Annotated in this window: 31 protein-coding genes and 2 pseudogenes (2 of these 33 running past the window's edge); 7 read left to right on the top strand and 26 right to left on the bottom strand. The window is 60.9% G+C overall.

What is annotated here, in order from left to right; genetic code table 11:
* The 14 genes and pseudogenes from K1X80_RS01990 to K1X80_RS01925 all read right to left on the bottom strand — a co-directional run.
* Positions 1 to 406, bottom strand: partial view of a hypothetical protein gene (locus K1X80_RS01990; protein WP_186625058.1) — the 5' portion only. It extends 176 nt beyond the left edge of the window; 406 of the gene's 582 nt are visible here — the first part of the coding sequence; it begins with the start codon at positions 404 to 406; its stop codon lies off the left edge, out of view.
* Positions 407 to 547: 141 nt separating this feature from the next.
* Positions 548 to 3,122, bottom strand: a pseudogene (locus tag K1X80_RS01985) (autotransporter outer membrane beta-barrel domain-containing protein).
* 381 nt (positions 3,123 to 3,503) lie between these two features.
* Positions 3,504 to 3,971: a poly-beta-1,6-N-acetyl-D-glucosamine biosynthesis protein PgaD gene (gene pgaD, locus K1X80_RS01980; protein WP_057438951.1), complete on the bottom strand. Its 468-nt coding sequence runs from the start codon at positions 3,969 to 3,971 to the stop codon at positions 3,504 to 3,506.
* Complete coding sequence (gene pgaC / locus K1X80_RS01975; protein ID WP_120731196.1) at positions 3,968 to 5,314, bottom strand: poly-beta-1,6-N-acetyl-D-glucosamine synthase; 1,347 nt, start codon at positions 5,312 to 5,314, stop codon at positions 3,968 to 3,970. The genes pgaD and pgaC overlap by 4 nt, the downstream gene beginning before the upstream one ends.
* 3 nt (positions 5,315 to 5,317) lie before the next feature.
* Positions 5,318 to 7,318 carry a poly-beta-1,6-N-acetyl-D-glucosamine N-deacetylase PgaB gene (gene pgaB / locus K1X80_RS01970; RefSeq protein ID WP_198791994.1) on the bottom strand — a complete coding sequence of 667 codons (2,001 nt, stop codon included), beginning with the start codon at positions 7,316 to 7,318 and terminating at the stop codon, positions 5,318 to 5,320.
* 12 nt (positions 7,319 to 7,330) lie between these two features.
* Positions 7,331 to 9,781 carry a poly-beta-1,6 N-acetyl-D-glucosamine export porin PgaA gene (gene pgaA / locus K1X80_RS01965; protein WP_220172624.1) on the bottom strand — a complete coding sequence of 817 codons (2,451 nt, stop codon included), beginning with the start codon at positions 9,779 to 9,781 and terminating at the stop codon, positions 7,331 to 7,333.
* 327 nt (positions 9,782 to 10,108) lie between these two features.
* Positions 10,109 to 11,605: a YdgA family protein gene (locus K1X80_RS01960; protein WP_057957945.1), complete on the bottom strand. Its 1,497-nt coding sequence runs from the start codon at positions 11,603 to 11,605 to the stop codon at positions 10,109 to 10,111.
* 257 nt (positions 11,606 to 11,862) lie between these two features.
* Positions 11,863 to 12,495 carry a hypothetical protein gene (locus K1X80_RS01955; RefSeq protein ID WP_057438948.1) on the bottom strand — a complete coding sequence of 211 codons (633 nt, stop codon included), beginning with the start codon at positions 12,493 to 12,495 and terminating at the stop codon, positions 11,863 to 11,865.
* Positions 12,496 to 12,576: 81 nt separating this feature from the next.
* Entirely contained in the window at positions 12,577 to 14,019 is a 1,443-nt protein-coding gene (locus tag K1X80_RS01950) for an efflux transporter outer membrane subunit (protein WP_057957944.1), read from the bottom strand.
* The gene (locus K1X80_RS01945) at positions 14,016 to 14,906 is read right to left on the bottom strand and encodes an efflux RND transporter periplasmic adaptor subunit (protein WP_169990434.1); all 891 of its coding nucleotides are present in this window, start codon (positions 14,904 to 14,906) and stop codon (positions 14,016 to 14,018) included. Before K1X80_RS01945 ends, K1X80_RS01950 begins: the two co-directional genes overlap by 4 nt.
* Positions 14,903 to 15,112: a DUF1656 domain-containing protein gene (locus tag K1X80_RS01940; RefSeq protein WP_057438946.1), complete on the bottom strand. Its 210-nt coding sequence runs from the start codon at positions 15,110 to 15,112 to the stop codon at positions 14,903 to 14,905. The genes K1X80_RS01945 and K1X80_RS01940 overlap by 4 nt, the downstream gene beginning before the upstream one ends.
* On the bottom strand, positions 15,109 to 17,187 hold the full coding sequence (locus K1X80_RS01935; protein WP_198818445.1) for an FUSC family protein: 2,079 nt from the start codon (positions 17,185 to 17,187) through the stop codon (positions 15,109 to 15,111). Before K1X80_RS01935 ends, K1X80_RS01940 begins: the two co-directional genes overlap by 4 nt.
* Complete coding sequence (locus tag K1X80_RS01930; protein ID WP_057438945.1) at positions 17,184 to 17,615, bottom strand: MarR family winged helix-turn-helix transcriptional regulator; 432 nt, start codon at positions 17,613 to 17,615, stop codon at positions 17,184 to 17,186. Before K1X80_RS01930 ends, K1X80_RS01935 begins: the two co-directional genes overlap by 4 nt.
* A 269-nt stretch (positions 17,616 to 17,884) precedes the next feature.
* Entirely contained in the window at positions 17,885 to 18,127 is a 243-nt protein-coding gene (locus tag K1X80_RS01925; RefSeq protein ID WP_057957941.1) for a DUF2789 domain-containing protein, read from the bottom strand.
* Positions 18,128 to 18,277: 150 nt separating this feature from the next.
* Between K1X80_RS01925 and K1X80_RS01920 the strand changes: the two genes are divergently transcribed.
* Positions 18,278 to 20,434: a hypothetical protein gene (locus tag K1X80_RS01920; protein WP_057957940.1), complete on the top strand. Its 2,157-nt coding sequence runs from the start codon at positions 18,278 to 18,280 to the stop codon at positions 20,432 to 20,434.
* Positions 20,435 to 20,438: 4 nt separating this feature from the next.
* The gene (locus K1X80_RS01915) at positions 20,439 to 21,146 is read left to right on the top strand and encodes a DUF3142 domain-containing protein (RefSeq protein ID WP_057957939.1); all 708 of its coding nucleotides are present in this window, start codon (positions 20,439 to 20,441) and stop codon (positions 21,144 to 21,146) included.
* Between the two features lie 43 nt (positions 21,147 to 21,189).
* Here the strand turns inward: K1X80_RS01915 and K1X80_RS01910 are convergent.
* The 10 genes and pseudogenes from K1X80_RS01910 to K1X80_RS01865 form a co-directional block, all read right to left on the bottom strand.
* Positions 21,190 to 23,642, bottom strand: a pseudogene (locus K1X80_RS01910) (TonB-dependent siderophore receptor).
* A gap of 227 nt (positions 23,643 to 23,869) precedes the next feature.
* A complete protein-coding gene (locus K1X80_RS01905; RefSeq protein ID WP_220172623.1) occupies positions 23,870 to 24,826 on the bottom strand; it encodes a FecR domain-containing protein in 957 nt (318 codons plus the stop codon).
* Positions 24,823 to 25,332 carry a sigma-70 family RNA polymerase sigma factor gene (locus K1X80_RS01900; RefSeq protein ID WP_057438940.1) on the bottom strand — a complete coding sequence of 170 codons (510 nt, stop codon included), beginning with the start codon at positions 25,330 to 25,332 and terminating at the stop codon, positions 24,823 to 24,825. Before K1X80_RS01900 ends, K1X80_RS01905 begins: the two co-directional genes overlap by 4 nt.
* Positions 25,333 to 25,405: 73 nt before the next feature.
* Positions 25,406 to 26,851, bottom strand: a complete 1,446-nt coding sequence (locus K1X80_RS01895) for an efflux transporter outer membrane subunit (RefSeq protein ID WP_120731179.1) — start codon at positions 26,849 to 26,851, stop codon at positions 25,406 to 25,408.
* Complete coding sequence (locus K1X80_RS01890) at positions 26,848 to 27,906, bottom strand: HlyD family secretion protein (protein ID WP_057438939.1); 1,059 nt, start codon at positions 27,904 to 27,906, stop codon at positions 26,848 to 26,850. The genes K1X80_RS01895 and K1X80_RS01890 overlap by 4 nt, the downstream gene beginning before the upstream one ends.
* Before the next feature lie 25 nt (positions 27,907 to 27,931).
* Positions 27,932 to 29,467: an MFS transporter gene (locus tag K1X80_RS01885; RefSeq protein ID WP_057438938.1), complete on the bottom strand. Its 1,536-nt coding sequence runs from the start codon at positions 29,465 to 29,467 to the stop codon at positions 27,932 to 27,934.
* 232 nt (positions 29,468 to 29,699) lie between these two features.
* Positions 29,700 to 30,620, bottom strand: a complete 921-nt coding sequence (locus K1X80_RS01880; RefSeq protein WP_057444856.1) for a LysR family transcriptional regulator — start codon at positions 30,618 to 30,620, stop codon at positions 29,700 to 29,702.
* 332 nt (positions 30,621 to 30,952) lie between these two features.
* The gene (locus K1X80_RS01875; protein ID WP_115129340.1) at positions 30,953 to 32,311 is read right to left on the bottom strand and encodes an HlyD family type I secretion periplasmic adaptor subunit; all 1,359 of its coding nucleotides are present in this window, start codon (positions 32,309 to 32,311) and stop codon (positions 30,953 to 30,955) included.
* Positions 32,304 to 34,460, bottom strand: coding sequence for a type I secretion system permease/ATPase (locus K1X80_RS01870; RefSeq protein ID WP_169990430.1), 2,157 nt, complete (start codon positions 34,458 to 34,460; stop codon positions 32,304 to 32,306). Before K1X80_RS01870 ends, K1X80_RS01875 begins: the two co-directional genes overlap by 8 nt.
* A gap of 41 nt (positions 34,461 to 34,501) precedes the next feature.
* The gene (locus K1X80_RS01865) at positions 34,502 to 35,848 is read right to left on the bottom strand and encodes a TolC family outer membrane protein (RefSeq protein WP_057438932.1); all 1,347 of its coding nucleotides are present in this window, start codon (positions 35,846 to 35,848) and stop codon (positions 34,502 to 34,504) included.
* 339 nt (positions 35,849 to 36,187) lie between these two features.
* Between K1X80_RS01865 and K1X80_RS01860 the strand changes: the two genes are divergently transcribed.
* The 3 genes from K1X80_RS01860 (at position 36,188) to K1X80_RS01850 (ending at position 53,173) form a co-directional block, all read left to right on the top strand.
* Positions 36,188 to 36,565, top strand: coding sequence for a retention module-containing protein (locus tag K1X80_RS01860; RefSeq protein ID WP_220172622.1), 378 nt, complete (start codon positions 36,188 to 36,190; stop codon positions 36,563 to 36,565).
* Complete coding sequence (locus tag K1X80_RS01855; protein WP_258571573.1) at positions 36,565 to 52,674, top strand: LapA family giant adhesin; 16,110 nt, start codon at positions 36,565 to 36,567, stop codon at positions 52,672 to 52,674. The genes K1X80_RS01860 and K1X80_RS01855 overlap by 1 nt, the downstream gene beginning before the upstream one ends.
* A 160-nt stretch (positions 52,675 to 52,834) precedes the next feature.
* Entirely contained in the window at positions 52,835 to 53,173 is a 339-nt protein-coding gene (locus K1X80_RS01850; RefSeq protein WP_057441348.1) for a hypothetical protein, read from the top strand.
* 14 nt (positions 53,174 to 53,187) lie between these two features.
* Here K1X80_RS01850 and lapD read toward each other — a convergent pair whose 3' ends face one another.
* On the bottom strand, positions 53,188 to 55,134 hold the full coding sequence (lapD, locus tag K1X80_RS01845) for a cyclic di-GMP receptor LapD (protein ID WP_057957931.1): 1,947 nt from the start codon (positions 55,132 to 55,134) through the stop codon (positions 53,188 to 53,190).
* Positions 55,135 to 55,148: 14 nt separating this feature from the next.
* Positions 55,149 to 55,841, bottom strand: a complete 693-nt coding sequence (lapG, locus tag K1X80_RS01840; protein ID WP_057441344.1) for a cysteine protease LapG — start codon at positions 55,839 to 55,841, stop codon at positions 55,149 to 55,151.
* Between the two features lie 276 nt (positions 55,842 to 56,117).
* On the opposite strand from lapG, the gene K1X80_RS01835 reads away from it, so the two are divergent.
* Together K1X80_RS01835 and K1X80_RS01830 are read left to right on the top strand one after the other, a co-directional pair.
* Positions 56,118 to 56,828 (top strand): GntR family transcriptional regulator, encoded by a 711-nt coding sequence (locus tag K1X80_RS01835; protein ID WP_057957930.1) that lies wholly within the window; start codon positions 56,118 to 56,120, stop codon positions 56,826 to 56,828.
* Between the two features lie 510 nt (positions 56,829 to 57,338).
* On the top strand, positions 57,339 to 57,671 hold the start of the coding sequence (locus K1X80_RS01830) for a DUF3050 domain-containing protein (RefSeq protein ID WP_169990645.1). 438 nt of this gene lie beyond the right edge of the window; 333 of the gene's 771 nt are visible here — the first part of the coding sequence; its start codon is at positions 57,339 to 57,341; its stop codon lies off the right edge, out of view.

Raw genomic sequence — 57,671 nt, 5'->3', positions numbered from 1 at the left:
GCAGCACCTCGGCGTCGGCTTTCTTGACCTTGACCTTGTAGCCGAAGTCGATGCTTTGCAGGATGGTGTTGTCGTCGACCACCAGGCTGGTGATACCGCCCTTGGAGTCGAGGAGATGGCGCACGTAGACGATATCCACGTCCAGCAGGTAGTCAGCGGTCTGCTTGCTGCTGGCGTAGCGCTTGGCCTTGAGCAGACGGTCGACCAGGTCGACGCCCAGTTGCTCGCGGACTTTGGCGTCCGACATGAAAATTCGGCCCTGCCCCACCACGTTGACGTCGAAGGTATCGACCCAGAAGGTGGCGGTCTTGGGAATGGTCACGGGTGCTGGAGAGATGTAGTACGGGGGTTTGGAAGCGCAGCCGGCCAGAAAGGAAAGAGCCAGCAGTAGGGCAAAAATGCGCATCTTCGAATTCATCCCTGATTAAGTGCTGCGGCATTTTACGGGGTTGCGAGCGGTTCTCAAGGTGTTTCGCACTGGTGGGAGCAGGCTTGTGTGGGAGCAGGCTTACCAGTTCCCACACACGCTCGCTCCTACCAGGACGGTTTAGAACGCGTAACGGGCCTTGAGCATGACGCCATCGGCATCAAACCCACTGCGAGCCTGACGGGTGTAGCTGGCGCCGACGCTGAACGCCGAGACCTGGTAGTTCACGCCCACGCTGGCTTCATAGCTGTCACGCGCCACCGAAGCGCCGGTCACGCTGAACGTCGAACCGCCGTTCACAAAACTGGAAGTCTGCGCCACGCGATCACCCATCAGGTCGTGATAGGCCATCACGGTCGCTTCCGGTTGCAGAGTGCCGGCACCCAGCGCCAGGTTGCCTGCCACACGCAGGCCGGCGCCCAGCTCACCGACTTCGTAACGTTGGGAACCAGTGTTCAGCGCCGCCGAAGAGCCCTTCTCATGCAGGCTGTCCATGTGCACGCTGGAGTAACGCGCGGCGACACGCGGTTCGATCAGCACGCTGTCCGACGCTTTGAAGCTGTAGCCGCCGATCACGCTGGCCGACAACGCCTGGCTGTCGTAGCTGCCCTTGGCCGTGGTGCCGGCGATGTGGCGCTTGCTGTCGTTGTCGTTGACGCCATAGCTCAGGCTGCTATCGACAAACCAGTTCTGCAGCGACCAGTTGCCATACAGCGACAGCGCGTTGCCCTGCACTTCAGTCTTGTTGCCCAGGTCCGAGTGAATGTTGGAGTTGAGGTAGCTGTACGCCACGCCCACGCGGGTGCTGTCGTTCAAACGCCCGTCCACGCCGACGGCCACGCCGCTGCTGTTGGCTGAGTAACCGTTATCGCCACCGCGACCGTCCTGGTCCATGTTGCTGCTCAGGCCTTGCACCCACACACCGCCGCGTTCGCTGCCATCGCGCTGGCCGGCCAGGCGGTTGAGGATCGTGCCGTTGATCACGGTCTGCCCGGACAAGGCCACGTCCAGCGCGCCACGGTTTACGTCAGGTTTGAGCTGTTCGCCAATCTGCGCCAGTTGCTGGGCGCTGCCGGCGTTGGCCACGGCCTGGAACACTGCGTCGTCCTGGCTCAGTTGCCCCAGCACTTCGTTTTTCAGCAGGTTCACGGCGGTGACTACCGAGGTGCTGGCGCCCACGCCGCCGAGGTCGGTTTGCACCTGCTCGTCTGGCTTCAAGCCCACCACGGCCTTGACCGTCTGCGCATCGGCCGAGTAGCTGAGCACATCGAGCAACGATGAGCTGCTGGCGACCGTCAGGCCGTTGTTTTGCACGCTGCTAGCTTGCAGCAGGGTGTATTCGGTGCCGCTGGGCGCTGCGGTGAAATCACCGGGCTTGGCGCTCAAGGTCACCTTCGAAGCCTGGGCAAAATTCGCGGCGCCGCTGATCGTCAGGTAAGGCGTGGTCGGCACCACGCTGTTGGACAGGCGCATATCAACCCCGGCGCCGCTGGCTACATTCAGGTCGCCAGTGATGGTGGTGCCGGCGCCGGACAGGTTCAACGAACCCGCGTTGACCGATACCGGGCCGCCAATGCGCGCGCCGGTAAAATCGGCCTGGCCGTTGATGTTCACAGCCGTGACACCGAGCACATCACCGACGATTTTGCCGCCGCTCCAGTTCAGGCTCGCCAGGTTGGCCGCGTCGATGGCGGTGCCGGAGTTGCTGCGGATTTCCCCGGCTTGCTGGTTGATTTCGAAGGGGGAGGTTTGCTTGCCAGCATCGACCTTGATCGCAATGCCATCGGCGCTGACAGTGCCACGGTTGACGATGCCGCGAGAGCCGATGGGGCTGTTTTGCGCAAAGCTTGCACCACGGAAGTCGAAAGCGTTGGCGTTGGCGCCTTTGGCTTCTAGGACACCTGTATTGAGGATGTAGTCGACGGTACCGTCATAAAACACCACGCCGGACGCACCAGCGCCATTTGCCGAAAGCAGGCCGCTGTTTTCGATGCGTAAAGGAGTAGTTTCGGTTTCCACCTCAAAGGCCCAAGCGTCTTTACCCGTCACCGACAACGTCCCGGAGTTGAGGATCTTGCCCCCAATACTGGTGAGTTGCGTGCCCCGCCGGTCCAGTGCAATACCAAGGGAATCATCTCCGACCAATGAGATCACACCGGTATTGGAGACATCCCCTCCCACCGTGGCGCCATGCAGGTAAATACCATCTCCGCCTCTCTGGGAACTGGTTGTGGCTTGGATGGTGCCGGAGTTGATGACACTTCCGCCGATGGTCGCTCCACCGATTTCAAGGCCCTCATAACCACCGTTATTCAGGATGATCTTTCCAGCCTGGATCACATCCCCCCGTGATGGTGCTACTACGCGGATTAGTAGTCATTTCCAGAGATGCGTCCACGGCAAGCGCCCGAATGGGGCGGTCGTGATCACCCAGAACGATATCGGCCCGATTGATCAGCGACCCCTCGATCCTCGTATCGGCGATACTCACCCCCATCCAATTGCTCGTGACTAGGTTGGCGGTCACGTTCGTGGGCTGAGTCACCGTCCCGGTGAGGGTCAGTGATTCACTAAACTTCTCACCGCTCCAGGTGCTCTTGCCTTGGCCAAGATCCACTTCAACGGCCAGCACTTGAGTGCTGATTGCCCCAACGATTAAAGCCAGCAGGCTTTTTTTAAACGGCTTTGGCTTCATGTAAAACTCCATGTATGACTGGGGCTCCGCTCACGATCTCGCGGCAGCAGGTATAAAACCGAAACAGCCTGTTGAGCCCTTGCACTGACCGACGACCTGCATCATTTGAGCTGATCAAGGGCCTGCTCAATTTCCCGCAGATTGAGCAAGCGTTCGCGGTCATCGCCGAACAGGTTGTCGGCACACAGGCTCTCAAATTGAGCGAGGACCTCATTTTGATTAACAGCCAACCCATTGATTTATAACGAACAACTACTCATCAAACGTTTAAAGGCGCGCAACTCCGTGATTGTCAGTGGGCCGCCGAGGCGAGATAAATAGGAGTATTCCTAAATTTATTGGCGAATTTTCCTGCAATAAAAGGTCACTTTTCCTACGCGCCTAGTTTTCCTGCCCCACCACCAGTTTTAACCCTGGCCGCCGCACCTCACGGGAGTGATGCGCCGTCACCGCCTGCACCCCGCCCTCCTGATCGTTATGAATCACCAACACCCCCGGCCGGCGTAGTTGCTCAAGCTCGCCTGCCGCCAGGCGGAAGCTCTCGCTCAAGCCGTGGTCGCTCAACGCCTTGGTCGCCGCGCGCCGCTGGGCAAACTGCTTGCCGCGTCGTTGTTGGTAGCGCGCCCAGACGATCAGCAGCACCGCGTTGAACAAGGCGATCCACAGGTAGATCTGCAAGGTGTTCAGCGCGGCAAAAATCGGTGCATCGATGCGTGGGCCGCCATTGCTATCGAGCATCGGCACCAGGCCGCGCACCAGCAGGATCACCAGGCCGGCCCAGGCCATCAGGGTCAGGAAAATATCAATGGCCTGCATCACAGGCCGCTGTGGGGTACGGATCAGGTTCATGGCTTAACTTCCTTGGCAGGTGCCTTGATGCCGCGATCCGGGCTGACCCAGCGCGCGCGTTTTTGATGTTGGCGGAACAGGACTTTGGGGAAGCTGACCAGGGTGGTGAACAGGCTCACCAGCCAGAACACCAGCGGGTACCAGACGGTCCAGAACAGGGTTTTCCACAGGCCGCGCTCGTAGCGCCGGTCAATCATGATGCTCACGGCAAATTGCACCAGGCACACCACCGCCAGCAGCAAGCCGGTGAAGGCCGGCGGCATCAGCGAGCCGACGGCAATCGCCTCGGGCAACGGCACGACTTTCCCTACGCCCCAGAAGATCACCGACAGCAGGAAAGTGAAGGCCCAGCCGGTAGACAGGCAGTACTCGAACAGCAGCGGCCACAGGTAGCGATGGCGCCATTGCCAGATCCCGCGAATATTCTTGAACAGCACTTCGGCGCCGCCCTGGGCCCAGCGCAGACGCTGTTTCCACAGGCCGCCGAGGGTTTCCGGCATAAGGATCCAGCACAGCGCACGCGGCTCGTAGAAGATGCTCCAGTGGTCCAGTTGCAGCTTCCAGCTCACGTCGATGTCTTCGGTGATCATGTCGGTGCTCCAGTAGTCGACCCGGTCCAGGGCCGCCCGCCGAAACGCCACCACCACGCCGGACACAGTGAAGATCCGCCCGAAAACCCGCTGGGTACGCTTGATCAAACCAATGATCGAAGAGAACTCGCCCACCTGTACCCGACCAATCAAGGTCGAGCGCGTGCGGATGCGCGGGTTGCCGGTGACCGCGCCAAGCCGTGGGTTGTCGAGCATCGGCGCCACCAGGTAGGCCGCCGCGTTGCGGTCGAGCAAAGCGTCACCGTCGATGCACACCAGGTATTCGCTGCGCGCCGCCACGGCGCCCATGCGCAGGGCCACGGCCTTGCCCTGGTTTTGCGCCAGGTGCAGCACCCGCAGGCGCGGCTCTTGCAGCGCCAGGGCATCGAGTACTTCGGCGGTGTTGTCGCTGGAGCCGTCGTTGATCGCAATCACTTCCAGGTTGCGATAGCGCTGGGCCAACGCCGCGCCGATGGTCTCGGCGGCGTTGTCGCCTTCGTTGTAGCAAGGGATCAGGATCGAGATCAGCGGCTCGCCTTTGAGCACCGGCGCCGGGGTGTCATCGGACCACGGCCAGTGGCGCTCCCAGTGCAGCCAGAAGTACAGGCCGCCGGCGATCCACAGCCCGGACATGAACAACGGGTAGAAAAACACGAACTCCATCAGGAACTGCCCGGTGACCAGGAAGATCAGGCCCAGGGGCACACCCAACACCAATGCCAACACGAGAAGAGCAAGGATTCTGTCGAACATGAGTCAAGGATTCCATTTGTTGGAAAGGGCCGGACGCACGGTGTTCAGATCCGGCGAATTCTCCAGGAAGTTGTCGGGGTAGTAGCCAAAACTGCTGGCACCCTGGCGCTTGAGCACACCCATCCACTCGGCCATTTGCACGCCGGAAATGTCCGGGGCGGCTGGAGTGCGCCAATCCTTGGCCTGTAGCTCGAAGACCGTGCGCTGCATCGCACCGGGCCGGGCCTTGACCGTGGCCACGAGCTTTTCCAGCCAGGCGTTGGAGTTCTTCAGTGACTGACCTTCCATCAATGGCATCGCCATCGGCGCGGTCCAGTCGTAGTGCTGGAGGAAGTCGTCGAGGTTCTGCGCAAACCAGGCTTCGCTGGCCGGGTTGAGCATCGGCTCGGCGAAGATATTACGCGCGGTGAGCACTTCCGGGCCGCGCAGGGCGCGGACCTTGGCGGTCAGTTCATGGGTGAAGTCGATCAGGTAGCGGCTCTTGAAACGGGTCCAGCGCTGCATCACTTCAGGGTCGGCGCGCAGCGCCTGGATGCTGCCCGGCAGGCCGTTGGCGGCGTAGGTTTTCAGGGCTTGGGGGCTGGCGTCTTCAAAGTCCGAGAGCACGGCGTCATCGTGGAACAACACACCGTGGATAGCGCTGGTACGGGCCAGGTCTTCGTAGATCTCACCGATGACTTTGCGCACCTGGGGATCGAACGGCGACAGGCGCTGGTACTGTTTCGGGTCGACGGCCACCTTGCCGGTGGCCGGGTCCCAGCGGCTGACGCGGGGTAGCTTGGCATCCAGGGCAAAGCTCAGCACGGGCATCCAGGCGTAGACTTTGACCAGGCCGGCACGGGTATGCAGCTGCCAACTGACACGGTTGAACAGGTCTGCGCGCATCGGCAGATGGCGGTTGGGGAAGTACAGCGAACGCGCCAGGCCATCACCCTTGGGGTCGGCAAAAGCCTGAAGGAACACGGTGTCGACGCCCATGTCCAGCACACGCTGGACCAGCGCGTCGAGGTTGCGCACCTCCTGCGCCTTGTCCGGGTCGTAGACATGATCGAGGTCCACATGCAGCACGCGCATCGGTGCTTTGACCTGCGCCGAGACCATGCTGTTGGCGAAGTCCTCACCGTACGGGTCGTTGTCCACCAGAAAGCGCGGGCTGCTCATCAAGTTGCCGAGGTTGTCGAGGCCGTCCTCCAGGGTCAGGGCCATCTGGTAACCCTGCTCACCCACCACCGCCAGGGAGGTGCCATCCGCCGCCCCATACGGCCATACCCACACACGCGGGGCCTTGCCGGTAACGGCGCGGATCTTATTGGAAATCGCCGCGACGTCGGCGCGCATCCGCGCCCGGAACTGCGCTTCGGACTCATAACTGCGGGTGACCGGGTCATAGCGCCGGGTGGCGGCGGCCGGTTCCTGGTTGCCCTGGGGGTTGGCCAGCACGCCCTTGTGGCTGGCGTCGGTGTGGGCGGCGATTTCCACCAGGCCCGATTGCGCCACTTCGCGCACTTGTTGCCAGGTCAGAAACTCCCCGCGGTTACGCGGCACGCCGGCAAAATCCACCGGCTGGTTCAACGGCGTGTCGACCCAACTGCCCACTGGCGCCAGCACGGCCGGCCACTGGTAGGCACGCAGGATCGGCATAACGCGGGTGTAAAAGCTCGAATAACCGTCGTCGAAGCTGAGCATGACGGCTTTGGGCGGCAGCTCTGGCCCGCCGGCACGGGCGGCGAGGACCTGGTCGACGCTGACCGCCTGGTAGCCGTTCTCGCGCAGCCAGGACAACTGTTCGATCAGGCGTTCGGTACGCACCGCCACCACTCTCTGGTCGGGGTCACGGTCGTTGACATCGTGGTAGGCAATGCCCAGGAAATGGTTTTTCGGCCACGGCGCTTCGTTGACCGGTTTGAGTCGTTCAGCAGGTGGCGTAAAAGGCGCGGGGGACTGGGCACAGGCACTGCTCAGCAAAAAGCCCAGGGCCAGCAGGCAACGGGAAACAAGGGTCATGATCGGACTCTTCTAGAAACGGTAAGTGAGGTCGACGATCAGGCGCACATCGCTTTCGCGCTCACCGTCATAAGGTCGGTTGATCCAGCTCAGGTTGGCGCCGGTCTCCAGTACGTCGTTCCAGCGATAACGCTGGCCGTAACTGAGCAAACCTATCGCGCCGGTGGAGTAATCGCGCTGGCTGTAAGTGCCCGCACCGGCCTGGAACTGCTGACTCCACTGGGTTTCGTAGCGGTGATAAAGCACATGGTTGACGCTCACCGTGGGCAGCACGCTGAAGTCTGAGCGCGGGTTGAAATACGCGGCCTCTTCCTTACTGTTGCGGCTGGCGGCGACTTCCAGGCCAAGGTCTACTTGCACGCCCGGCGAGCGGTAGACACCCTCACGGCCGATGAGCGACGCTTCGACACGGTCGTTACCGTCACTGAAGTGGGACGGGCTCAGCGCCAGTTTCCACTCACGGCTCTCGTTGGCGCTCCAGCGGATAAACCCGCTGCCGCCGTTGGCGGTGACGTTGGCATTGAGCGCGCGCAACGGCGTGCTGGCGGCCAGGTAGTCAAGACTGCCCCCGTACTGCCAGTGGTCGTTGATATCGCGGGCAATCGCCAGGCGTGCGCCCTGCTTGGTGCCTTTGCCGTAGGAGTGATTGGAGACTTCGGCCTCCAGGGTCATATCACGGGTACGCCGCTCCACACCCAGGCGCTGCCAGCGGTGGTGGCCCGTGCCTTCTTCAAAGTCGGCGGTGGCGTAGCCGATACCGCCGAATATCCGCCAGTCTTCATCGATGGGCGGGCTGTAGAGCAGGGTTTCGATCCCCCAGTCACGGCTACCGGCAACCGCCCCGCCGCCATGGCTTTTACCGGTCTCGGCTTCGATACGCAGCTCGGCCATCTCATGCACTTTGCGCAGGCGCTGGAGACGTTGGACCTGGCGATTGTCCGGGGCGCGGGCGACCACGTCATCGGCGAGCATATCGAGTTGGCGCCACTCCTGCAGATCCAGCGCGTTGTAGCCTTGGGAGACTTCCAGGTCGATGTGGCGCGGGTTCTGGTTTTCGGCGTTCTTGAGGGCAATTTCGGCACGTCGCGGCCAGGCGCGGGCGCGGAACATGTCCGCCTGGGCCACGCGCATGCCGACATTCCCGGGCGAGGTGCGCACCAGGGTTTCCAGGCTTTTTTCACTGGTCGGCAGATCGGCGCCGTAGGTCGCGGCCTGGGCCGCCAGTTGCTGGGCGGCCAGCCACGCGTCGTTGGGGTTACCGAGGGGCAGCCCCTTGAGTTCAACCCGAGGTTTTTGCGTGCTCGCCAGGTCGTTTGCGACGGCGCGAGCTTCGCGGGTCTGGTCGTTTTCCAGCAGGGAGTAGTACAGCGCGGTGCTGTCGACCACTTGGTTGCTGGGGTCGGCATCCGACGCGGTCACTGCCTGGCGATACAGCGGCGCGGCCTTCTCGGGCAAACGCTGGTCGAGGTAGGCGGCGGCCACCCAGCGCAGGGCGTAGTTGGGCAGTTGCACGCCTTGAGCTTGCAAGGCTTCGTAGTCGTGGAGCACCTCGGCGGTACGTGCGCGGGCCTTGAGCGCGCCCAGGCGGTCGATGCGCCAGCGCACCACATCGTCATGGGCACTGGCGTCCGGGGTCCAGGTGGCGAGCAATTGGTCGTAATTCTTGAGGGCGCGGTCGGCGATCACAAAGCGTTCGCTTTCACTGCGCGTCGGGAATTCAGCCAGGCGCACGCGTTCGGCAGCCAGGTCGCCTTCCAGGCGGCGCTGGGTCACCGGGTCCAGCAAGCCGGGGTGGCGGGCGCTCAGGCGCAGGGCCGGTTCCGGCATACGTGCACGTTGCAGGGCGATCAGGTATTCGCGCACCACCTCGGGCTGGTTACCGGCGCGGATAAACGCCTGGTCGAATTCGAACAGCGAATCATAGGGCTGCCCGGCACGGGACAACGCATAGCCCAGGGCCATACGCCGCTCGACATTCTCGGGCTTGGCCGCCACCAGGGTGCGGGCACGCTGCACGGCTTCGGCGGTTTTGCCGCCATCGGCCAGGGTCATGGCCAGGCCCAGTTGCAGGTCCGGGTTGCTCGGTTCGCGCAGCAAGGCCTGGCGATACACCATTTCGGCGGGGGCCCAGCGCTGTTGATTGCGGTAGGTGCGGGCCACGGTGGTCAGCGCTTGGGTGGTCAGTTGGCGCTGGTGCCCCTGGGCCTCATAGACCTTGAGTACTTCGTCATCCTGGCGCGCCCAACTGGCGATCAACAGGTGATCGCTGACCTGGCCAGAGGTCTGGCGCTCGGCAGGCAATTGGCGCAACAGGTTGAGCGCTGGCGTGTAGTTGCCGGTACGGGCCTGGCGAATCAGGGAATCATAGGCAGGATCGGCCACGGCCAGGGTCGGCAGCAACAAGGCAGCACCGATCAGTAGACGCAGGCGGCCAGGGCCAGAGGGAGAGAAATTACGCAACATGTCGTCAGCTTCCTTACTCGGAAAGCTGTAGCGATAGGTTCGCCTGTACAACACGCATCAGGCCGCCGGTGTCTGATGACCCGGCCAAGCTTTCCTGGGCGCAATATCCCTGAGAAGGATATGGAATAGGACAAATTAGGACAATTGTTCAGAATTGTCCTACAAGCCAGTTGAGATCAAACGTGGGGCTTGTGTGGGAGCTGGCCTCTGTGGGAGCTGGCTTGCCTGCGATGGCATCACCTCTGTTTCACTGACACACCGAGGTGATGCTATCGCAGGCAAGCCAGCGCCTACACAAACCGTATTCCTACAGGGGGTCGGGCAGCCTTATTGGGCGCCGCTGACCGCACCCAGCTTGCCCAGTACGCCGCCGATAAACTGCTCGACGGTCATTTTCTGGCCATTGAAGGTCACTTCATTGTTGGCGTAATGCAGCTTGGCCAGGATGTCGTTGCCTTCCAGGGTCGCCAGTTGCGTGCCCACGGCCATGCCGCTGACCATCTCGCTGGCCATCTGGGCCTGCTGCTCGATGGCTTTGGGGTCAGTCACACCACCGATCTGCGCTTGCAGGGCGGCCACGTCAGCGATCATCGGCTTGGACAGGGTCAGATTGGCATCCAGCAGCGTGATCATCTGCTTGGCCAGTTCAACCGGCGGCAGCTCCATGGTGGACGGCTTGGTCAGGTCTACCACCAGGTTGAAGCGGCTTTCGCCATTGGCGGTCTTCAGGGACAGATTTTCCAGGGCCACTTGCGGCTTGGCGGCCAGCAGCAGATCAACGTTGGCCTGGGCCAGCACTTGCTCGGCTTCGCTCAGTTGCAGCTCAGGAATCGGTTGGCCGGCAGCCTGGGCAGCCTGCACCGGTTGCATCTTGTCCTGATACAGCTTGGTCAGCACCATGGTCGATGGCACATCGATGTTCTTGACGCTCACGGCCATGGCCGCCGAACCCACGGGCTTGCCCTGGTAACCGATCTCGGTGATTTTGTAGTCGACGCGACCGTCCAGGTTGTTGTCCTTGGTATCGCTGCTGTCTTTCTGCTCGAACCCTTTGACGGTCAGCACGGCTTGTTCCGGGCCAAAGGTGAACGTGCTGTTGCTCAACACGACGGTATTCTGGCCGACATAAAAACCAAAGCTGCTCTTGGTCAAGTTACTGGCGAGGGTCAAGCCATTGAGCTCTGCCTGGAACGGTGCCCCCTTGGGGTCGACCAGGGAGACCTTGAGGGCGTCCATGTAACCGTCGACCTTGATCTCTGTCGCCTTTTCGGTGTTGAAGTAGTCCATGTTCAAGCCGGAGAAGGTGACGCTGGTGGTGCCGTCCTTGTACTCCAGGGGCAGCAGCTCCAGGTTGCCCGTGACCGAACGGTTGAAACCGATGTTGGCGACGCCTTTGACCGGCGAAACGTCCTTGGTGGCGGCGAACCATTTTTCGGTGGTCGGGTTCTTCTCAAGGGCCAGGTGACTGGTAGCCAGCACTGGCCACCACTTCAGGGTGACCAGGCGCGAGACCGGCAGTGGACCGTGTTCGATACGGTCGACAAACAGCAGCTCGCTGTCTTTGAACTGTTCACCGAACACCGCGCCTTCAGCCTTGAGACGGAAGTGGCCGGTGCTGCTGAACCAGCCGCGATCCAGGGAGACCATCTCCAGGGTCATACGGCCATCGACACCGGCCAGGGAGCGTTCCATCTCCTTGTTGGCGTCTTCGATCGTGGTTTTAAGCACACCTTCCAATTGGCTGCCGGTGTACCAGGCACCGCCGGCACTGACCACGCCGACGGCGGCAACAAAACCCAAAAGTACAACGGCTGATTTATTCATGAAGTGTCCTGATCCAATCCTGTGCGAAGTGGGCTGTCTTCCCTGAACCCCGAAGTGGGGCGTCGGCTCAAGCCCGCCGAAAATCGGGGCAAGGTTAGCACTGGCGGGGGGGCTCGTTGCAATCTCTTGTGGCGGACAACGCGGCCCAGGGGATGGAAATGGAACATTGTGGCAAGGGGGCTTGCCCCCGTTGGGCCGCGTAGCAGCCCCAATAAGACTCACTGAGTTTTATCAGATCCACCGGACTCAGCCCTGGGTCAGGAGTATTCCATCTCGATTTCGTCGAGTTGGTGATCAAAACTCTTCAGCCGCGCCGTCCAGGTGTACACCAGCACTTCAAACTCGCGGTGAATCACCGCATTGCCCGGCGTATCCGCCTTGGGGTCGTAGAAGTCCAGTTGGTAACGCTCGCGGGCCATGGCGGTGGCGACGTCGGACAGTTCCCGGGCGTTGTTCAGCCAGTGCCGCCCTTCGGCCACTTGTCGGTCGAGTACCACGCATTGTTGCTTCAAGGCTTCAAGGCTTTTTTCCAGGGGCGTGCCGGTCAGTTCGCCCATGACTTCCTGGAAGGTGCGCCCAGGCTGCCAGTAGCTGCCCCAGAAATAGCGGTCAAACACGGTTTCGACCCGACGCAGGGCGACCTTGGTGTCCCAGATCGCCACCCGCGTCTTGCCTTGTTCGAGGATTTTTTTCTGGGTGCGCTGGCCCTGGTAGGAAGCCCAGGCCACCACGCCAATGGACAACGCGGCGATCAACGCACAGGCGCTGTCGAGGAACACCATGGCCTTATCCAGTTGATGGGCCAGCATGACGCCGTAAAAGTAAGTCGCCGATAACAACACCAGTGCGAAGAGCACGCACCAGAACGCGGGAGCATAAGGGTTTTTCATTATTGGAATCCCCATGAGCAACGCAGGCAGTGATCAGCGGGCCATCACGCAAGCCCGTCTGATCAAAGCATAGCAACCGCCTCAGGGTTTGCCGGGTTGTGTGCCTTGCGTTCGTCCGCTTTCCCAGCCGCCGCCCAGGGCCAGGAACAGGTCGATCTGGCTCATCGCCACTTGGGTGTTGGCCTGAGCCAGTTGCGCACGCATATCGGTGTAGGTGCGCGTGGCTTGCAGGTCGGCGAGGAACGACTCGCGCCCGGCCTGGAAGAAGCGGTGCGTCTGGTCGGCGGCCTGTTGCGCCGACTGCTCGGCCTCGGCCAGGGCATCGCGGCGCTGCAGTTGGGCAGTGTATTGCGCAAGCCCGGTCTGGGTCTCGCGGATGGCATTGAGCACCACTCCATCGAAGTGCGCCAAGGCGCCCTGGGTCGCGGCTTCGGCTTCGTGGATGCGCGCACGCGAGCCGTTGGACGGCACCGTCCAGCTCAACAGCGGGCCGAAGCCCCAGCGGTTGGCGGCCGGTTTGCCGAGGTTGTCGATAATGCCCACGGTGCCGATGGAGGCGCCGATGCTGATATCCGGGTACAACTCGCCGGTGGCCACGCCAATGCCCGCCGTCGCCGCCGCCAGTCGGCGTTCGGCCTGGCGCACGTCAGGGCGGCGCTTGAGCAGGGTGGCGCCGTCGCCCACCGGCAGCAACTGGGCAATCTGCGGCAACTCGGCGCAATCGCGGGTGCCGGCCGGCAATTGGTCCAGGGGTTTGGCCAGGAGCATCGACAGGCGGAACAAACCGGCCTGGCGCGCCGCCTCAAAGCGCGGCAGTTCAGCGCGCAAAGACTTGAATTGGGTTTGTGAGCGGGTGACCTGGGTTTCATCGCCACGCCCCGCATCGCGCAGGCGCTGGGTCAGGCGCGTGCTCTGGGCTTGCAGGTCGAGAGACTGGCGGGCGATGTGCAGCTCTTCATTGGCTGCACACACCTGGGTGTAGGAGCGCACCACGTCCGCTACCAGGGTGATGCGTGCGGTATCCACCGCGGCTTGGGTCGCGTCGGCATTGGCCTGGGCGCCTTCGATGCCGCGCTGCAAGGTGCCGAACAGGTCGAACTGATAGGAGGTGGTGATGCCGATATCACCGACATTCGCCACCGGCACTTTATTCGCCTGCAAAAAGGCCTCGCCGGACTCCTGCAAACGCTGGGCGCCGAGCTTGACCCCGCCGCTCCAGCCGCCCGCCGATTGCGCTTCCTGCACCTGGAAGCGCGCCCGTTGCAGGTTGGCCGCTGCCACCCGCAGGTCGGTGTTGGAGGCCATGGCCTGGCGCACCAGTTCATCCAGGCGCGGGTCCTGGTACAACTTCCACCAGTCGGCGGGCACCGGCGCCGAGACCACATTACTGCCCTGCCCGGCCAATTGGCCCTGCAGGTCGCCACGGTTGACGGCGGCTGCATCCGGCAACTGGTAATCCGGGCCCACTACCTGGCAGGCCGACAACAGCAGCCCCAGCCCAGCGGTCGCCAGCAGTTGCTTCATGGCTGGTCTCCGGACTTGGACTGGTCATCCATGATCGACACGGTGGCCGTGCGCCCGGCAATCATGCGGAAGTCCGCCGGCACATCATCAAAGGCGATACGCACCGGGATCCGCTGGGCCAGGCGCACCCAGCTGAACGCCGGGTTGACGTTGGGCAGCAGGTTGGAGCCGCTGGTGCGGTCGCGGTCTTCGATGCCGGCGACGATGCTTTGTACATGCCCGCGCAAACGGGCGTTGTCGCCAATCACACGGATATCCACGCTCTGGCCGACATGGATGCCGTCCAGTTTGGTCTCTTCAAAGTAGCCGTCGATGTGGAAGGAATTGCTGTCCACCACCGACAACACCGGGTGCCCGGCGGTCACGAACTCCTGGGCCCGAGGCGCACGGTCGTTGACGTAGCCGTCCACCGGGCTGCGGATCACCGAGCGGTCGAGGTTGAGCTGAGCGCTATCCACCGTCACCTGCGCCTCGGCCAGGGCCGACTGGGCGCGGGCCACGCGGGACAGGCTTTCTTCCAGTTGCTCGCTGGCCACCAGGTTGCCCAGGCCGCGGTTGCGCCTGGCTTCGCGCTGGGCCTGGGCCAGGGTTTCCTGGCGGTCGGCCACGGCCGCCTGGGCCTGGCGCAGGGCGAGCTTGAAACGGTCCTGGTCCACGGAGAACAGCACCTGGCCCCGGGTCACCAGTTGGTTATCGCGCACATCCACTTGCTGGATCAGCCCGGACACGTCCGGGGCGATCTGCACGATGTCGGCGCGGATATGCCCGTCGCGGGTCCAGGGGGCGAACATGTAGTACATGACCATGCGCCAGACCACGACGCAGGCAAAGGTCACTACCAGCAACGTCAGGACCACACGGCCGATCGTCAAAAAAGGTTTTTTCATGTCATCAGGTATCGACTGAGTGAGTCCACAGCGCCCAGCAACAGCGCGTAGAGAGCCACATTGAATAATGCCCGGTGCCAGACCAGGCGGTAGAAGTGGACGCGGGTCAACAACCCGTGCACCACCAGGTAAAAGCCATACGTAATGCCCATCAGCACCAGCAGCGTGGGCAGGAACACCCCGCTGATATCCAGGTCACCGATCATAGAGGCGCTCCATCGGGTAACGGCGCGTCCATCTCGCCTGTACTGACAAACTCCACGCCGGGCAACAGCGCCAGGCGCAAACCGCTGAGGGCGTGCAGCAGGTGCAGGCGGGTTTCGCCCTCGCCTTGCAGGCCCTGGCCGTTGAGGGCGCGGCGGGTGCGGTCCAGGGTCATCAGCAGACCGCTGGGGGCCGGCAGGCGCTCACCGGCCTTCAGGCACGCTTTGAAGTACTCGCCGACCTCGGCCACCACCTGGTCGAGCAACACTCGCGGCACGCCGAGGATGCGGGGTGCGTAGGCCAGCAGGTCGAGCAGGTTCAGCGCCACGCGCAGCTCGCGCAGGGCGACGCCGGTGTCCTGGCCGGTCATGGCCAGGCGCGGCAGGTGCTGCATCAGGCGGTCGAGCATTTGCACGCCCAGGCGCCGGTGCTCGGCGAGGGTGGCCGGCTGCGTGAGGCCGACGATATCGCGCCAGCTGAAACGGGTCAGGCGCTTGGCCGCCAGCTCAGCGCCAAAGGGCCGCGCGATCAGGGTCCAGACAAAGGCAAACAGCAAGCCCACCGGGCCGGCGAGGTTGGAGTTGGCGAAACTCAGAAAATCCGCGTCGTAGGCGCCCTGGATGCTGATAAAGGACGAGGTGTTGACGATGGTCAGCAGCATGCCCAGGTAGAAACGCGGTTGCACCGTCAGGGTGCCGACCCAGATAAAGGGCACCGCAAACGCCAGCACCAGCATCGGGAAATCATGCAGGTTGGGCAGGATCAGGAATAGGTAGAGGCTGGCGAACAGCACCGACATCGCCGTCCAGAAAAAGAACCGGTAGATCTGCGGCGCCGGGTCGTCCATCGAGGCGAAGAAACTGCACGCCACCGCCGCGAGGATCACTGCGCTGCCGCCGTCGGTCCAGCCCAGCAGAATCCACAGCACCGAGGCGACGATAATCGCGCTGACCGTGGAAAACGCCGAGTAGAGCATCAGGCCGCGATCAAGGAACGGCGTCAGCCGGCCCAGGCGCCAGTGGCGATAGACCGCGCGCCACGGGGCCTGGCTTTCACTGTGGATGGCGGCTTGCAGGCTGCGGCAGTCTTGCCACAGGTCGATCCACTCGCCGAGGCGATGCAGCGCGTTGGAAAACAGCAACTGATGACGGTCGTCCAGGGCCTCGGCGTCGGGTTGCAGGGCTTCGAGCTGGTCACGCAGGACGCGCCAGCGTTCGACCGGCGCCTCATCGGTTGTGCTTTGCAGCCACTCGGTGGTGGCCGCCAGCAGCGGCGCGAACTTGCCGACCAACTCCGGGGTGCGGCGCTCCAGGGCATACAGCGCGTCATCCAGGGCATCCACCACCGGCAACAGATGGATCATGCGCCCGCGCAGCTCCTTGGTGTTGCGCACCGTTTGTGGCCGCGCGCCTTCGTGGGGCAGTTGGCCGATCATCAATTCCAGGGTGTTAAAGGTCGCGACCATGCCGCCGCGCAGGCTGCTGACTTCCTCGGGCTGTACGTTGCGATTGAGGAAGCGCTGGCTGTAGATCGTCGCGTCGGCAAACCATTTACGCACCGAGTCATCGAACACCGGTGCCAGGCGCCGTGGCCAGAACATCGCGCCGACCACCGCCGCTACGGCGATGCCAAGGAAGATTTCTTCGGTACGCGCCTCGGCCACATCCCACACCGCCAGGGGGTTATCCACCACCGGCAAGGCGATCAACGGCAAGGTGTAGCCCGCCAGCATCAAGGCGTAGCTGTTGGCGGTACGCAAATGCAGGGACAGAAACAGCAAAATGCCAGTCCACAACGCAATCACCACCACCAGCAGGAACGGTGTCTGCACAAACAGCGGCACGAAAAACACCGCGGCCATCGCCCCGAGAAAGGTGCCGATGGCACGGTACAAGGCCTTGGAACTGGTGGGCCCGACAAACGGGCTGGAGACGATATACACCGTGGCCATCGCCCAATACGGACGCGGCATTTGCATCAGCATGGCGATATACAGGGCAATCATCGACGCCGCGAAAGTACGCACACCGTAGAACCAATCCCGGGCCGGCGGCATGCCGGTAAAAAATCCGTTCAAGAAGCCACGACCAACGGTGGGTGGTTGGCTGCTTCAAAAGCATGCAGCACGCGCAACGCGGCTTCCAGATCGGCAGGGGCCATGTCTGCCAGCACTTCATGGCGCAAGCGCACCAGCTGGGCTTCGACCGCCTGCACCAACTCGCGGCCGCGCTCGGTCAGGCTCAACGCCTTGGCGCGGCGGTCGTGCAGGTCTTCGCTGCGGCACACCAGGCCGGCACTGCACAGTTGGTCGAGCAGGCGTACCAGGGACGGGCTTTCCATCCCCGAAGCCTGGGCCACCTTGACTTGATGCACGCCGTCGCCGAGACGGCCGATCATCAGTAAAGGCACCGCACAGGCTTCAGAAATACCGTAACTCACCAGCGTGGCCTGGCAGATTTTGCGCCAGTTACGGGCGCCCGCCACCATGCTGCTGCTGAGGCTCATATGAAGGGTTTCGAGGGTTTGAGGCACGAGGTCATTCGCATACAGTTAGTTTGCTAACTATCAATATGGTGGAGGAATGGAATCTCGTCAAGTTTTGATACAAATTCACAGATAGGCGGTGGAGCCCCTATAACGCGCCGCCTCTGTGGGAGCTGTCGAGCCTTGGCGAGGCTGCGGTGGCAGTAGCACTGCTGGCATTGATGTTGGCTGATCCACCGCTATCGCAGCCTCGCTCGGGCTAGACAGCTGCCACATTCGAATGAGTTCACTTAAGCACGGCTGCTGCGCAACAGCACATTCAACTCATCCACCACTTCCGCCCAATCCGCATCCTCCAGAATTTCTTCGCGTAGAAACGCCTTCTGGCTACCCGTCCAGAAAAACGCATCTTCGAGTTTCAACTCCGGCTTGAGCGGCGAATGCACCGCAACAAAACGCTCAATGCTGGTGGCGTCATCGGGCAGCCCGAGCTGTTTGAACAACGACGGCAGGCTGTGAACAGGCGATTGCATGGCAACTCCAAAAAGTCAGTGATTGCCCTCAGTCTAGACCGATAAAACCCACAGATTGGCAGCCATTCGTGCAACATTTTGCAATGTTCACGCTATCATCTTCACCTTTCGCCCAGTGGCATTCACGGACTCCCGGAATAAGGACAATTCATGCGCATCGGTCTTCTGTCATCCCTGACCCTGGCACTGTGTGCCGCCTTTTCCCTGCAGGCCCAGGCCAGCGGCGACGACTCGTGCTACCCCGACTGGCGCGTGTCCCAGGATTCGCTGACCGCCTGCAGCAACATGCCATTCCTGAGCCCCGGCAATGACAGCCGGACCAACCTGCGCCTGTTGCTCGCGGCAAAAAAGAACGCGCCCCTGACCCCTAATGCGCTGGGTGAAGATGACCTGGCCCAGGGCTTCGGCCCGGTGCCGTTCCCGGTGTATCGCCTGGTGCCGCACCCGCCCGAAGGGCAGACGGGCGAAGAGCAAGGCACGGAGCTTGCGCAACTGTTGGCCTCGCTGGGCATCCAGCGCGAGGCCACGGCGGCGGCAGGCGATCAGTTTTTGTGGGGCGAAGGCAGCCGCTGCCGCAGCAACAATGTGCAGAGTGCCACCGACTTTGTGCGCCAAGTGATCAAGGCCGATGTGCCGGCGAATGAGCGAGTGCTGCTGGCCAATGCGCGCCTGAAATTGCTCGGCACCTGCGACTGGCAGGGGGAAGTGCTGCTGGAGCCGCAGTTGATCACTTCCACCCAGGGTCGCGAGCTGACCACCTACCTGCTCGCCGCTTCCGACTTTTACAGCGGGCGCTTTGTGTATGCCGAGCGCGGGTTTGCTGCGGTGACCCTGACCACACTGCCATGGCTCAAAGAAACGGCGGTGTACATGATCGCCCGCGCGTCGCTCAACCATGCCCAGGAAAACGCCTTCGATGAATACGGCCTACCCCAGCGCCAGGCTGTGGATAAGTCCGCGCTGGACGAAGCCGAGCACAGTTTCCTCAGCTACCTGAAAACTTATCCACAGGGTGAGTACGCCCCTTCCGCCCGTGGCCTGTTGCGCCGGGTGCACTGGTTGGCGGGCGATGCGAGCAAGCTGGCGGACGATTACGCCTGGCAACTGACCGAGGCCAGCGATGCCGAGCGCAATGGCTCCATTGATGAACTGGTGGAAGAAACCGACAACAAGCTGCTGACCAGCTACGCCGAGACCATCCGCAACCCATTGTTGCTGGCGATCAACGACCTGATGTGGATGCGCGCCAACAACCCGCCCAAGCTGACCCGCGCCACTCTCGACGGGCAAAAGGCCGCGTTTGCCAACGAGCCGGCGCTGTACGACTACTTGCAGGCGGCGTTCGCCCTGTATGTCGAGCACCAGCCAGACAACGCGTTGAAACATCTGCCACAAGAGCTGCCGTCGAGCCTGGATTACTTGGCCTTCAGCCAGCAAACCCTGCGCGGCCTGGCCCTGGAAGCCAAGCAGGACTGGAAAGGCGCCGAGGCGCTGTGGCTGCAACTGCTGCCCCTGGCCAAGCAGCCCTTGCAGCGCGACCAACTGGAACTGGCCCTGGCGATGAACTACGAACGCAGCGGCCAATTGGCCAAGGTGTTCGCCGCCGACTCGCCGATCCAGACCAAGCAAGTGCGCTATATCCTGCTGCGCAGCGTGGCCGGGCCCGAGTTGCTGCGCCAGCAGATCAGCCAGGCCAGCGACCCGCTGGAGCGCAGTACCGCGCAATTTGTCTTGCTCTACAAAGACCTGCTGCGCGGCCAGTTCGCGACCTTTGCCGAGGACTTGCAGCAACTGCCGGCCTCGCCTGCCGCCGACAAGATCGGCACCAGCCTGGGCTATGTGTACGACGGCGGTCAGGCACTGACGCTGTTCCGCTGGAGCGGCGACAAGGCCGCCTCCGGCTACACCTGCCCGACCATCGCGCAAACCGCCAGCACCTTGCAGAGCGAGCCGAAAAACCCCCACGGCCTCAACTGCCTGGGTGAGTTCATCCTGCGCAACGGCCTGGATGGCATGCCCCTGGAAGAAGTGCGCTCGGCCGGTAGCCTGGGCAGCACCGCATCGGCCTTCAAAGGCGAAACCTTCTCCCGGCTCGAGGGTTACAAACAAGTCATCGCCAACCCCAAGGCGCCCCGTGACGACAAGGCCTATGCACTGTTCCGGGCGATCAACTGCTATGCGCCGTCGGGCTACAACAGCTGCGGCGGCGAAGATGTGGACAAGGCGGTGCGCAAGGGCTGGTTCCGCCAGTTGAAAACCGGGTTTGCCGACACCCAGTGGGGCAAGTCGCTGCAGTACTACTGGTAAGCCGGTGAAAGGTTTCTGGCTGGCGCTGCTGGTACTGGCGAGCCCGGCCTTCGGCGCGGTCGATGCCCGCGACTATGAGGCCTTCTGGCTGTGGAGCGGGGTCGCGCCACAGCCGGTGCTCAAGCAGGCCAAGACGCTGTACATCCTCCAGGGCCAGATCAACTCGACCCGCCGCCAGCCCGAACGCGGCGTGCAGTTCATCGCCCAGGGCATGAGCGTGCCGCGCATCCGCCAGGGCGAAGTGTGGATTGTCTACCGCGCCCACACCTTGCGCTGGCCAGAGCCGGTCTACACAAAAATGCTCGGCCAGGTGCAACGCTGGCGCGCAGCGGGCAACCCAGTGGTGGGCATCCAGATCGACTTCGACGCCCGCACCCAGTACCTGCATGAATACGCCGACTTCCTCAAAGACCTGCGCCAGCGCCTGCCAAAGGATTTGCGCCTGAGCATCACCGGCCTGATGGACTGGAGCAGCAACGCCGACCCGGCCGCCATCGCCCAGCTCAAGGGCGTGGTGGATGAAGTGGTGGTGCAGACCTATCAGGGCCGCCACAGCATCCCGGATTACGCGGCGTACCTGCCACGGATGAACCGGCTGGGAATGCCGTTCAAGATTGGCTTGATCCAGGGCGGGCAGTGGCAGGAACCGGGGTATTTGCAGGGGAATGAGTGGTTTCGGGGGTATGTGGTGTTTTTGCAGAATCCGGGTTGAACCCTGTAGGAGCCGGCTTGCCGGTTCCTACAGGGGTAGCGTCTTACCAGTCGTAAGTCAGGCTCGACACCACCGTACGCCCTTCGCCGTAGTAGCAATCCAGATCGCTGGTGCACTGCGACACATAGGTTTTATTGGCAAGGTTCTGCACATTCATCGCCAACTTCACGCCTTTAAGCTTGAGAGCCGAGGCGCCCAGGTCGTAGCTCAGGCTGGCATCGTAGACGGTGTAGGACGGCACCGTGAACGCGCCGGCAACGTAGTCACCCATGCTGCTGCGCGTGTAGCGGGCCCCCAGGCCTGCGCCGAGACCAGCCAGCGGGGTGTCACCGATCACGGTGTAGTTGACCCACAACGCGGCCGTCAGCGGTGAGATACCGGCCGGGTGGCGGCCTTCGCGACCTTCGTTGTCCTTGGTGTACTTGATGTCGTTGCGCGCCGCCGAAGCGACCACATCCCAGGAATCGTTCAGCACCGCCTTGGCTTCGAACTCGACGCCGCGCGAACGCATGGCGCCGCTCTGGCTGCTGAAGTTGCTCGGCGGGTTGGCCGTCAGGATGTTTTCCTGGTCCAGTTGATAGACCGAGACCTGCACAAAACTTTCCTGGCCCGGTGGCTGGTACTTCACCCCGACTTCGTACTGGTTGCCTGTGGACGGGTCGAAGGGCTTATGGTTGGCATCGGTGCCGGACAGCGGCAGGAAGGACTCCGAGTAACTGATAAACGGCGCCAGGCCGTTATCGAACAGGTACACCAGGCCCGCACGGCCGGTGAAGGCCTGATCCTTGCTGCTGGTGCGATCGTCGCTCAGCGGCGCCTTGTTGACCACATTGGCCCAGTCATAGCGCCCACCCAGCACCAGTGCCCATTTGTCCCACTTGATCTGGTCCTGCACGTACAGGCCGGTCTGGGTGATGGTGTTGTCCCAGCGATACGGCTGGCCGAAATTCAGCGGCTGGCCATACACCGGGTTGAATAGATCAATGATCGGTGGGGTGCGGTCGTAGAGGCCGAGGAACCTGGAGTTGAAGTGGTAGTAATCCAGACCCACGATCAAGGTGTGGGAGAACTCGCCAGTGGTGAATTCGGCCTGGGCGATGTTATCCACGCCAATCACTTTGTTGTTCTGCCTCCAGTCCACGCCGAAGCGTTCCAGGTAGCGTTGATCCATGGCGCCAGTGGCCGGGTTGGCGACAAAACGGTAGCCGTGCAACGGCGCCACATAGCGGTCGTCCACTTCGGCATAGCGCGCGTTTTGCTTGAGGGTCCAGGTGTCGTTCAAGCGATGGGACAACTCGTAGCCGAAGGCAAATTGTTCGCGATTGTACTTGTTGACACCCGGCTCGCCGATAAACACATCACGGTCGATCTTGCCGTTGGGGTTGCGCCAGACCGTGCCGGATGCGGGCAGGCCCTGGGCCTCGGGCATGCCCTTGTCTTTCTGGTACTGGGCGAACAGGGTCAGGCTGGTGTCGTCGTTGGGCCGCCAGGTCAGGCTTGGCGCAATGAATTGGCGGCGGTTTTCGAAGTAGTCGATCTCGCCTTGCTCGTCCTTGAGGCGCCCGGTAAGGCGATAGAAAAACTGCCCTTGATCATCCAGCGGACCACTGAGGTCGATGGCCGCGCTTTTGTGCTCGTAGGTGCCGGCTTCGAGTACCACCTGGCGCACCGGGGTCTCGCTGGGACGCTTGCTGACCATATTGACGATGCCGCCGGGCTGGTTGTGCCCGTACAGCACCGACGCCGGGCCTTTGAGCACCTCGATGCGCTCCAGGGAATAGGGCTCGATCTGCAACGCTCCGCCGGTACTGCCGCCACCGTAAGGCAGGTGCAAACCGTCGAGGTACAAGGGTGTCGGCGAGAAGCCACGGGATGTCGGTTCATCGAACAGCTTCACCCGGTCGGAGAAGCCGCCGGCACTCATGCCAGGGGTGTAGAGCAGCGCCTGGGTCACGCTTTGCGCGCCGCGCGCCTTGATTTCAGCGGCGCTGATCACGTTGATGGTCTGGGGGATTTCCACCAGCGCCGCATCGGTCTTGCTGCCCGTGGCGCTGCGGGTGGCGACGATGCCGTCGACCGGGCCCCAGGCGTTTTCCTGGTGCTGCTGGGCGCTGATCTGGGTCGCCCCCAGTTGCATCGCGCCGTCCCCCGCGAGGGCCTGCACCGACCAACCGCTCCCCGCCTGCATCGCCACCAGGCCGCTGCCGGCCAACAAGCGCTCAAGCCCGGCCCGGTGGCATAGCGCCCCTGCAAGCCAGGGCTGCGCTTGCCGGACGTCAGTGACGCATCCACCGAGAGCAAAATCCCCGAAGCGCTGGCGAAACGGTTCAACGCCTGGTCCAGGCTGCCGGCAGGGATGTTGTATTGGCGCAAGGCTTCGCCGGCGCTCTCCTGGGCCTGGACCAGGGTCGGGACAAGCGGCACAGTCGCCAGCACACTGACAAACAGGCCACGACGCAGGGCGCGGGCCAGGGGTTGGATTGGATGGTGCGGCATTGCAGGACTCCCCGTGAGAACGCTTCTTGATTGGCTTTCAAGAGGTAACCCGGACGGGATTGGAAAACCGACAAAGAAAAATGGAAAAAAATGCGGCCACTGACTTTCCACACCAAAACACCCATCAATGTAGGAGCTGGCTTGCCTGCGATAGCGGTGTATCAGTGACAGATGGGCCAACTGACCCACCGCTATCGCAGGCAAGCCAGCGCCTACAGTTGATCGAGTCAAACCCTGGCTTTGAGGGTGACCCAATAGCGAGTCACCGCCTGTACCCGCACCGGCAGTGAGCGCTCAAGGGCGGCGAGGATCGCGTCGGTGTCATTCAGCGGAAACACGCCGGTCAGTAACAAGCCGGAGATGGCCTCGTCACAGCGCAACAACCCCGGGCGATAGCGACTCAGCTCAGCCACAAACCGCCCCAGTGGCTGGCGCTCGGCAATCAGACGGTGCCGGGTCCAACTGCTGGCGTTGGCATCCAGCGCGGTCACTGCCGAGGTCTGTGTCGCACTGAACCACAGGCTGTCACCCGCCTTCATCAGCACCGGCACACCCTGCACCGGGCGGACCTGTAAGCGCCCTTCATAGAGGTCGACGCGGCTGCCGTCGTGCAGTTCGCGCACGGCAAAGCGGGTGCCCAGGGCCTGGATATCGCCCGCGGTGGTTTCGACGATCAGCGGCCGGGATGGGTCGTGGCCGCTGGTCAGCAGGATCTCGCCGCGAATCAGGCGGATGCGCCGCTCTGTGGCACTGAAGCGCAGGTCGACGGCGCTGTCGCTGTTGAGGTCCAGCTGGGTACCGTCGCTCAGGGTCAGGTGGCGAATCTCGCCGGTGGCGGTGCGATGCTCGGCAAACGCCGCCTGCCACGGCTGGCTGCCCTGGACCAGGTAGCCGCTGCCGCCGGCCACCAGCAACAGCCCAAGCAGTTTCAACGCCGCCCGACGCTGGGGGTCCGGCGCGTCACGCAACACCGCGCGGGCGCTGTCGGCGGGGACGCCGCCCAAGGTCTGCTGCAACTGCTGCAAACGCTGCCAGGCACGACGATGCTCCGGGTCGGCGGCCTGCCAACGGGCAAAGGCCTGGCGCTGGGCCCCGTCGAGTTCGCCGCCCCATTGCAGCATCAACCACTCGCTGGCCTGCTCGACCACAGCCTGGGCAATCGGCGCGTCATGGCGGGCTCTCATTCTTCGTAGACCACCTGGTAGCAGGCGATGATCGCGCGGGTCATGTACTTCTGCACCGAGCTGACCGTCACCCCCAGGCGTTCGGCGATCTGCGCGTAGGTCAGGCCTTCGAACTGCGACAGCAGGAACGCGCGGCGCACGTTCTCGGGCATGCGGTCGAGCATGGCGTCGATCTGCATCAGGGTTTCGAGGATCAACGCGCGGGTTTCCAGGCTCGGCGACTCGGGTTCCGGCAAGTGGGCAATGCTTTGCAGGTAGGCGCGCTCGATGCGCAAGCGGCGCCATTGGTCGATCACCAGGTTGCGGGCGATCTGCGTCAGGTAGCTGCGGCTTTCTTGGGCACCGGGAAAACGCCCCGACACCAGCAGGCGCAGGAAGGTGTCCTGCGCCACGTCGGCGGCGTGCTCGCGGTCGCCCAGGCGCTTGCGCAACCAGCCTTGCAGCCAGCCATGATGGTCGCGGTACAGGAGATGAAGCTGTTGCTGGCCGTCAGTCGCGGTGTCCATGAATTGCTCGGATACACTATTGAGAGCAATTATCATTACAGCTTGTATCGCGACTGGCAAAAAACTTTATCTGTTACCGCCCGGCGGTCTGCACCGGATACACCGACTCCCAGCCCCCGCCCAGTGCCTTGTACAAGCCAACCATGGCCAGGGACACGCCGGTGGAGCTTTCCACCCATTGCTCCTGGGTCGCCAGCAACGCGCTCTGCACCGTGAGGACGTTGACGAAATCCACCACCCCTTCGACGTATTGGTGCTGGGCGGTGTCCAGGGCGATCTGGTTCTGGCGCACCGCTTCGGCCAGGCTGTCACGGCGCAGTTGGCTGGCGTTGTAGCGGGTCAACTGGTCGTCGATTTCATGCCAGGCGCGCAGCACGGTCTGCTGGTACGCCAAGGCCGCTTCCTGCTGCTGGGCTTCGCGCAGGTCGAGCATGCCCTGCAGGCGGCCACCGTTGAACAGCGGCAGGCTCAGCGACGGGCCGAAAGCAAAGGTGCGCGAGCCCCAGGAGCCCAGATCCGACAATTGCATGGCCTGGGAACCGAGGCTGCCCGACAGGGTGATCCGTGGGTAGAAGTCACCTTTGGCCACGCCGATGCTGGCGGTCGCCGCATGCAGGCGCGCCTCGGCCTGGCGGATATCCGGGCGGCGCTGTGCCAGTTGCGACGGCAGGCCAATCGCAACCTGGCGCTGGGTCTGGGGCACCGCGGCGTCCGGCGACAGCTGCGCATGCAAGGCTTGCGGAGCCTGGCCCATCAACAGGCTCAGGGCATTGATCAACTGGTCCTGACGCTGTTGCAAATCCGGCAGGCGCGCTTCGATGGCGGCTACTTGCGCAGCGGCTTCAGCGACATCCAGGTGAGTGGCCACGCCATCGGCCAAACGCAGTTGCGAGAGCTTCAGGCTACGGCGCGCCACGTCGAGGTTTTGCTCGGTGACCGCACGGGTGCTTTGCACGCCGCGCAGTTGGATGTAGTCCTGGGCGGTCTCGGCCAGCACCGATAGCAGCACCGTGCGGCGGTCGTTTTCCGCCACTTGCAGGGTGGCGTCGGCGGCTTCGGTTTCACGCCGTACCCGGCCCCAGAAGTCCAGCTCCCAGGAGGCGGCGAAACCGGCGTCCCACAGGTTGAAGGCCGAACGGCCGTTGTTGCCGGATGGATCGCTCAGGCCATTGGCGCTATTGCGTTTGCGCCCGTAGTTGCCATCGGCGCTGAGCTCTGGATAGCGCCCGGCGGTCGTCACCTGGCGTACTGCGCGGCTCTGTTGCAAGCGGCTGCTGGCCAGTTTCAGGTCGAGGTTGTCGGTCAATGCCCGGCGCACCAGGGCTGACAGTTGCGGGTCGTGGAACACATCCCACCACTGTTCTTCCAACGGGTCGCTGACCGCCCGGCTGGCGGCCTGGCGGCCCTGGGGCTCGGCCCATTGCGTCGCTGGCTGGGCATCGGGCCGTTTAAAATCCGGGCCGACGGTGCAGGCACCCAAGCTAATCAGGCTGAGAGTAAGCAGCGCGAGTTTTCTCATTGCTGCGCCACCTCACGTTGCTGCGCAGTGGGATGGGTATTGACGCTGGCCTCCACCGACATCCCGACCCGTAGGCGATGGACCTGTGCCTGACCCGGCTCCAGGATGATTTTCACCGGGATGCGCTGCACCACCTTGGTGAAGTTGCCGGTGGCGTTGTCTGGTTTGACCGAGGCGAAGGTCACGCCCGTGGCCGGCGCCAGGCTTTCCAGATGGCCGTTGAGGACTTCACCGTCGAGGCTGTCGACCCGCACTTCAACCGCCTGGCCGGCGTGCATATGGGACAGTTGGTTTTCCTGGAAATTGGCCACCACATAGGCGTCGGCCAACGGCACCACGGCGAGGATCTTGCTGCCCGGGGTGACAAAGGCGCCGACCCGTACCGCCCGCTCACCGACCATGCCATCCACCGGCGCGACGATGCGCGTGTACGACAATTGATAGCTGGCCATTTCCAACGCCGCCTGGGCGCGTTTCAAGCCACCTTCGGCGGCATCGCGCTGGGCGCTGAGAATCTCCACCTGCTTGCGTTCGGCGGCCAACACCGCCGTGGCGTTGGCCAGGCGTGCGGTGGCCTGGTCGATGCGGGTCCTGGCTTGCTGGGCGTTCTGCACCGTACCGGCACCGACACCGGCGAGGTGGTTGTAGCGGTTCAATTCGTGCTCGGCAAAGGCCACCTCGGCGCGATCGGCGGCCACCGTGGCCTGGGCCTGGGCGATCACCGAGCTCTGCCGCTCAAGGGTGGCCACCGCGTTTTTCAGCTGGGCCTGGGCCATCAGGGTCTCGGCATCGGCGGCCTGGGCGGCGGCGCGCAAGTCACGGTCGTCGATCAGCGCCAGCAACTGCCCGGCCTTGACCTGTTGGTTGTCTTCCACCAACACCTCTTTGATAAACCCGGCGACCCGCGGCGCCACCAGGGTGTAGTCGGCGGCGACGAAGGCGTCGTTGGTGGTCTGGCGCTTGCTGCCAAACACACCCGGCGCCAGCAGGTACACCAGCACGCCCACGGCGAATAGGCTGATAACAGTCACGGCAATCTGGTCTTTGCGTTTCATAAAAATCCTTGGTCTGCGTCAGCAATCAAGCGGGTGCGCGCGGCGGAAAAATCCGCGTCGGCATCCAGAAAATCAGGAGGATCAACGCCACCGCGACACCGGCCATGACGTAATAAAGATCCGAAGAAGTCAGCACCACGGCCTGCTGGTGCAGCCGGTGGGCCAGGCCCGTGGCGTCGCTGTCGGCCAGGGGCGAGTTGCCCAGGGCGTCCACCAGCATGGTCGAGTGGAAATGCAGGCGGTGGGTGGTCAGCACCTCGATCACCCCGGTGGCGACCACCGCCGCCAGGCCCTTGACCGTGTTGAACCAGGCCGAGGCAAACGGCCCGTCGGCGGGCACGATGCTGCCGGTGGACAGCATCAACAGCGGCAATACCGCCATCGGCTGCCCGAAAATTTGCAGCAGTTGCAGCACGTAGAACTCGTCACGAATCCACGCCGAGGTCAGTTGCGCGCCGCCGATGCACGACAGGGTCAGCATGCCCAGGCCAATCCCCAGCACCCAGCGGCAGTCGACCCAGCGCAGGTTGCACAGGGCGGCCACCAGGGGCAGCGCGATCAGCTGCGGCAGGGCCATGATCAGCATCACCGGCGCGGTTTGCAGCGGCCGGTAGCCCTGCACCTGCGCCAGGTAGCTGGACGGCAGGATGATCACCGCCTGCAACACCACCAGCACCCCGGCCAGCACGATCAGGGCGAAGGCCAGGTTGCGCAGGCCAAGCATCTGCAACTTGAAGAACGGCATCGGGTGTGACCATTCATTGAGCATGAACAGCACCAACAACAGCACCCCGCCAATCAGCAGCGTGGTGATCAGCGGCGACTCGAACCAGTCCAGGCGGTTGCCCTGCAAGATGCCGATCACCAGCATGCAGATCGCCGGGAAGCCCAGCAGCAGGCCGCGCCAGTTGAACTGCTTGAGGCGCTCCAGGCGCAACGGGTCCTGGGGCAAGCCATAGGCCACGGCGGCCATGGCCAGCAGGCACGGCGCGACGATCTGCCAGAACGCCCACTGCCAGCCTACGTATTCGGTCCAGAGCGCCGCCAACGGTGTACCGAGGCTGGGACCGAAGGTGGCGGTCAGGGCGTAGCCGGCCAGGCCGTAGAGTTTGACGTTGGCCGGCAAAAACCGCAGGGCCACGGTCATCAGCATTGGCGGCAACGCGCCGCCGGCCAGGCCTTGCAGGGTGCGCAGCACCAGCAGGCTTTCGTAGTTCGGCGCCAGCGGGCAAAGCACCCCCAGCAGGGTAAACAGGCCGATGGCCCACAGGGTGAAACGGCGCAGCGAAAACGTCACCGAACACCATGGGGCAAAGGCCATGGCCGAGACGGAGGTGGCGGTGTAGGCCGCGACCAGCCAGGTGCCTTCGTCAAACCCGATGTACAGCGCACCGCGAATATCGGCGAGGGCGACCTTGGTCACCATTTCGTTCAGGCCCGAGACCAGCACCGCCAGCAGCACGCCGACCAGGCCGATGATGATCCGTGGGCCGAACACAGGGGGGCTGACGGCGGCGGGTTTGGCGGTGGCCAAGGGCGCGGGGGCAGCGAGGGACGTCATGAAAGTACAACTCGGCAATAGAATACCCGAGCAGTTTAATAAGGCTTAGACATGACGAAAACTGACTTATCGGAAGGTTATAACTGCACCAGACGCAATGATTGAATGTGGGAGGTGGCTTGCCTGCGGTAGCGGTGTGTCAGCTAAGGCATCTGTCACTGACACACCGCTATCGCAGGCAAGCCAGCTCCCACACAAGCCAGGCTAGCTCCACACATTTTGATCGTGGGCGTCAGGTGGGTTGGGCTTCGCGCCAGGTCGCGGCGCAGCTTTCGCGCATGGTTTCGCGCAGCCATTTGTGCGCCGGGTCTTTGTCGAAACGCGGGTGCCAGGCCTGGGTCAGGACCAGGGTCGGCAGGGAAATCGGCAGGGTAAATGCGCGCAGTGGCAGTTTCAGGCGATTGGCGCTGTAGAGCGCTTCCTTGGGCACCGGCAGGATCAGGTCGGAGTCAGGCAGCATAAACATCGCACCGTGAAACCCCGGCGCGATCATCGCCACCCGGCGTTCCAGGCCCTGGGCACTGAGGGCGGTGTCGATCGGCCCTCGGGCGATACCGCGCCGCGAGATGCTGATATGGGAGTAGCTGGCAAAGCGCGCAGCGGTGATTTCTTCGTCGAACAACGGGTGGCCTTCGCGGGCCAGGCCGACGAAGGTGGTGGAGAACAGGTTCTGCACCTTCACTTCCGGGGTAATCGGCATGGTGTTGCCGACGCGCAGGTCCAGGCGCCCTTCGCGCAAGGCTTCGTCATCGCTGTCGCCTTCCGGGACAAAGCGCAGCTCGCAATGGGGCGCCACCCGCTCCATGGTGTCGAATAAACGACCACCATACACGCCGACAAAAAAGTCATTGGCGCGCACGCTGAACCGCCGGCGCAAGGTGCTCAGGTCGACCTCGTCCGCCGAGCGGAACAACAACGCCGCCTGCTCCACCACGTTGCGCACTTGGCCTTGCAACTCCAGGGCCTTGGGCGTGGGCACCAGACCGCGACCGGCGCGCACCAGGATCGGATCGCCCACCGCTTCGCGAATGCGCGTCAGGGTGCGGCTCATCGCCGCCGGGCTCAGGTTCATCCGCCGCGCGGCACCCACCACGCTGCCCTCGTCGAGCAAGGCGTCGAGGGCCACCAGCAGATTCATATCCGGTAATTGCATGCCAAGCACTCGTGATGGGTTTGGAGTACAGCGCACGCAATCGTAGCAGGCTTTACCGGTACTGTTTCTACTGCGTCAGGTAACTTTAGGCGGTGGGCAAGGCGGCTGTGGTGGCGGATATAAGATCACTCTCTGGCAGTCAGGAGAGTGACTTTAAATACCGTTAGAGAATAACGATATGGCCTTTTTGCGGCAGGGCTGAGGGATGGGGTGAAGTTGAGGGCCCCTTCGCGAGCAAGCCCGCTCCCACATTCGACCGATTTCCAACATAGGAATGCGGTTGAGTGTGGGAGCGGGCTTGCTCGCGATGAGGCCCGCCCAGACACTGAAGATCAACGCTCCTGCAGCGACTCCGCCCGGGCCTTGATGATGGGCTTGAGCAGGTAGCTGAGGATGGTTTTCTTGCCGGTAATGATATCGACCGAAGCGACCATGCCGGGGATGATGATCAGCGGCTTCTCATCGGTACCCAGGTGGCTGCGGTCGGTGCGCAAGGTGATCATGTAGTAGGTGGTTTTCTTGTCTTCGTCGGTGATGGTGTCGGCACCGATGCGCTCCAGCTTGGCCTTGAGGCCGCCGTAGATGGTGTAGTCATAGGCGGTGAACTTGACCACGGCCTCTTGTCCCGGGTGCAGGAAGGCAATGTCTTGCGGGCGGATCTTGGCTTCCACCAGCAGGGTGTCGTCCAACGGGACGATTTCTACCATGTCGCTGCCCGGCTGGATCACCCCACCGATGGTGTTGACCAGCAGTTGCTTGACGATCCCGCGCACCGGCGAGGTGACCAGGGTCCGGCTCACCCGGTCTTCGAGGGCTTTGCCGGTGGCCTGGGCCTTGTTCAAGTCGGTGCGGGCTTCGTTGAGCTCGGTCAGGGCTTCACTGCGATACTTACCGCGAGTCTCGTCGATCTTGCGCTGTACTTCCTTGATCGCCGAGTCGGCACGGGGGATGGCCAGGGTGGTGGCGTCCAGTTGGCCACGGGTTTCCATTTCTGCGCGCTTGAGGCGCAGTACTTCCACCGGCGACACCGCACCCTGGGCGACCAGGGGTTCGGACATGTTGATTTCCTGGCGCTGCAACGACAGCTGGTTACGGTACTGGCTCTGCTTGGAGGTGTACTCGCGCATTTCTTGCTGGCGCTGGGTCAGTTGTTCCTGCAAGCCGCCGATTTCGTCCTTGAACTGCTGGCGCCGGCTTTCGTACAGCGACTGCTCGTTGATGGCCTGGGTGGGCGCAGCGGCCCGCACATCTTCAGGGATGTTCAACGGCCGGTCTTCGACCTGGGCGCTCAAGCGCTCGATACGCAACAGCAGGGACAGGCGCTGGGCCTCGGTTTCCCCGGCGTTGGAGACAAAACGTGTGTCGTCCAGGCGAATCAGCGGCGCGCCGGCTTCGACGATCTGCCCTTCCTTGACGAACAGCTCGGCGACGATGCCGCCTTCCAGGTTCTGGATCTTCTGCAGCTTGGAGGATGGAATGGCCTTGCCATCGCCGCGCGTGACTTCGTCGACCTTGGCAAAGCCGGCCCACAGCAACATGCACAGGAAAAACCCGATGATCCCCCAGATGGTCAGCCGCACCACGCGCGGGGCATCTTCGATCAGGGCCTTCTTGACCTCTGGCAATGGCTGGCCGTCCAGCGAATCGGAACCAATGAAATAGCGACGGACCGCGTCCTTGAATTTACGCAACACTGATCTGCCCCTTCTTCAACGCTTCCATCACTACGGCTTTCGGACCATCGGCGAGGATTTGCCCACGGTCGATGACCAACAAGCGGTCCACCAGGGACAGCAGCGACGCCCGGTGTGTCACCAGCACCACCGTCTTGTTTTCCACAACGGCTTGCAGGCGCTGTTTAAGGCGCTCCTCGCCGGTGTTGTCCATGGCGCTGGTCGGTTCGTCCAGCAGCAGGATAGGCGGGTTGAGCAGCAGGGCACGGGCCAGGGCGACGTTTTGTCGCTGGCCGCCAGAGAGGTTCTGGCCTCGCTCGCCCACTTGCAGTTCGTAGCCTTGCGGGTGCAGACGGGCAAATTCGTGGACGCCGGCCAGTTCGGCGGCTTGCAGCACCACTTCGTCTTCAACGTAGCGGGCGCCGGAGACCAGGTTGTCGCGCAGGGTGCCGGCCAGCAGTTGAATGTCCTGAGGCACATAGCCGACGTTGTGGCGCAGTTCGCTGACGTCGATCTGGCGAATGTCCACCCCGTCCACCAGCAGGGCGCCGGAGTCGGGCTGGTAGAGGCCGACGATCAGTTTGGCCAGGGAGCTTTTGCCCGAGCCGCTGCGCCCGATGATGCCAATTTTCTCGCCGGGCTTGATCACCAGGTTGATGTTCTTGAGCGCCATGTTCTGCTGGTTGGGGTAGGTAAAGTTCAGGCCCCGGCACTCGATGGCACCTTGCAGGGTGCGGCGGCTCAAGGGGCGCTCTTCGAAGTTGCGCTCCTGAGGCAGTTCCATCATCTGGTCGGTGGAGACCATGGTGACTTTGGCCTGCTGGTAGCGGGTCATCAGGCCCGACAGCGACGCCAGGGGGCTGAGGGCTCGGCCACTGAGCATGTAGCAGGCAATCAGGCCGCCCATGCTGAGGTTGCCGCCGATGATCTGGTAGACCCCGAAGACAATCATGATCACACCCGCCAGTTGCTGGATCAGCAGGGTGATGTTCATCGACAGGCCAGAGAGCATTTTCACCCGCAACTCAAGGCGGCTGAGGGTGCCAATGGTCTGCTCCCACTGGTACTGGCGCTCGCTTTCCGCGTTGTTGACCTTGACCGCATCCAGCCCGGCCAGGGTTTCGATCAGGCTCGACTGGCGCTCGGAGGCCAGGGCCATGGTGCGTTCCATGGTGGCGACCAGCGGTTTTTGCAGCAGGTAACCGATGCCCAGGGCAATCGGGAAAGCCAGCATGGGGATCCACACCAGGTGCCCGCCGAGGATGGCGATCACCATGAAGATCAGCAGGGTGAACGGCAAGTCGATCAGGCTGGTGAGGGTCAGGGACGCGAGGAAGTCGCGCAGGCTCTGAAACTCGTGGATGTTCTGGGCGAAACTGCCGACCCGCGCCGGGCGGTACTTCATCGACATGCCGACGATCCGCTCGAACAGCGTGGCCGAGATGATCAGGTCGGTTTTTTTGCCGGCCAGGTCCAGGCACAGACTGCGCAAGCTCTTGAGGACCAGGTCGAAGACGTAGGCGATGAAAATACCGGTGGCCAGCACCCACAGGGTGGCGGTGGCCTGGTTCGGCACCACGCGGTCGTAGACGTTCATCACGAACAGCGGCGCGGCCATGGCAATCAGGTTGATCAGGAAACTGGCAGCGATGGCATCGGCGTAGAGCCAGCGCGAACGCTTGAGGGTGTCGCGAAACCACGAACGGGCCCGAGGGATCAGGGTGCCGTGGCTGACGTCGAATTTGTGCTGGGGCTGGGCAAAAAACACTTTACCGATGTAGTCATCGGCCAAGGCTTGACGCTTGACGATGGTTTCACCGCCATCGCTTTCGCTGAGCAGCACCTGGGCCTCGTCTTCACCCTGCCAGCCGAGCAGCACGGCACTCCGGCCGTCCTTGAGCAACAGCAGCGCCGGCATGGCAATCGCGGGGATCGAATCGAGTTTGCGTTGCAGCAGCCGGCCTTGCAAACCGGCGCGGGCCGCGGCCCGGGCCAGCAAATCGGCAGTCAGTTGCTGTGACGGCAATGGCAGACCGGTGGTCAGCATTGCCGCACTGGCAGGCTTCTGGTGCAGGGCACAGAGAGCCAACAACCCGTCGAGTAACGGGTCGTCGTGCAATGTGCGTGGATCATGACTGAGATGGACTCGACTAACTTCTGATTCCACGCGGGCTCTCTCAACTAACGGATGGGTCTATAAGGAATAGCTCAATTCATCCCCGGCAGTTGAACTTTCGGCTTCACATCGTTCTGGACGACGGAGGCCATCGGTGCGACCACTCCCTGGCTCTTGAGCAACTCGCCCATGGTCGCCTTGATTCGGTACTGAGTAAATAACTGAACGTTTTTTATCTCTTCCAGACGACGCGAAGCGGTGAACAGTTCGTTTTCACTGTCGAGCAAGTCGAGCAGGGTCCGCTCGCCCAGGCTGAATTGCTTCTGGTAGGCGCCGCGTACTTTGCTGCTGTGGTCGACGTATTGCTGGGCAATCGGCACCTGGGCATTGGCGTTGTTCATGGCGTTCCAGGCCAGGCCCAGTTCTTCGTTCAACTGGCGCAAGGCGTTATTGCGGATATCCAGGGCCTGGTTGGACTGGTAGGACTTGGACTCCAGCTCGGCTTTGTTGCTGCCACCGGCGTACAGGTTGAAGCGCATACGCAGCATCGCTTCCCAGCCATTGTTGTGGCTGGCGTCGCCGTCGATGTTGTTGTCGGCGTTGCGGCCCAACTCGGCGTCGAAGCGTGGGTAGAAGGAAGACTTGGCGGCTTCGTATTGTTTTTCGGCGGCGGCGATGTCGGATTCGGCCGAGCGCAGGATCGGGCTGTTATCCAGCATCTGGCGACGTGCTTCGTTCAGGTCTGCAGGCAGCATCGCCATGAAGCTAGGCGGACGCTCCAACTGATCGGCTTCCTGACCGACAGCGCTCAGGTAGTTGGTCTGGGCATCGGCCAGGTTGGTCTGCTCGGTGATCACGTTGTTGCGGGCCTGGGCCAGGCGGGCTTCGGCCTGGTCCAGGTCAGCCCCGCTGCCGACGCCGCGCTGGGTGCGCAACTTGATCTGGTCGTAAATGCGCTCGTGGTTACGCAGGTTGTCTTCAGCCAGGCGCACGAATTCACGGCGGGTCAGGACGTCCAGATAAACCTGGGCTACCGTTAATGCAGTGCGCTCGGAAGTGCCAAGCAACGAAAACGCGCGGGAGTTAACGGTGGCTTGTTGACGCCCAACTTCACTGGAGGTGGCAAAACCGTCAAAAACCATTTGCTGCAGACGCAGGCTCGACTCACCGCGATTGAGGGTGTCCCAATGGCCACCACGGGCACGGGTGGACGAGCTGTCGGTGCCTTCACGGCCATAACCGGCGTTCAGGTCGACACGGGGCAGGTAACCGCCCTTGGCCGCACGCAATTGATAGTCAGCCGCGATACGAGCATTGACACCTGCCTGAATCTCAGGGTGCACATCCAGCGCTTGCTGCATGGCCTGGGGCAGGGTTTGGGCTTGTACGAAACTGGCGGCGAGAACGAACGGTATTGCCTTAAGCAGGTGCAAACGCATTTAAGAATCCCCAGGACTTCTTGTCTCAAGTCACAGCAACTTGGCGTGCTGCGTTAGAAAATGGCTACCGTAATGACCGTACGTCGGAAAGTTCAAAAGCGGAACTGGTTCACACATGTAGGACGGTTCGCCGCGTGAATATCAATGTGACATTAGCGAGGCGATTGTTTAGGATGGCGCCAAGAAGGTCAATAGTTTGGCATAAAGTAAATCGCCAAAAAATACAGCCAATTATTTGACGTCATTCGTTTTATAAACTACGCACCTCCCAGGCTGATGAATCCCATCAGATCTCAGCCCTAGGAACACCCACAGAATGGATCGCCGGAGAAATCTTCAATGAGCAGTGTTGTTGCCATCGTCAAAAGCATTGTTGGCCAAGTTTTCGTCATTTCTCCGGAAGGGGCCCGCCGGGTGCTTGTTGAAGGTGATCGCCTTTTTGCCGGCGACCAGATAGACACCGGTATGTCGGGCGCAGTCAGCCTGGAGCTGGCCGATGGTCGCACCCTGGACCTGGGCCGTGACACCCAGTGGAGCGCCACCGCGCCCGACTCCAGCACGGACCTGGCACAAGCCACCGCACAGGCTGCACCGTCGGTTGCCGAACTGCAGCAGGCAATCGCCGCCGGCGCTGACCCGACCACCGAGCTGGAAGCCACCGCCGCAGGCGCGGCAGCTGCTGGCACCGGCGCTGCGGGGGCGGTCACAGCTTTGTGATGCTCGATGAGACCGCAGGCTCGGTTGACCCGACCATTGGTTTCCCGACGGCTGGCCTGGGTTTCGGTACCAATGCGTTGACCAACGAACTCGGCGGGCAGCCGACCGACCCGCTCACGGCAGCACCTTTGCCGTCGACCCTGTCCCTGAGCGCCACCCCGACCATCACCGAAGCCGGCGGCGTGCTGACCTACACCGCTACGGTGACCCAGCCGTCTACCAGCAACCTGACCGTCACCCTGTCCAACGGCGCGGTGATCACCATCCCGGCCGGCCAGGTGACTGGCTCCGTGAATGTGCCCCTGGCGCCTAATGACAGCCCGTACATCGACCCAGGCCAGATCAGCGTCACCGTCACTGGCACCACCGGCGGTAACAACCTGATCGTGACCGTCGACCCGACGCCGGCCGTCACCCAGATCACCGACACCATCGACACCACCACCGTGACCCTGACAGCAGGCGAAACGGTGACCGAAGGCGGTCAGATCACCTACACCGCGACCTTGACCAACCCGGCGCAGACGCCCGTCACCATTACCTTGAGCAACGGCTCGGTGATCAACATCGAGGCAGGTAAGTCCACCGGTACAGTGGTGGTCGAGACACCGGCCAACGACGTCTACAACAATGGCAGCACGGTCAGCACCACCATCACCGGGGCAACCGGTGGCAACTTCGAAAACCTGGTGCCCAACACCACACCAGCCGTCACCACGATTACCGATTCGGTCGACGACACCGGCGTGACCCTCACCGCCACTAACACCGTCACCGAAGGCGGCCAGATCACCTACACCGCGACGCTGACCAACCCGGCGCAAACCCCCGTGACCGTGACCTTGTCCAACGGCTCGGTGATCACCATCAAGGCCGGCGAGTCCGTCGGTACCGTGGTGGTCGACACCCCGGCGAACGACGTCTACGTCAACGGCAGCACCGTCACGACGACCATCACCGGCACGACCGGTGGCAACTTTGAAAACCTGGTGCCCAACACCACGCCAGCCGTCACCACCATCACCGATTCGGTCGACACCACCACCGTAACGCTGACTGCGCCAGGCGATGTCAGCGAAGGCGGGCAGATTACCTACACCGCCACGCTCTCCAATAAAGCCGACACTGACGTTACGCTGAAGCTGGATAACGGGTCGACCATCATCATCAAGGCGGGTGAAACCGTCGGCTCCGTCACCGTCGATGCTCCAGGCGATGATGTGTTTGTCGACAAAAGCACGCAAACCGTAAAGATCGTCGAGACTACTGGCGGCAACTTCGAAAAACTGGAAGTGGCCGGTGACGGCGCGACTACCACCATCAACGACACTATCGACAAGGTCGATGTGGTCCTGACTGCGACTACCACCGTGGGCGAAGGCGGTAATATCGTCTACACCGCGTCGCTGGTGGACAAGGCAGGTAACCCGGTCACCAACACCACCAATCCGTTGACCGTGACGCTGGACAATGGCCAGACCATCACCATTGGTGTCGGCCAATCCGCTGGCACTGCCACCACTGTTGCGCCGAACGACGTGTATGAGGGCAACCAGACCGTCACCACCGCTATCACCAATGTGACCGGCGGCGCGCATTTCGAAAACCTGGTACCTGGCACCACGCCGGTCAACACCACCGTGACCGACACACCCGGCACCACCGACACCACCACCGTCACCCTGACCGCGCCAGGCGAGGCCGACGAAGGTGGCAACATCACCTACACCGCGACCTTGAGCAACAAGGCCGGCAGCGACCTGACCCTGACCTTGAGCAATGGTGACGTCATCACTATCGCCAAGGGCGAGACGACAGGCCAGGTGACGTCCAAGGCACCGAGCGACGACGTATTCAAAGATGCAGGTCCGATCAACGTCACGATCAATCCGGACATCGTGGGTGGTGGTTTCGAGAAGCTTGATATCGCACCGGGTGGGGCGACGACGCAGATCAACGACACTATCGACAAGGTTGATGTGGTACTGACTGCTACTAAAACTGTGGGTGAAGGCGGCGAGATCGTCTACACCGCTACCCTTGTGGATAAAAACGGCGCGCCGGTGACCAACATCACCAGCCCTGTGACTGTGACCCTGGATAACAACCAGGTCATCACCATTGGTGTGAACCAGTCGAGCGGGACTGTCTCGGTTGTGGCTCCAGATGATGTGTACAAAGGCGATCAGACTGTTACTACCGGCATTAAAGAAGTCACCGGTGGCGAGCACTTTGAAAACCTGGTTCCAGGTACTGACAAGGTCACCACGACTGTCACTGACACACCGGGCACCGATAACACCACGACCGTGACGCTGACTGCTCCTTCGGAAGTGAGTGAAGGTGGCCAGATCACTTACACCGCCACCTTGAGCAACAAGGCTGACACTGACGTCACCCTGACACTCGATAACAAACAAACCATCACCATCAAGGCCGGCGAAACCGTCGGTACCGTCACCGTTGATGCCCCTGGCGATGACGTGTTCGTCGATAAGAGCACCCAGACTGTCCAGATCACCGGGACTGACGGCGGCAACTTCGAGAAGCTCGTGGTTGCTGGCAATGGCGCGACTACCACCATCAACGACACCATCGACAAGGTCGATGTGGTCCTGACCGCCACTAAAACTGTGGGCGAAGGCGGCGAGATCGTTTACACCGCCACCCTTGTGGATAAAAACGGTGCGCCAGTAACTAACATCACCAACCCTGTGACTGTGACCCTGGATAACAACCAGGTCATCACCATTGGTGTGAACCAGTCGAGCGGGACTGTCTCGGTTGTGGCTCCAGATGATGTGTACAAAGGCGACCAGACTGTTACTACCGGCATTAAAGAAGTCACCGGTGGCGAGCACTTTGAAAACCTGGTTCCAGGTACTGACAAGGTCACCACGACTGTCACTGACACACCGGGCACCGATAACACCACGACCGTGACGCTGACTGCTCCTTCGGAAGTGAGTGAAGGTGGCCAGATCACTTACACCGCCACCTTGAGCAACAAGGCTGACACTGACGTCACCCTGACACTCGATAACAAACAAACCATCACCATCAAGGCCGGCGAAACCGTCGGTACCGTCACCGTTGATGCCCCTGGCGATGACGTGTTCGTCGATAAGAGCACCCAGACTGTCCAGATCACCGGGACTGACGGCGGCAACTTCGAGAAGCTCGTGGTTGCTGGCAATGGCGCGACTACCACCATCAACGACACCATCGACAAGGTCGATGTGGTCCTGACCGCCACTAAAACTGTGGGCGAAGGCGGCGAGATCGTTTACACCGCCACCCTTGTGGATAAAAACGGTGCGCCAGTAACTAACATCACCAACCCTGTGACTGTGACCCTGGATAACAACCAGGTCATCACCATTGGTGTGAACCAGTCGAGCGGGACTGTCTCGGTTGTGGCTCCAGATGATGTGTACAAAGGCGACCAGACTGTTACTACCGGCATTAAAGAAGTCACCGGTGGCGAGCACTTTGAAAACCTGGTTCCAGGTACTGACAAGGTCACCACGACTGTCACTGACACACCGGGCACCGATAACACCACGACCGTGACGCTGACTGCTCCTTCGGAAGTGAGTGAAGGTGGCCAGATCACTTACACCGCCACCTTGAGCAACAAGGCTGACACTGACGTCACCCTGACACTCGATAACAAACAAACCATCACCATCAAGGCCGGCGAAACCGTCGGTACCGTCACCGTTGATGCCCCTGGCGATGACGTGTTCGTCGACAAGAGCACCCAGACTGTCCAGATCACCGGGACTGACGGCGGCAACTTCGAGAAGCTCGTAGTCGCTGGCGATGGCGCAACCACAACCATCAACGACACCATCGACAAGGTCGATGTGGTCCTGACCGCCACTAAAACTGTGGGCGAAGGCGGCGAGATCGTTTACACCGCTACCCTTGTGGATAAAAACGGCGCGCCGGTGACTAACATCACCAGCCCTGTGACCGTGACCCTGGATAACAACCAGGTCATCACCATTGGTGTGAACCAGTCGAGCGGTACTGTTTCGACTACAGCTCCGGATGACGTATACAAAGGCGACCAGACTGTTACTACCGGCATTAAAGAAGTCACCGGTGGCGAGCACTTTGAAAACCTGGTTCCGGGTACCGATAAAATCACCACCATCGTGACTGACACACCGGGCACAGATAACACCACTACCGTCACCCTGACCGCGCCAAGCGCCGTCAACGAAGGCGGCACCATCACCTACACCGCCACCTTGAGCAACAAGGCTGACACTGACGTCACCCTGACACTCGATAACAAACAAACCATCACCATCAAGGCCGGCGAAACCGTCGGTACCGTCACCGTTGATGCCCCTGGCGATGACGTGTTCGTCGATAAGAGCACCCAGACTGTCCAGATCACCGGGACTGACGGCGGCAACTTCGAGAAGCTCGTGGTTGCTGGCAATGGCGCGACTACCACCATCAACGACACCATCGACAAGGTCGATGTGGTCCTGACCGCCACTAAAACTGTGGGCGAAGGCGGCGAGATCGTTTACACCGCCACCCTTGTGGATAAAAACGGTGCGCCAGTAACTAACATCACCAACCCTGTGACTGTGACCCTGGATAACAACCAGGTCATCACCATTGGTGTGAACCAGTCGAGCGGGACTGTCTCGGTTGTGGCTCCAGATGATGTGTACAAAGGCGACCAGACTGTTACTACCGGCATTAAAGAAGTCACCGGTGGCGAGCACTTTGAAAACCTGGTTCCAGGTACTGACAAGGTCACCACGACTGTCACTGACACACCGGGCACCGATAACACCACGACCGTGACGCTGACTGCTCCTTCGGAAGTGAGTGAAGGTGGCCAGATCACTTACACCGCCACCTTGAGCAACAAGGCTGACACTGACGTCACCCTGACACTCGATAACAAACAAACCATCACCATCAAAGCGGGCGAAACAGTCGGCACCGTCACCGTTGATGCCCCTGGCGATGACGTGTTCGTCGATAAGAGCACCCAGACTGTCCAGATCACAGGGACTGACGGCGGCAACTTCGAGAAGCTCGTGGTTGCTGGCAATGGCGCGACTACCACCATCAACGACACCATCGACAAGGTCGATGTGGTCCTGACCGCCACCAAAACCGTGGGTGAAGGCGGCGAGATCGTTTACACCGCCACACTTGTGGATAAAAACGGTGCGCCAGTAACTAACATCACCAACCCTGTGACTGTGACCCTGGATAACAACCAGGTCATCACCATCGGTGTGAACCAGTCGAGCGGTACTGTTTCGGTTGTGGCTCCGGATGATGTGTACAAAGGTGATCAAACCGTCACGACCGGTATTAAAGAAGTCACCGGTGGCGAGCACTTTGAAAACCTGGTTCCAGGTACTGACAAAGTCACCACGACTGTCACTGATACCCCAGGTACCGATAACACCACGACCGTGACGCTGACTGCTCCTTCGGAAGTGAGTGAAGGTGGCCAGATCACTTACACCGCCACCTTGAGCAACAAGGCTGACACTGACGTCACCCTGACACTCGATAACAAACAAACCATCACCATCAAGGCCGGCGAAACCGTCGGTACCGTCACCGTTGATGCCCCTGGCGATGACGTGTTCGTCGACAAGAGCACCCAGACTGTCCAGATCACCGGGACTGACGGCGGCAACTTCGAGAAGCTCGTAGTCGCTGGCGATGGCGCAACCACAACCATCAACGACACCATCGACAAGGTCGATGTGGTCCTGACCGCCACTAAAACTGTGGGCGAAGGCGGCGAGATCGTTTACACCGCTACCCTTGTGGATAAAAACGGCGCGCCGGTGACTAACATCACCAGCCCTGTGACCGTGACCCTGGATAACAACCAGGTCATCACCATTGGTGTGAACCAGTCGAGCGGTACTGTTTCGACTACAGCTCCGGATGACGTGTACAAAGGCGACCAGACTGTTACTACCGGCATTAAAGAAGTCACCGGTGGCGAGCACTTTGAAAACCTGGTTCCGGGTACCGATAAAGTCACCACCATCGTGACTGACACACCGGGCACAGATAACACCACTACCGTCACCCTGACCGCGCCAAGCGCCGTCAACGAAGGCGGCACCATCACCTACACCGCCACCTTGAGCAACAAGGCTGACACTGACGTCACCTTGACCCTCGATAACAAGCAAACCATCACCATCAAGGCCGGTGAAACTGTCGGCACCGTCACCGTTGATGCCCCTGGCGATGACGTGTTCGTCGATAAGAGCACCCAAACCGTTCAGATCACCGGGACTGACGGCGGCAACTTCGAGAAGCTCGTAGTCGCTGGCGATGGCGCAACCACAACCATCAACGACACCATCGACAAGGTCGATGTGGTCCTGACCGCCACCAAAACCGTGGGTGAAGGCGGCGAGATCGTTTACACCGCTACCTTGGTGGATAAAAACGGCGCGCCGGTGACTAACATCACCAGCCCTGTGACCGTGACCCTGGATAACAACCAGGTCATCACCATTGGTGTGAACCAGTCGAGCGGTACTGTTTCGACTACAGCTCCGGATGATGTGTACAAAGGCGATCAGACTGTTACTACCGGCATTAAAGAAGTCACCGGTGGCGAGCACTTTGAAAACCTGGTTCCGGGCACTGACAAGGTCACCACGACTGTTACTGATACCCCAGGTACCGATAACACTACGACAGTAACGCTGACGGCTCCGTCGGAAGTGAGTGAAGGTGGCCAGATCACCTACACCGCTACGCTTTCGAATAAAGCGGATACCGACGTCACCCTGACGCTGGATAACAAACAGACCATCACCATCAAAGCCGGTGAAACCGTCGGCACCGTCACCGTTGATGCCCCTGGCGATGACGTGTTCGTCGACAAGAGCACCCAGACTGTCCAGATCACCGGGACTGACGGCGGCAACTTCGAGAAGCTCGTGGTTGCTGGCAATGGCGCGACTACCACCATCAACGACACCATCGACAAGGTCGATGTGGTCCTGACCGCCACTAAAACTGTGGGCGAAGGCGGCGAGATCGTTTACACCGCCACCCTTGTGGATAAAAACGGTGCGCCAGTAACTAACATCACCAACCCTGTGACTGTGACCCTGGATAACAACCAGGTCATCACCATTGGTGTGAACCAGTCGAGCGGGACTGTCTCGGTTGTGGCTCCAGATGATGTGTACAAAGGCGACCAGACTGTTACTACCGGCATTAAAGAAGTCACCGGTGGCGAGCACTTTGAAAACCTGGTTCCGGGCACTGATAAGGTCACTACGACTGTTACTGATACCCCAGGTACCGATAACACTACGACCGTGACGCTGACGGCTCCGTCGGAAGTGAGTGAGGGTGGCCAGATCACCTACACCGCTACGCTTTCGAATAAAGCGGATACCGACGTCACCCTGACGCTGGACAACAAACAGACCATCACCATCAAAGCCGGTGAAACCGTCGGCACCGTCACCGTTGATGCCCCTGGCGATGACGTGTTCGTCGACAAGAGCACCCAGACTGTCCAGATCACCGGGACTGACGGCGGCAACTTCGAGAAGCTCGTAGTCGCTGGCGATGGCGCAACCACAACCATCAACGACACCATCGACAAGGTCGATGTGGTCCTGACCGCCACTAAAACTGTGGGCGAAGGCGGCGAGATCGTTTACACCGCTACCCTTGTGGATAAAAACGGCGCGCCGGTGACTAACATCACCAGCCCTGTGACCGTGACCCTGGATAACAACCAGGTCATCACCATTGGTGTGAACCAGTCGAGCGGTACTGTTTCGACTACAGCTCCGGATGACGTGTACAAAGGCGACCAGACTGTTACTACCGGCATTAAAGAAGTCACCGGTGGCGAGCACTTTGAAAACCTGGTTCCGGGCACTGATAAGGTCACTACGACTGTTACTGATACCCCAGGTACCGATAACACTACGACCGTGACGCTGACGGCTCCGTCGGAAGTGAGTGAGGGTGGCCAGATCACCTACACCGCTACGCTTTCGAATAAAGCGGATACCGACGTCACCCTGACGCTGGACAACAAACAGACCATCACCATCAAGGCCGGTGAAACCGTCGGTACCGTCACCGTTGATGCCCCTGGCGATGACGTGTTCGTCGACAAGAGCACCCAGACCGTCCAGATCACCGGGACTGACGGCGGCAACTTCGAGAAGCTCGTGGTTGCTGGCGATGGCGCGACTACCACCATCAACGACACCATCGACAAGGTCGATGTGGTCCTGACCGCCACCAAAACCGTGGGTGAAGGCGGCGAGATCGTCTACACCGCTACCTTGGTAGATAAGAACGGCGCGCCGGTGACTAACATCACCAGCCCTGTGACCGTGACCCTGGATAACAACCAGGTCATCACCATCGGTGTGAACCAGTCGAGCGGTACTGTTTCGACTACAGCTCCGGATGATGTGTACAAAGGCGATCAGACTGTTACTACCGGCATTAAAGAAGTCACCGGTGGCGAGCACTTTGAAAACCTGGTTCCGGGCACTGATAAGGTCACTACGACTGTTACTGATACCCCAGGTACCGATAACACTACGACCGTGACGCTGACGGCTCCGTCGGAAGTGAGTGAGGGTGGCCAGATCACCTACACCGCTACGCTTTCGAATAAAGCGGATACCGACGTCACCCTGACGCTGGACAACAAACAGACCATCACCATCAAGGCCGGTGAAACCGTCGGTACCGTCACCGTTGATGCCCCTGGCGATGACGTGTTCGTCGACAAGAGCACCCAGACCGTCCAGATCACCGGGACTGACGGCGGCAACTTCGAGAAGCTCGTGGTTGCTGGCGATGGCGCGACTACCACCATCAACGACACCATCGACAAGGTCGATGTGGTGCTGACCGCCACCAAAACCGTGGGTGAAGGCGGCGAGATCGTCTACACCGCTACCTTGGTAGATAAGAACGGCGCGCCGGTGACTAACATCACCAGCCCTGTGACCGTGACCCTGGATAACAACCAGGTCATCACCATCGGTGTGAACCAGTCGAGCGGTACTGTTTCGACTACAGCTCCGGATGATGTGTACAAAGGCGATCAGACTGTTACTACCGGCATTAAAGAAGTCACCGGTGGCGAGCACTTTGAAAACCTGGTTCCGGGCACTGATAAGGTCACTACGACTGTTACTGATACCCCAGGTACCGATAACACTACGACCGTGACGCTGACGGCTCCGTCGGAAGTGAGTGAGGGTGGCCAGATCACCTACACCGCTACGCTTTCGAATAAAGCGGATACCGACGTCACCCTGACGCTGGACAACAAACAGACCATCACCATCAAGGCCGGTGAAACCGTCGGTACCGTCACCGTTGATGCCCCTGGCGATGACGTGTTCGTCGACAAGAGCACCCAGACTGTCCAGATCACCGGGACTGACGGCGGCAACTTCGAGAAGCTCGTAGTCGCTGGCGATGGCGCAACCACAACCATCAACGACACCATCGACAAGGTCGATGTGGTCCTGACCGCCACTAAAACTGTGGGCGAAGGCGGCGAGATCGTTTACACCGCTACCCTTGTGGATAAAAACGGCGCGCCGGTGACTAACATCACCAGCCCTGTGACCGTGACCCTGGATAACAACCAGGTCATCACCATTGGTGTGAACCAGTCGAGCGGTACTGTTTCGACTACAGCTCCGGATGACGTGTACAAAGGCGACCAGACTGTTACTACCGGCATTAAAGAAGTCACCGGTGGCGAGCACTTTGAAAACCTGGTTCCGGGTACCGATAAAGTCACCACCATCGTGACTGACACACCGGGCACAGATAACACCACTACCGTCACCCTGACCGCGCCAAGCGCCGTCAACGAAGGCGGCACCATCACCTACACCGCCACCTTGAGCAACAAGGCTGACACTGACGTCACCTTGACCCTCGATAACAAGCAAACCATCACCATCAAGGCCGGTGAAACTGTCGGCACCGTCACCGTTGATGCCCCTGGCGATGACGTGTTCGTCGATAAGAGCACCCAAACCGTCCAGATCACCGGGACTGACGGCGGCAACTTCGAGAAGCTCGTAGTCGCTGGCGATGGCGCAACCACAACCATCAACGACACCATCGACAAGGTCGATGTGGTCCTGACCGCCACCAAAACCGTGGGTGAAGGCGGCGAGATCGTTTACACCGCTACCCTTGTGGATAAAAACGGCGCGCCGGTGACTAACATCACCAGCCCTGTGACCGTGACCCTGGATAACAACCAGGTCATCACCATTGGTGTGAACCAGTCGAGCGGTACTGTTTCGACTACAGCTCCGGATGACGTGTACAAAGGCGACCAGACTGTTACTACCGGCATTAAAGAAGTCACCGGTGGCGAGCACTTTGAAAACCTGGTTCCGGGTACCGATAAAGTCACCACCATCGTGACTGACACACCGGGCACAGATAACACCACTACCGTCACCCTGACCGCGCCAAGCGCCGTCAACGAAGGCGGCACCATCACCTACACCGCCACCTTGAGCAACAAGGCTGACACTGACGTCACCTTGACCCTCGATAACAAGCAAACCATCACCATCAAGGCCGGTGAAACTGTCGGCACCGTCACCGTTGATGCCCCTGGCGATGACGTGTTCGTCGATAAGAGCACCCAAACCGTCCAGATCACCGGGACTGACGGCGGCAACTTCGAGAAGCTCGTAGTCGCTGGCGATGGCGCAACCACAACCATCAACGACACCATCGACAAGGTCGATGTGGTCCTGACCGCCACCAAAACCGTGGGTGAAGGCGGCGAGATCGTCTACACCGCTACCTTGGTAGATAAGAACGGCGCGCCGGTGACTAACATCACCAGCCCTGTGACCGTGACCCTGGATAACAACCAGGTCATCACCATCGGTGTGAACCAGTCGAGCGGTACTGTTTCGACTACAGCTCCGGATGACGTGTACAAAGGCGATCAGACTGTTACTACCGGCATTAAAGAAGTCACCGGTGGCGAGCACTTTGAAAACCTGGTTCCGGGCACTGATAAGGTCACTACGACTGTTACTGATACCCCAGGTACCGATAACACTACGACCGTGACGCTGACGGCTCCGTCGGAAGTGAGTGAGGGTGGCCAGATCACCTACACCGCTACGCTTTCGAATAAAGCGGATACCGACGTCACCCTGACGCTGGACAACAAACAGACCATCACCATCAAGGCCGGTGAAACCGTCGGTACCGTCACCGTTGATGCCCCTGGCGATGACGTGTTCGTCGACAAGAGCACCCAGACCGTCCAGATCACCGGGACTGACGGCGGCAACTTCGAGAAGCTCGTGGTTGCTGGCGATGGCGCGACTACCACCATCAACGACACCATCGACAAGGTCGATGTGGTGCTGACCGCCACCAAAACCGTGGGTGAAGGCGGCGAGATCGTCTACACCGCTACCTTGGTAGATAAGAACGGCGCGCCGGTGACTAACATCACCAGCCCTGTGACTGTGACCCTGGATAACAACCAGGTCATCACCATCGGTGTGAACCAGTCGAGCGGTACTGTTTCGACTACAGCTCCGGATGACGTGTACAAAGGCGATCAGACTGTTACTACCGGCATTAAAGAAGTTACCGGTGGCGAGCACTTCGAAAACCTGGTTCCGGGCACTGACAAGGTCACCACGACTGTTACTGATACCCCAGGTACCGATAACACTACGACAGTAACGCTGACGGCTCCGTCGGAAGTGAGTGAAGGTGGCCAGATCACCTACACCGCTACGCTTTCGAATAAAGCGGATACCGACGTCACCCTGACGCTGGACAACAAACAGACCATCACCATCAAGGCCGGTGAAACCGTCGGTACCGTCACCGTTGATGCCCCTGGCGATGACGTGTTCGTCGACAAGAGCACCCAGACCGTTCAGATCACCGGGACTGACGGCGGCAACTTCGAGAAGCTCGTAGTCGCTGGCGATGGCGCAACCACAACCATCAACGACACCATCGACGAGGTGAGGGTTGTGCTGACCGCCACCGCCAACGTCGCCGAAGGTGGCCAGATCGTCTACACCGCCAGCCTCGTGGACAAGAACGGTGCGGCCGTGACCAACGTGGGTTCCGACCTGGTGATCAAGTTGGACAACGACTTGATCATTACCATCGGTAATGGCAAGACCAGCAGTACCGCCAACTTCACCGCGCCGAATGACTTCTACGTGGGCGCCAAGGATATTTCCGCCAAGATCACTAACGTGGTCAGCGGTGGCGACAAGTATGAAAACCTGATCCCGGTCGGTACTCCGGTAGTCACCAAGGTGACGGACGTGACGAGCAACACCGTGATCAGTATCGCGGGCGATACCTCGGTGACCGAAGGCCAGACCGCTCATTACACGTTGAACCTGACCCAGCCGGCAGCCACCGAAGTCACGGTGACCCTCTCGTATAAAGGTGTGGCCCAGGACGGTTCGGACTTCAACGGCGTGTACACCGTGAAGATTCCAGCCGGCCAAAGCACTGCGACGTTCGATATCAAGACCATCGACGACAAGCTGACCGAGCCTACGGAGAAGTTCGAGATCAGTATCTCCGGTACCTCCGGCGGTAACTTCGAGAACCTGGTTGTCAGCACCACCAACGGTAAAATCGAAACGTCGATCATCGATAACGATGCACCACCGACCATCGACCTGGATGCCAACAACTCCAGCGGCGCCACCGGGAACGACTTCAAGACCACGTTCACCGAGGGCGGCACTGGCGTGTCGATTGCTGACACCGACATCCGCATCACCGACCCGGACAGCACCCAACTGACTGGCGCCACGGTGGTGCTGACCAATACTCAGCCGAACGACTTGCTGGACTACAGCAAGGTCAGCGGTATGAACGTGACCTCGGTCACGGATCCTGTCACCGGCAAGATCACCCTGACCCTGACCGGGACGGCGTCGCTGGCTGACTACATGCAGCAGATCAAGAACATCACGTTCAGCAACAGCAGCGAAGACCCGAGCACCACGCCACGGACCATCACCGTGACCGTGACCGACGGCGGCAACTACTCGAACGTAGCGACCACCACAGTCAACGTAGTGGCGGTCAACGACGCACCGGTTGCCACTGGCGGCGCCGTCACCGGCACCGAAGACACATCGCTGAAGCTGACTTGGGCCAATTTCGGGGTCACCGATGTGGATTCCCCTCAGGCCAGCCTCGGGGTGAAAATCACCGAGCTGCCGGTCGCTGGCAAGCTGCAGTACCTGGCAGCGGACGGCACTACCTGGACCAACGTGACAGCCGGCCAGACCTTCACCAAGGCGCAGATCGACGGCGGCCAGTTGCGCTTCACGCCAAACGCCAACGAATCCGGAGCCGACGGCTACGGCGGCACCGGTGTGGGCAACAAGCAGGCTGACTACGCACAGTTCAAGTTCCAGCCAACCGATGGCAAGGACCTGGGCACCAGCGCTACCGTGAAAGTCGACATCACCCCGGTTGCGGACGCGCCGACGTTGAGCGTTGCCGATAACAACATCGCATCGGTAGGCCTGACCAAGCAGAGCTGGAACAGCATTGCGAACCTGGGCACCAACGGCAATGGCGCGACACCGACCGCACTGAAAAATGCGATCGATAACGCGGGTACGCCTAACAGCACGACGCTTTCGACCAATGTCGAGTCGACGGCCAACGTACCAGCTGGCGCGGGGTCGAAAACCTCAGGCTTGATCTATCTGGAAGCCGGCAAGGCCTATACCTTCAGCGGCTATGCCGATGACAGTCTCCTGATCAGAATCGGCGGCAAAGACGTGGCCAGCGGTACCTGGGGCTCGAACTCCGGCCAGTTCAGCGGCACGTTCACCCCGACCAGCAATGGCTACTACAGCATCGATATTTACCATGCGAACCAGTCAAATGCCGGCGGCTATGACGTTAACCTGTCGATCAACGGTGGGGCGGCGACGAACCTGAGTAATACCAACATCCCGATCTACACCGGGGTCAACGACCTGATCAACGCAGGTGCCCAGGTGTCTGACCTGCATGGCACCAACGGCCAAGGCTACTACGACGCGTATAAGCTCAACGAAGGGCTGGAAAACGGCACGGTCAAACTGACCAAGGTCACCACTGGCCTGACCGATACCGACGGCTCGGAAACCCTGAGCGTGAAGATCGGCAGCATCCCGGTGGGCGCAGTGCTCAGCGATGGTGCCGGGCATACCTTTACGGCTACCAATGGCCAGACCGAAGTCAATGTCACCGGTTGGGACCTCAATAATTTGAGCCTCAAACCACTGCCTTACACCAGCGGCCAGTACAACCTGACCGTGACGTCGACCTCCACCGAAAGCCTCGGCGGCTCGGCCACAACCGTTGCCAATGTGCCAGTCAAGGTGTACCCGGCCACCTATAGCGGGAGCACGGCGACTTCGGGCGATGACAACGTCACCGGTAGCAGCGGCAACGACATCATCGTGGCGGACGTTTCTGGCCTGAACGTGGTCCAGGGCAAAAACTACAACATCGCGTTCATGATCGATACGTCGGGCAGTATGGGTTCGGACTCGGTAGCGGCGGCGAAAGCCTCGCTGACCACCGTGTTCAACTCACTGAAAAACAGTATCGGCTCCAGCACCTCTGGCACCGTGAACATCTTCCTGGCGGACTTCAGTGACCAGGTCAATCGTACGGTTACAGTCAACCTGAAAGACCCGGGTGCACTGGATGCGCTGCAGAAGGTCCTGGATAAGATGGTGTCGACCGGCGGCACCAACTACGAAGACGTGTTCAAGGCTGCATCCAACTTCTTCAAAAGTGGCCAGGCGACTGGCAACAAGGATGCAATCAACACCACTTACTTCATCACCGATGGTCAGCCGACGTACTACCAGCGCTATGAGCAGACCAATCCGAGCTTGTACGGCAACGTCAAGCTGGACGATGTTGTCAACATGAGTAACTACACCCTGGGTACCGCCACGCGGATCACTATCGATTCGGAGCACTACCTTGACATCAATACGGTAGGGACGGTGACCCTCGGGACCTACAACTGGTGGGGTTGGGGGCAGTCCAACCTGGGTACCATTCATGCCCAAGGGGATGGCACCTATGAGTTGTCGTCCGTTGGCGGCAACGGTACAGCCTCATCCTCAAACATCAACGATCCAACGCTCATCAGCAACTCGCAGAACGCGTTCGCACTGCTCAAGGGCCTGTCCACAGGTGGCGTAGAAGCCATCGGCCTCAACAGCGGGATCAGCCTGAATCAGTTGGCACCGTACGACAGCGACAACAAGCCACAAAGCAACATCGATCCGAAGGACCTGGCCAACGCCATCCTCGGTCACAGCGAGGCCACCCTGCCGGGTGCCGACCGTGTCGATGGAGGTGACGGCAACGATATCCTGTTCGGCGACCTGGTGAGCTTCCCGGGCATTACCGGCGAGGGCTATAACGCCATCCAGACCTACGTGGCAGGGAAAAACGGCGTGGCGGTTGCTGCTGTCACCGGCCAGGATGTGCACAAGTACATCACCGAGCATTACACCGAGTTCAACACCTCGGGTGCCAAAGACGGTAATGACACCCTGCTGGGTGGCTCGGGTGATGACATCCTGTTCGGCCAGGGCGGCAACGACTACCTGGACGGTGGCAAGGGCAACGACATCCTGTTGGGCGGCACGGGTAACGACACGCTGATCGGCGGCCAGGGTAATGACATCCTGATCGGCGGCACCGGTGCCGATACCTTCGTCTGGAGATCCGGTGACGTCGGCAACGACGTGATCAAGGACTTCAAGGCCTTGGAAGGCGACCGTATCGACCTGCGTGACCTGCTCAAGGGCGAAACCGACAGCACCATCGACAACTTCCTGAAGTTGACCACGGTGGATAACGTGACCACGCTGCAGATCAGTTCCGAAGGCAAGCTCAACGCTGACGGCGGCCTGGCCAATGCGGATGTGACGATCAAGCTGGAAGGCAACAACTGGTCTGGCCAATCGATCAACTCGTTGATCACTGGTGCTGACCCGACCATCAAGGTCGATCACTCCTAATGAACCACTGAACCGGCCGCCTCTTGAGGCGGCCGATTCATTTGCGGCCACCGTTCACTGGCATGGGGCAACGATTGCACGGCATACTCACGTCCAATCGCGCTCCGTTGGCCTATGCTGCTGACAGGCTGTCGTCAGTTCTCCTCATGAGGGATGTTCAATGTTCTACGTGCAACGTGATGCACAGGGTGAGCTGATTCGCGCCGAAGCGGTTGCCTTCGCCGAATCGACCGGCACCCTGCCCGCGGATCATCATGAGATCCAGGCCTGGTTTGCCAATGAAGAAGCGGAGCTGAGCCTCAAGCAGCTCAAGCACAGTGACTCGGAGATGATTCGGGTGCTGGAAGACTTGATTCAGGTGCTGATCCAGAAAGGCGTGATCAACCTCACGGACCTGCCGGTTGCCGCGCAAGCCAAGCTCAAGGATCGCAGCCACGCACGGGAATCACTGGGTGGCCTGAGCCACCTGATCAATGATGATGAGACCGGCCTGATCTGAGGCCGGCCACGGCCTCAGCGCCAGGGCGCCGGCTCGCCAAACAGCTGGCCCTGCACGCCAAAAATCCCCATCTCGCGAATCACCTGCAACTCACCCTCGGTTTCGACCCGCTCGGCAATCAGCGGCAAGTCGATGCTGTGGGCTGCGCGCTGGATAGCTTCGATAAACAGGCGCTTGTCGCTTTCCTGGTCGATGTCGCGGATGTAGCTGCCATCGATCTTCAGGTAGGCCAGGCCCAGGCGCGCCAGGTTACCGATCATGCTGAAGCGCCCGCCAAAACGTTGCAGGCTGAGGGAGAAGTTCAGCTCCCGCAGGCGCTGGGTCAACTGCTCCAGTACCGCCTGTTCGGGCAGTTGCTCTTCACCGATTTCCAGGGTCAGGCGCGGGCCCAGGTTGGAATGCTGACGCAGCAGGTCGAACACGCGGTTCAGGGCTTGGGGGTCTGCCAGCGTGGCTGCAGACAGGTTCAGGGCCAACGAATGTTCATGGCTGGCCATCTGCTTGAGCACCAGCTCGAGCATCAGTCGGTCCAGACGCGCCGACCAGCCAAACCGCTCCAGCCAAGGCAGGAAACGGCCGGCCGGGATGGTGTGGCCCTGATCGTCCACCAAACGCGAGAGCACTTTGTAGTGCAGGATCAGTTGCGGATCCTGGGCGGCCACCACCGGCTGGAAGTACAGCTCGAAGCGTTGCTGGCTCAGCGCCAGGTCCAACAGTGAGTGCCAGGCATGATGATCGTCGCCGACGCTGGCGGCAGCGCTGTGGTCCAGGCACACCCAACTCACGTCACCCAGGGTTTCGGCCTGGGCCAATGCCTGGTCGGCCAGGGTCAGCAGGGCCTGGGGGGAATCACCGTGACTGAACGGCGCCAGGCCGATACAGGCAACCGGCGAAACGTCACTGGCGCCGGTGGCTTGCAGGCTTTGCAGGGTGCTTTCCAGGTTCTGCGCCAGCTGCATCGCCTCTTCACGCATCAGCCCCGGCGCCAGCACGGCAAACTCGCCGCCGCGGATGCGCGTAATCAGGTTATGGGTTTCCGGGTACGGCTCGCACTGGCGCAGCAGTTGTTCGCCGACTGCCTGCAGCAGCTGGTCGGTGCGCTGGCCACCGAGGCGCTGGTTGAGGCCGGCCAGGTCCTTGACCCGCAGCACCAGCAGGTAGCCTGAGCTGGTTTCTTCGGGGTTGCTGACCCGGGCATTGAGTTGCATCTCGAAATAACGACGGTTGGCCAGGCCCGTGAGGTTGTCCTGATAGGATTCCACCCGCAGTTTTTCGCTGCGCTCGGCCTGTTCCTGGAACAGTGCCTTGAGCTTTTCCACCATCTGGTTCATCGCCTGTACCACGCGGCGCAGCTCCGGGGTGCGCGGCAGATCCGGCAGGCTCAGGAACTCACGGCGGGCAATGGCATGGGACTGTTTGACCATATAGTCCAGAGGCTTGAGTTGCCGGCGCAGTAATAGCGCACCCAGCACCGCACTGACGGCGCCGCACAGCAGCAGCCAGCCCAGGCTGCCCAGGGCGCTCTGCCACAGCTTGGCCAGGGCGAACATCGGATGGCTGACCACCTCGACCCGCGCCGCCTGCTCCCAACCACGGCTGACCAGGGCGTCGCCGCCGGCCGGTTCCAGGCCGATCAACTTGACGAACCAGTTGGGCACGCCGTTGTTGTCGGGGATACCACTGCGCTCGACGATGACCTGGTCATTGGTCACGTCGACCACGCGGATGCTCGCGTAATAACCGCTGTCGAAGATCGAGCTGACCAGCAGTTCGACCATCGCCGGGTCGTCGATATTGGGCGTCAGGGACAGCGCCAGAGCGGTCGCCGCGTCCTGCGCGTGGGAGCGCAGTTGGTTCACGTATTGGGTACGCGAACTTTCCAGGCTGACCATGAAGCTGCCGCTGAAGGCGACCACCAGGAACAGACAGATAGCGATCAACAGCTGTTTGAACAGTGACATCTGAACAGTTACTCCTAGTTGGCCGGCTCGGCTGGGAAACCTTCCGCCCGCATTTTTTTCAACACATCCTGCCAGCGCGACAGGCGCTTGGTGTCGCCAACCTTTTTGTTGCCTTTGGCGCCGGGCAGGTACAAGCCTTCGGCGTTGAAGGAGTAGACCGGCAGCAAGTCGGTCCGTTGGCTGGCAGGCTGGATCTCGTCGATCAGGCTGTCGAGTACCAGTGGCATGGCCTCTGGCGTCGAATAATAGGTCAAGACCATATGGGCGCGATTCTGCCGCAATGCCTTGACGTAGGTAATGCGCAATTTGTCGCTGGAGACGCCCAGGTGCCGCAGGCTGAAATACTTGGCAATGGCATAGTCTTCACAATCGCCGGCGCCCTTCCACAGGGCTTCGATGGGCGTCTCCCAATAATCGACCTGGCTCCATAAGTCGACATCTTCGACATAGCGCACCCGCTTGTTGAAGAACAGGTTGACCACCTTGAGCTGCTCCAACTCGCTGCCTTGTTTTTGCGTGGCCAGCAGCCGCTGCCAGTCGTCGATACGCTGCTGGCCCGCGCCCAGCGGTCCATAGAGCGCTGTAGCGCGCCGGCTGATCTGGGAAAAATCCCAATCGGCATGCAGCCCGCCAGGCAATAAGCCAGCCAGCAGCAGCGCTGAAAACAGCCAGCACAGGATCCGCGAGGGAGTAAAACGTACCGCCAATGGCTTCAGTCCGTAGAAAGAGACGGAGAATCATTCGATGGTGAAGGGTCAGTCGGCAAAAGACAATGGCACAGTGCAATCACCCAGCGTCCACTCAGCTAAAGCAATCGCACTTGTAAGACGCCCGCCAGCCATAATGTGCGATGTAAAACCGCGCTGTTGAGTCGCTTACAAAGGGAAACTTTGCCTGTTTGACAAGCCTGCATGCAATCTCTAGTGTTCTTTGGATCCAATTAGCCAAAACCCATTCCAACAAGAAAGGAGGATAGCGTAGTCGTGACGCACAAGCCGAACCCTTTGAGCAGCATCAAGATCAGTGGGCCCATTCCCGCTCACCTCGCGCGCTCCGTTATTGAAGAAACATTGCGCAACGCCATACTGGATGGTCGCCTGCCCTGCGGCACCGCCATGCGCCAGCAAGAGCTGGCCAGCCTGTTCGGGGTCAGCCGGATGCCGGTGCGCGAAGCCCTGCGCCAGCTGGAGGCACAGTCGCTGTTGCATGTGGTAACCCATAAAGGCGCCGTGGTTGCTCCGCTGATTGAAGATAACTCGGCGGAGACCTACGCCCTGCGTATTCTCCTGGAGTCGGAAGCACTGCGCTTGTCTATCCCATTACTCACCCAGAGCGATATCGAGCAGGCGGGTGCCTTGATCGACACCCTTGAGTGCGAAACCGACTACACCGAAATCGGCCGGCTCAACCGCCTGTTTCACATGGCGTTGTATGGCAAGGCACCCAACCAGCGGTTGTTGAACCTGGTGGAACACGGGCTGAACGAGGAGGAGCGGTTCCTGCGCTTCAACCTTGAAGCCATGGGACTGGGCAAAACCTCCCAGGAGGACCATCGCGAGCTGCTGAATCTGGTCGCGCAGAAAAAAGTCGAGCAGAGCGTGCTGACGCTGCGTAATCACCTGATGCGCGGCATGGAAGTGATCACTCAATACCTCAACAGCATTGAACAGGACAACGACAAAGGTCCGCGTTGACTTCTCCCGGCTTTAGCCGCCCAGTGCGCGACCTGGATGACCAGGCGCCGCACACGCCCAAAGCCGGTCCATGCCTGCCGTCACCCTCCTGGATGGTTGCGCCAACAGACTCGATATCGACCGATAGGAACCTGCAGCGTTGCAAAGCAATAATGGATCAAATCCTGCCCGTTAAGTCCACCCACATAAAACTCGCAAACAACAAGGAAAGTTCCCACCCCGAACAGTAAGTTCAACTGCAGCATTTCCCTTCCTGCAAAAAAACCTTATACAACTCAGAAAGTATTTGAACACTTAACCAAGTGATTATTCTTTAATTGGTCTTGGCACTTCATTCGAAAGCGTAGGCACAGGCTTGGGCATAGCTGTGGACGACGCGCGCTCCAACAAGAATAGGATGCTTTGTCACTACCTGTTGCTTGCCGGGCAACGAAGTACTCGCAACAACCCACGCTTGGTTCTAAACAAACTTTTTATTTGAGTCGACATAACGACTTATAGGCATTAACCATGTTTCAACTACAAGAACTACTTAGACATAAAAAACAACAATTACATGAGCATCCGATTTTCCTGGAAATCAATTCTCTCCCGCAACTACAACACTTTATGCAAAACCATGTGTTCGCCGTCTGGGACTTCATGACCCTGACCAAACGCCTGCAACAGGACCTGACCTGCATCCGCCTGCCCTGGCTGCCGCCGACAGACCCACAGGCTGCGCGGCTGATCAACGAAATTGTCCTGGACGAGGAATCAGACCAGCGCCAGGGCGTCGGGCACAGCAGTCACTTCGAACTGTATCTGGAGGCCATGCGCGAGGTGGGAGCCTGCACCATCACC

The organism is Pseudomonas sp. So3.2b (assembly GCF_019464415.1).
In the GTDB taxonomy this organism is placed as follows: domain Bacteria; phylum Pseudomonadota; class Gammaproteobacteria; order Pseudomonadales; family Pseudomonadaceae; genus Aquipseudomonas; species Aquipseudomonas shahriarae.
The sequence above is the reverse complement of the archived record's forward strand: the minus strand, read 5'-3'. Positions and strand labels throughout refer to the sequence as shown.

What these genes read in the sequence shown, in the direction of transcription:
- pgaD (WP_057438951.1), bottom strand. Translation starts at nt 3,971, where the DNA reads ATGAACCTGATCCGTACCCCACAGCGGCCTGTGATGCAGGCCATTGAT.
- pgaC (WP_120731196.1), bottom strand. Translation starts at nt 5,314, where the DNA reads ATGTTCGACAGAATCCTTGCTCTTCTCGTGTTGGCATTGGTGTTGGGT.
- pgaB (WP_198791994.1), bottom strand. Translation starts at nt 7,318, where the DNA reads ATGACCCTTGTTTCCCGTTGCCTGCTGGCCCTGGGCTTTTTGCTGAGC.
- pgaA (WP_220172624.1), bottom strand. Translation starts at nt 9,781, where the DNA reads ATGTTGCGTAATTTCTCTCCCTCTGGCCCTGGCCGCCTGCGTCTACTG.
- K1X80_RS01960 (WP_057957945.1), bottom strand. Translation starts at nt 11,605, where the DNA reads ATGAATAAATCAGCCGTTGTACTTTTGGGTTTTGTTGCCGCCGTCGGC.
- K1X80_RS01955 (WP_057438948.1), bottom strand. Translation starts at nt 12,495, where the DNA reads ATGAAAAACCCTTATGCTCCCGCGTTCTGGTGCGTGCTCTTCGCACTG.
- K1X80_RS01950 (WP_057957944.1), bottom strand. Translation starts at nt 14,019, where the DNA reads ATGAAGCAACTGCTGGCGACCGCTGGGCTGGGGCTGCTGTTGTCGGCC.
- K1X80_RS01945 (WP_169990434.1), bottom strand. Translation starts at nt 14,906, where the DNA reads ATGAAAAAACCTTTTTTGACGATCGGCCGTGTGGTCCTGACGTTGCTG.
- K1X80_RS01940 (WP_057438946.1), bottom strand. Translation starts at nt 15,112, where the DNA reads ATGATCGGTGACCTGGATATCAGCGGGGTGTTCCTGCCCACGCTGCTG.
- K1X80_RS01930 (WP_057438945.1), bottom strand. Translation starts at nt 17,615, where the DNA reads ATGAGCCTCAGCAGCAGCATGGTGGCGGGCGCCCGTAACTGGCGCAAA.
- K1X80_RS01925 (WP_057957941.1), bottom strand. Translation starts at nt 18,127, where the DNA reads ATGCAATCGCCTGTTCACAGCCTGCCGTCGTTGTTCAAACAGCTCGGG.
- K1X80_RS01920 (WP_057957940.1), top strand. Translation starts at nt 18,278, where the DNA reads ATGCGCATCGGTCTTCTGTCATCCCTGACCCTGGCACTGTGTGCCGCC.
- K1X80_RS01905 (WP_220172623.1), bottom strand. Translation starts at nt 24,826, where the DNA reads ATGAGAGCCCGCCATGACGCGCCGATTGCCCAGGCTGTGGTCGAGCAG.
- K1X80_RS01900 (WP_057438940.1), bottom strand. Translation starts at nt 25,332, where the DNA reads ATGGACACCGCGACTGACGGCCAGCAACAGCTTCATCTCCTGTACCGC.
- K1X80_RS01895 (WP_120731179.1), bottom strand. Translation starts at nt 26,851, where the DNA reads ATGAGAAAACTCGCGCTGCTTACTCTCAGCCTGATTAGCTTGGGTGCC.
- K1X80_RS01890 (WP_057438939.1), bottom strand. Translation starts at nt 27,906, where the DNA reads ATGAAACGCAAAGACCAGATTGCCGTGACTGTTATCAGCCTATTCGCC.
- K1X80_RS01885 (WP_057438938.1), bottom strand. Translation starts at nt 29,467, where the DNA reads ATGACGTCCCTCGCTGCCCCCGCGCCCTTGGCCACCGCCAAACCCGCC.
- K1X80_RS01880 (WP_057444856.1), bottom strand. Translation starts at nt 30,620, where the DNA reads ATGCAATTACCGGATATGAATCTGCTGGTGGCCCTCGACGCCTTGCTC.
- K1X80_RS01865 (WP_057438932.1), bottom strand. Translation starts at nt 35,848, where the DNA reads ATGCGTTTGCACCTGCTTAAGGCAATACCGTTCGTTCTCGCCGCCAGT.
- K1X80_RS01860 (WP_220172622.1), top strand. Translation starts at nt 36,188, where the DNA reads ATGAGCAGTGTTGTTGCCATCGTCAAAAGCATTGTTGGCCAAGTTTTC.
- K1X80_RS01855 (WP_258571573.1), top strand. Translation starts at nt 36,565, where the DNA reads ATGCTCGATGAGACCGCAGGCTCGGTTGACCCGACCATTGGTTTCCCG.
- K1X80_RS01850 (WP_057441348.1), top strand. Translation starts at nt 52,835, where the DNA reads ATGTTCTACGTGCAACGTGATGCACAGGGTGAGCTGATTCGCGCCGAA.
- lapD (WP_057957931.1), bottom strand. Translation starts at nt 55,134, where the DNA reads ATGTCACTGTTCAAACAGCTGTTGATCGCTATCTGTCTGTTCCTGGTG.